We start from the raw sequence: 57,671 nt of genomic DNA, 5'->3' as shown, positions 1-57,671 counted from the left end.
TGCAAATAAGATGGATCTATTATGGGATATGGACAAATATGAGAAATTTAAAGCTCATGTAGAGGCTCAAGGAAATGAAGTTTATCCTATTTCAGTAATCTTAAATGAAGGAATAAGAGAAGTATTATTTAGAAGTTACGATATGTTACAAAAAATTGAAAGAGAGCCATTAGAAGAAGAAGTAAATGTAAATGAAGTATTGAGAGAGATAAAAGGAGAATCAGAAGACTTTGTAATCACTCAAGATGAAGAGGGAACTTATGTAATAGAAGGAAGAATTCTTGATGAAGTTCTTGCTAAATATGTTATTACAATGGATGAAGATTCTATTATTAACTTCTTACATATGATGAGATCTCTTGGATTAGAAGAGGCTATGAGAGATGCAGGTATCCAAGATGGAGACAATGTAAGAATAGCTGATGTAGAGTTTGAATATGTAGAATAAAAATAAAAAGCTGAATTTTTATTCAGCTTTTTTGTGCTAGAAAGGAAGAGTATGATAAAAGGTTTAGTAATTGCAGGACCTACTGGAGTAGGAAAAACAGATCTTTCTATAAAATTAGCAAAGTTATTAGATGCAGATATAATCTCTGCTGATTCTGCTCAAATTTATAATGGAATGGATATAGGAACTGCAAAGATAACAACAGAGGAGATGCAAGGAGTAAAACACTATATGCTTGATGTAGTTGAGCCTATAAAAAAATATAGTGTTGGTGATTACCAAACAGCAGTTGATAATATTTTAAATGAGAAAGAAAAAGAGAATAAAAATATTATTCTTACTGGGGGAACAGGGTTATATATAGGTTCTATAACTGAGGGATTATCTGATCTTCCAGCAGGAAATCCTGTTTTAAGAGAGGAACTTTTAAAATTAGATAGTGAAGAACTATATAAAAAACTTATGGAGTTAGATCCTCAAGCTGCTCAAGATATTCATATTAATAATAGAAGAAGAGTTGAACGTGCAGTGGAAGTTTGTTTATTAACAGGAGATAAATTCTCTGTTTTATCTAAAAAAAATATAAAAAACAATAATTATAATTTTTTAAAAGTGGCTTTAGAAAGAGATAGAGAGTATCTATATGAGAGAATAAATTTAAGAGTAGATATAATGTTACAAAAAGGGCTAGAGCAAGAAGTTAGAGCTCTTTATGAAAAATATGGTGAAAATTTAAGAAAGATAAATATAATTGGATACACAGAGTTAATAGAGTATTTTAATGGAAAAGTTACATATGAAGAGGCAGTTGAAAATATAAAAAGAAACTCTAGAAGATATGCAAAAAGACAATTTACTTGGTTTAAAAATGATCCATCTTACATTTGGTTTGATTTAGATAAATTAAGTGAAGATGAGATTATAAATAGTATTATGAAGGCATTAAACTTGGGATTAACTGACGTAAAGCACAATTAAATTCTTGATAAAAAGATAGTGATATGGTATTATTAATATGATAGGGAATAGGTAAAGATGAATATAAGGAAGATTTTTATTTGGATTGTTTCAATCTTTTTTTTGACAGGTTGTTCAAATATAAGTAATAAAATTTTTAATGATAAGAGAGAAGAAATATACAGAAACTTATATGAAAATTGGCAGATAGAAAAACTAGAAATTGAATTATCAAAAGAGGAAAATCAAGATTTAGTTTCAAAATATAAAAGGCTAATAATAGAGCAACAGAGGGATAAAAAAAGCCTAGAAATATTAATAGATGAGATAAAACAAGAGTTAGCCAATGGAAATACAAATAAGTTAAAGAATACATTGGATCCATCTTTAAAAAATATATTTGTAGGAAATGAAATAGAAAAAGTAGATTTTTCCAAAATAAAAATATTTATTAATAAACCTAAATTCTTCAAAAATACTGCAAATAATATGATTGCTTTTATTGTTGAAGATAGAACTATATATTTTAACGTCTATTTTTCATTAAAGAGTGGAGAATGGAAAATAACAGAATTTAAAGAGAGAAGGTGATAATAGGTGAAAAATATTATAAAAATGACTATTCCTTCTTCTTTAGAGAATTTATCTTTAATTAGAGCCTTAGTAAAAACTTATCTTGAATTACAACATATAAATGAAAAGGATGTGTTTCAACTTTTATCTGTTGTAGATGAATTGTCAACTAATGTAGTTGAACATGGGTATAAATATAAACCAGGAGATATCATTTTAGAAATTCAAAGATCAAATGATGTAATCCAATTAGTAGTAGAAGATAATGGTGTAGGTTTTGATGAAGAAAAATTGAGTAAAGAAGAGGGTGGAATGGGCTTATATATAGCTAGAGCCATTGCAGACAATTTTAAAATAGAAAAGAAATTAAATGGAACATTATTTAAAATAGAAAAGAAAATCAAGGAGGTTATATAAAAATGGTAGTAAATTTTGATATAATTGAGAAAAATGTAGGAGATATAAAGGTTATAAAGGTTATAGGAGAACTAGATGCATTAGTTGCACCTAAATTAAAAGAAAGAATCACTAAACTTGTTGAGATGGATAATACTAAATTTATAATAGATTTTGAAGAATTAGTACATATAAATAGTTTAGCAATGGGAATTCTTAGAGGAAAATTAAAAGTTGTTAAAGATATGGGTGGAGATATTAAACTTATAAAATTAAACGAAAATATTAAAACTATATTTGAAATGATCGGATTAGATGAAATATTTGAAATATATGAAACAGAAGAGGAAGCAGTAGCAAGTTTTAAATAAATTGATGATGGAGAAGGATAAAATATGAATGTAGTTTTAGGAATAGGATTAGTAGTAATCGGACTAAGTATAGTGATATCGTTACTATATAAAAAGTCTGTTATAGATAAAAGAATAAATGAATTAAATGATTTAGAAGATGAGATAACAAAATCAAAAATAAAAGCGAAAGAGATAGTGGAATTAGCTGAAAAAGAAGCTGTTGCTAAGGGTAAAGAGATTGAATTAAAAGCTAAAGAACACGTTTATCAAATAAAAGAGGAAGCAGAAAGAGAGATTAAAAACTCTAAAAATGAACTTCTTCAAAAAGAAGCTAGATTAGCTAAAAAAGAGGAAACTTTAGATAACAAAATAGAAAAACTTGAAGTAAAAAGTCAAGAATTAGAAAAAACAACTGAAGAGTTAGAAGCTAAAAAAGAAGAGATTGAAAATATAAAAGTTGCACAAGAAAATGAATTAGAAAGAATATCTGGACTTTCTAGAAATGAAGCTAGAGATATTTTAATAGCAAAACTAAGAGATGATTTAACTCATGAAACAGCAGTTGCTATTAGAGAGTTTGAAAGCAAATTAGAAGATGAAAAAGATAGAATTTCAAGAAGAATTTTATCAACAGCAATTGGTAAAGCATCATCAGATTATGTTGTAGATGCCACAGTATCAGTTGTAAACCTTCCAAATGATGAGATGAAAGGTAGAATTATAGGAAGAGAAGGAAGAAATATAAGAGCTATTGAAGCTTTAACAGGTGTAGATATAATTATTGATGATACTCCAGAAGCAGTTGTACTTTCAAGTTTTGATGGAGTAAAAAGAGAGATAGCTAGAATCGCTATTGAAAAACTTATCACTGATGGAAGAATTCATCCAGGAAAAATAGAAGAAGTAGTAAATAAAGCTAGAAAAGAGATTGAAAAAGAGATTGTAGATGCAGGAGAAGAAGCATTAATCGAACTTGGAATTCCAGCAATGCATCCAGAAATTATAAGAACATTAGGAAGATTAAAATTCAGAACAAGTTATGGTCAAAATGTATTAACTCACTCTATAGAAGTTGCAAAATTAGCTGCAAACTTAGCAGCAGAAATTGGAGCAGATACAGAGCTTGCTAAGAGAGCAGGACTTTTACATGATGTAGGTAAAGTTCTAGAAAATGATATAGAAGCTTCTCATGCTATTATAGGTGGAGAGTTCTTGAAAAAATTTGGTGAAAAATCAGATGTTATCAATGGAGTTATGGCTCACCATAATGAAGTTGAATTTGAAAGTGTAGAGGCAATTCTTGTGCAAGCAGCAGATGCTATATCAGCATCAAGACCTGGAGCAAGAAGAGAAACTTTAACAGCTTACTTGAAGAGATTAGAAAATCTTGAAGAGATAGCAAACTCATTTAGTGGTGTAGAATCATCTTATGCAATTCAAGCTGGAAGAGAGATAAGAATTATTATCAATCCAGAAGTTGTAAGTGATGATGCAGCTACTAAGATGTCTAGAGATGTGGCTAAGAAGATAGAGGAAACAATGCAATATCCAGGACAAATTAAAGTTACTATAGTAAGAGAGACAAGAGCTGTAGAATATGCAAAATAATATGATTTAAATATCAAAGACTCTGAAAGATAATCAGAGTCTTTTTATATTAAGAGTTTATAAATGAAAAATTGTTAAATAAAAAAAAAAATGATATAATTTAGAGTAAAGAAAAAATAAAATAGAAAGAAGGATTAAAATGAAAGTATTAATAGTAGGAGATATAGTAGGAAGTCCAGGAAGAGAAACTTTAAAAGCTTTTCTTGAGAAAAAAAGAGGAGATTATGATTTTATAATAGTTAATGGAGAAAACTCAGCAGCAGGATTTGGAATTACTGGAAAGATAGCAGACCAACTTTTAGAGTGGGGTTGTGATGTAATAACTGGTGGAAATCATATTTGGGATAAAAAGGATTTCTATGAATATTTAGATAAAACAGATAGAGTGGTAAGACCAGCAAACTATCCAGACGAGGGAACACCAGGAAAAGGATATACAATAGTAAAGGATAAAAATGGAAATAAAGTGGGAGTAATCTCTATTCAAGGAAGAGTATTTATGCCACCAATCGATTGTCCATTTAAAAAGGTAAAAGAGATTTTAGAAGAGGTTAGAAAGGAAACTAGAGTTATTATAGTTGATTTCCATGCAGAAGCAACTTCTGAAAAAATAGCTATGGGATGGCATTTAGATGGATATGTATCTGCAATTTATGGAACACATACTCATATCCAAACAGCAGATGAAAGAATACTACCAGAAGGAACTGGATATATAACTGATGTGGGAATGACAGGTTCTACAAACGGAATTATAGGAATGTCAATAAACTCTGTACTACCTAAGTTTTTAAATGCACTACCTCAAAGATTTGAGATAGCAGAGGGAAATGAGAGAATAAATGCTATTGAAATAGAGATTGATTTAGAAACTGGAGAGTGTAAAAACATAGAGAGAATAAATAAAACTTTAACACAAATAAACTTTATGTAATTGGAGATGGTTATGAAAGTAGTAGAGATAAAAGTAATTTATGAAAGTGATGATATAGATAGAGCAACTAAAGAGATTTCAGATATATTTTATGATTTTGGTGTAACAGGGTTAAAGATAGAAGAGCCAATGAAACATAAGAATCCTCTTGATTTCTATAAAAATGAAAAAGATTTCTTGATGGTAGATCATGCTGTTTCAGCTTATTTTCCTTTAAATATCTATGCTGAAAAGAGGAAAAAAGTTATTTTAGAAAGATTTGAAGAGGTATTTTCAGATAGAGAAGATATAGTTTATACTATTGATTTTTATGAATATGATGAGGAAGATTATCAAAATAGCTGGAAAAAATATCTGTTTACTGAAAAGGTAAGTGAGAGATTTGTTGTAAAACCTACTTGGAGAGAATATGAACCCAAAGATGATGAGCTTATCATTGAACTAGATCCAGGAAGAGCATTTGGAACAGGATCTCACCCTACAACTTCACTATGTTTAAAACTTATGGAAGAAAATATTAAAGAGGGAGACAGTGTAATAGATGTTGGAACAGGATCTGGTATATTAATGATTGCAGCAGATAGACTTGGAGCTTCTGAAGTTTATGGAACTGATATTGATGAGTTAGCAGTGGAATCAGCTAAAGAAAACTTAGAATTAAATGGAATATCTGAAGATAGAGCAAAGGTTTATTTAGGAAACTTAGTAACTGTAGTAAATGGGAAAAAATTTGATGTAGTAGTTGCAAATATATTAGCAGATGTACTTTTAATACTACTTAATGATATTTCAAAAGTAGTTAAAAAAGATGGATTGGTAATATTCTCTGGAATAATAGATGAAAAATGTGAGCTATTAAAAAGAGAGGTTGAAGCTTTAGGAATGGAAATTCTTGAGGTAAAAGCTGACAAAGAATGGAGAGCAATGTTAATCAAAGCCAATTAATTAGGGGGATATAATGGAAGAGTTTGTAGTAACAGTTGATGGACCAGCAGGAAGTGGAAAAAGTACAATAGCTAAGATAGTAGCAAAAAAATATGATCTAACATATTTAGATACAGGGGCAATGTATAGAATGATAGCTCTTTACTCTTTAGAAAACAGAGTTAATTTAGAAGATGAGAGAAGTGTAGTTGAAATGTTAGAGAATACAAAGTTAGATATAATTGGAAATCAATTTTTTCTAAATGGAAAAGATGTTTCAGCAGAGATAAGAACACCAGAAGTGAGTGCTGTTGTTTCTCCAGTAGCTGCAATAAAAGCTGTAAGAGTAAAACTAGTAGAACTTCAAAGAGAGATAAGTAAAGGAAAGAGAATAATTTTAGATGGAAGAGATATTGGAACAGTTGTATTTCCAAAAGCTCAAGTTAAGATATTTTTAGTTGCATCTCCAGAAGAGAGAGCTAGAAGAAGGCTAAATGAATACAAAGAAAAAGGGATAGAGGAAGATTATGAATCTGTTTTAAATTCAATAAAAGAGAGAGATCATATAGATTCAACAAGAAAGGAAAGTCCACTAAAAAAAGCTGAAGATGCTATTGAGATAGATAGTAGCAAAATGAGTATAGATGAGGTAGTAGAAGCTATTTCAAATTGCATAGATAGAAAGGTAGGATAAATATGTATAATTTTATTCGTGCATTGTTAATGCCATTTTTATATATGTATATGCTTATTAATAAAGATAAAAGGGAATTTTTCAATAAAAGATTTAAACAAAATTTTGATTTTTTAAGAAAAGAAGAGTATATCTGGGTTCATTGCTCATCAATGGGAGAGGTAAATCTGTCTGAAGCACTTATAAAAAAACTTTTATCAGAGAGAAAAGAGAGAATTTTATTAAGTATTTTTACAGATACAGGAATGGCTAATGCTAAACAAAAGTACAAGGAAAATGATAGAGTTGATATAATATTTTTCCCATTGGATAAAAAAGATATTATAGAAAATATTATTTCAAAAATAAATCTAAAACTTTTAATATTGATAGAAACAGAGATTTGGCCAAATTTAATTACTCAATGTAGTAAAGTTGGAAAAGTAATCATTGTAAATGGAAGAATCTCTGATAAAAGCTTTGGAAAATACAGAAAGTTTAGTTCATATCTAAAACCTCTTTTTGAAAAAATTTCAGGTTTCTATATGCAATCCCCTCTTGATAGTGAAAGAATTATAGAGATTGGAGCAGATAAAAATAGAGTAGAAACTTTAGGAAATCTAAAATTTGATATAGAGTTAGAAAGATTTTCAGCTGAAGTTATAGAGGACATGAAACAGGAAATTTGTGTTGGTGGAAGAAAGATTTTTACTGCTGGAAGTACAAGAAGTGGTGAAAATGAGATAATATTAGATGTGTTTGAAAAAATGAAAAATACATTGTTAATATTAGTTCCTAGACATTTAGAGAGAATACCTCAAATTGAAGAGCTTATCAAAGAGAGAAATAAAAGTTTTTTAAAATATAGTGAAATAAATAGTGACAATTTTCAAAAAACTGATATAATACTTGTGGACAAAATGGGAGTACTTAGAAAACTCTATGCTATAGCAGATATAACCTTTGTAGGAGGAACCTTAGTAAATATTGGTGGACATAGTTTATTAGAGCCTCTATTCTATGAAAAGACTCCAATTTTTGGAAAATATCTTCAAAATGTAAAGGATATTTCAAAGGAGATATTGAAAAAAGATATCGGTTATAAAGTTGAAAGTGTAGAGGAATTTTTAAAAGCAATAGAGGATATTGAAAAAACAAGAGGTATAAAAAGAGAGAAGATCAGAGAATTTTTTAGTGAAAATAGCAGAGTAGCTGAAAAAGTTTTAGATAAAATTGATAAATTAATATAATTTTAATATAGATGGAGGGCTAATGACGAAAGAAGAGTTAAAAGAGGATTTATGGAGACATTTTTTCAAGAATCCAAGAAAAAATTATAATCCATATATTTATAAACTTCTTGATTTTCCTGAGTATATTATCTATGATAAAGAGATTATGGATTCATATAAGGGAAAATGGAGAGAGTTTTTTAAAAATGATAATCCTATATATTTAGAGATAGGTTCTGGAAGTGGAAACTTTGCTCAAGGAATGGCAATGAGATACCCTGAAAGAAATCATATAGGACTTGAATTAAGATTTAAAAGACTTGTACTTTCAGCAAATAAAGTTAAGAGAGACAACTCTAAAAATGCTTTATTTTTAAGGAGAAGAGGAGAAGAGATTCTTTCCTTTGTAGCTGAAAATGAAGTTGATGGAATCTATGTAAATTTTCCAGATCCTTGGGAAGAGAATGAGAAAAACAGAGTTGTTCAAGAAAGTTTCTTTAAAATATTAGATGTTATCTTGAAAAAAGATGGGAAATTTTTCTTTAAAACAGACCATGACAAATATTATCAAGATGTTTTAGATTTAGTAGCATCACTTGATGGATATGAGGTAGTTTATCACACTTCAGATCTACATAATAGTGAAAAAGCAGAGGATAATATAAAGACAGAGTTTGAGCAACTATTTTTATGTAAACACAATAAAAATATAAATTATATTGAAATTTTAAAAACAAAGTAGGAGGGCCAAATGGCAGGATATGTAGTAGTTGGTACACAATGGGGCGACGAGGGGAAAGGTAAGATTATTGATGTTTTAGCAAATAAAGCAGATTATGTAGTTAGATTCCAAGGTGGAAATAATGCAGGACATACAGTAGTAGTTAATGGTGAAAAATTTATACTTCACCTATTACCATCAGGAATGCTTCATGGAAATGGTAAATGTATAATTGGACCAGGTGTTGTCATAGACCCGAAAGTTTTATTAAAAGAACTTGATACTTTAGAGGCTAAAGGAGCTAAAATAGATCACCTATTTATAAGTGATAGAGCTCATATAATAATGCCTTATCATGTAAAGCTAGATGAATTATCAGAAGCTACAAGTGGAGCACATAAGATAGGAACTACAAAGAGAGGAATAGGACCTTGTTATGCTGATAAGATAAATAGAGTTGGAATTAGAGCAGTAGATCTATTAGATATGGAAATCTTTGGAGAAAAATTAAAAAGATTCCTTGAAGCTAAAAACTTAATATTTACAAAAATTTATGAGGAAGCACCTCTTTCTTATGATGAAATTTTTGAAGAGTATAAAGGTTATGCTGAGAGATTAAAACATAGAATAATAGATTCTATACCTGAAATCAACAGAGCTTTAGATGAAGATAAACTTGTTCTTTTTGAAGGGGCTCAAGCTATGATGCTAGATATCAACTATGGAACATATCCATATGTAACTTCATCTTCACCTACAACAGGAGGAGTTACAACAGGTGCTGGAGTTTCACCTAGAAAGATAACAAAAGGTATAGGAGTTATGAAAGCTTATACAACAAGAGTTGGAGAGGGACCATTTGTAACTGAACTTACTGATGAGTTAGGTGAAAAATTAAGAGAGGTAGGACATGAATATGGTGCTACTACTGGAAGACCTAGAAGATGTGGTTGGCTAGATTTAGTAGTAGGAAAATATGCAGTAGATATTAATGGACTTACAGATATAGTTATTACTAAAATAGACGTTTTAAGTGGGCTAGATACTGTTAAAATTTGTGTTGCTTACGATATAGATGGAAAGAGATACACTTCTGTTCCAGCCTCAACAGAGATACTTGCAAGAGCTATTCCTGTATATGAAGAGCTACCAGGATGGAAAGAAGATATTAGTCAAATGAAAAATTATGATGAACTTCCAGAAAATTGTAAGAAATATATAAAAAGAATGGAAGAGATTTTAAATTGTCCAATAAGTGTAGTTTCAGTTGGACCAGATAGAAGTCAAAATATCCATATAAGAGAGATTTAATAATTTTAAAAAACTTCAGATTTTTTCTGGAGTTTTTTTATTAAATTTTAACTTTTTTATATTATAATTTAGATATAAAAATATTAGGGAAGTGAGTTTATGTGGATTATTTTTGCTGTATTATCAGCAGTATTTGCTGCTTTAACTTCAATTTTTGCTAAAATAGGGATAGAAAATATTAATTCTAATGTTGCAACAGCGATACGTACATTAGTAGTTCTTATTATGGCATGGGCAATGGTATTTTTAACAGGACAACATAGTAATTTAGGAAGTATCAGTCAAAAAAATTGGATATTCTTAACAATTTCAGGTATATGTACAGGGCTTTCATGGTTGTGTTATTACAAAGCTCTTCAAAGTACTGAGGTAATGAAGGTAGTGGCAATAGATAAATTTAGTATAGTATTAACAATGATTTTTTCTTTTATTATTTTAAAAGAGGCAATTACTTTAAAAATGGTTGTAGGAATTATTTGTATTACAGTAGGAACACTTTTATTTGCTTTTTAATAAAATATTATATAAAACAGGAGCTATTTTAAGTTGATAATTTGATTTATTGATTATAATAGCTCTTTTTATATTATTTAATAAATAATTTAGTAGGATAAATATAGTAAATAATTATAAAAAATAATATATTTTATTTATAATATATTATTTTTTTATTTATTTTAAAATATTAATATATAAAATAATGAATAGATATATACAAAATTAATATTTGTTTTTTGATGGAATTTGAATTATATCTATAGTGAGAGATATAATTAGTTAAAGCTTATTGGATAGAATATAGGAGGAGTAAAATGAAGTTTTTTGGAACAATGAAAAATAATAGTGGAATATTAGAAATAGGAGGAATAAAAGTAACAGAGTTAGCAGAAAAATATGGAACACCATTATATATAATGGATCAAGAGTTGATAGAAGAAAATATGATGAAATATAAAGAAAACTTTAAAAGTGAAAAATTTAAAACAACTGTTGTTTATGCTTCAAAAGCTTTTTTATCAAAAGCAATTTGTAAATTAGTAGAAAAACATGATCTACATATTGATGCAGTTTCAGGGGGAGAATTATATACAATAAAAGCAAGTGGAATCTCAATGGAGAGAGTTCATATGCATGGTAATAACAAGACAGATGATGAATTGAGAATGTGCTTAGATTATGGAATTGGAAGTATAATAATTGATAATGAAGAGGAGATAGAAAGAGTTTCTAAAATCTGCTTAGAGAAAGATCAAAAAGTAAAAGTTATGTTGAGAATAAATATTGGAATAGATGCTCATACACATGAATATATTCAAACTTCTAAACACTCTTCAAAATTTGGAGAATCAATATTTGATGAGAGGTTCCCAGAAATTGTTGAAAAGATAACATCTGATAAAAATTTAGAGTTTTTAGGTTTCCATTGCCACATAGGATCACAAATTTTTGATACAAAAGCTTTCCATGAAGGAATAGAAGTTATGATAAAAGAGACTAAAAAGATTTCAGAGAAACTTAATATAGAGATTCCAGAGATAAATCTAGGTGGAGGATTTGGAGTTTACTATACAGAGAAAGATACAGCAATTGATGTAGAGAAGTTTATGAAATCTATGATAGAGCATATAGAGAAAAGTTTAGAAAAAGAAGGTATGAATATTAAGAAAATCTCTATTGAACCTGGAAGAAGTATTATAGGAAATGCAGGAAGTACACTATATAGAGTCGGAGGAAAAAAAGAGACTTTTGGTGGGGTTAAATATGTATTTATAGATGGTGGAATGACAGATAATATAAGACCAGCACTTTATCAAGCAGAATATGAAGCAGTATTAGCTAATAAATTAGATGTAGTTGAAGATGAGATAGTAACAGTAGCTGGAAAATGTTGTGAATCAGGGGATTTGATAATAAAAAATAGAAAACTAGGAAAGGCTGAAGCTGGGGATCTATTGTTAGTAGCAACAACTGGTGCTTATGGTTATTCAATGTCAAGCAACTATAACAAAGCACAAAGACCAGCAGTTGTATTTGTGAAAGATGGAAAGAGTGCTATTTCAATAAAAAGAGAGAGTTTTGAAGATTTAGTAAGAAATGATGTGGATATGGAATTATAATCTTTGTTACTAAATAGTGAACACATAAAAAGTAAAGCAATAGATTTTTCATCCTATTTTTAAAGTATAAGTGAATAAAAAAATAATTATTTTGATTTATGGTAAAAATTAGAGTTTTTATTTACAATAGTTAAAGCGACTAAAATTTGGGGGTAAAAATGAAATTTACAAAGATGCAAGCAGCAGGAAATGATTTTATTTTAGTAAATGGATTGGAAGAACAGAAAGATAATTGGAATGAATTTGCAAAAAAAGTGTGTGATAGACATTTTGGAATAGGTGCAGATGGATTGATGTTTTGCAGTGAAAGTAAAATAGTAGATATAAGAATGCACTATTACAACTCTGATGGCTCAAGAGGAGAGATGTGTGGTAATGGAATTAGATGTTTTTCTAAATTTGTCTATGATAATAAAATAGTAGATAAAAAACATTTCTTAGTTGAGACCGATGCAGGAATAAAAACTATTAATTTAGAAACAGATGAAGATGGCGAAGCAATTTATCTTACTGTGGATATGGAGAAAGTTAATTTTAGAGCTGATTCAATTACAAATATTACAGATAGTGAAATTGTATTAAATAAAAAAGTAGTTATAGATGGAAGAGAGATTATATTATCAAGTGTTTTGATGGGAGTACCACATACAGTAGTATTTGTTGATGACTATTCTAATTATGATGTAAATGATTTAGGAAGAAAGATAGAAATGTTAGATATCTTTAAAAACAAAACAAATGTAAATTTTGTAAAAAAAATAGATGAAAAAACAATGGAGATTAAAACTTGGGAAAGGGGTGCAGGAAGAACTTTAGGTTGTGGAACTGGTTGTTGTGCATCAGCAGCAGTGGCAAAAAAATTAGGAATAGTTGATGAAAGTAAGATTTTAATGAAAGCAGAGGGAGGAGATGTTCAAGTAGAGATAAAAGAGGATTATAGTATCATTATGGCTGGAAAAGCAGAGAGAATATGTATTGGGGAGATATAAAAATATTTAGTGGGCTAGAAAATAACTTGAATTAAAATAAAGGGAGGTAAAAGATGGCAGATTTAAAGAAAAAAAGTATATGGGAAGCTTACAGATTCTCAATAATACTATTAGGAGCAATTTTTTTAGGAAGTTTAATAGGTATCCAATTTGGAGAAAAGGCAAAAGTTTTAAAACCTTTAGGGGATCTGTTTATTAACGGTATGTTTACAATAGTAGTTCCATTGGTGTTGGTAACTATCAGTAGTTCAATATCTAGTATGAGTGATATGAAGAGATTAAAAAGTGTTTTAAAAAATCTATTCTTAGTATTTGTGTCAACAGGATTTGTAGCAGCGATAATAATTTTAGTAATAGTTACAGTTTTTCCACCAGCTCAAGGGGTAAATTTAAGTTTAAAAGCTACTGAAGCATTAAAACCATTCCAAACTGGTGAACAAGTTGTAAAAGCTCTAACTGTAACAGATTTTCCTGAATTGATTTCAAGAAAAAATATGTTACCATTGATTCTATTTTCAATAGTTTTTGGAATGTGTGTCAATATGATTGGAGAAAAGGGAAAACCAGTTGCAAAAGGGTTAGAGGCTCTAGCAGAAGTTTTCTTAAAGATGATTAATCTATTAATGTATTATGCACCTATTGGATTAGGAGCTTATTTTGCAGCATTAGTTGGAGAGTATGGAGGTCAATTAATAGGATCTTATACAAGAGCTATGGTTATCTACTATCCTCTATGTTTTATATATTTTGTGGTTATGTTCCCAATTTATGGATATATTGCAGGGGGAAAAGATGGAGTAAGAGCAATGAAACATCTAATTTCACCAGGGATTACATCTCTTGCAACTCAAAGTAGTATAGCAACTCTTCCAGTAAACTTAGAGGCAGCAGAAAAAATAGGAGTACCAAAGGATATTAGAGAGATTGTTTTACCTATTGGAGCGACTGCTCATATGGATGGAACAGTATTTAGTTCAATATTAAAGATCTCTTTCCTATTCGGAATTTTCCAAGTGCCATTTACAGGAGTTGGAACATATGTTAGTGCTATTTTACTTTCAATAGTAGGTGGAGTAGTAATGTCTGGTGTACCAGGTGGAGGATTAATAGGAGAGATGTTAATAGTAACAATGTATGGATTCCCACCAGAAGCATTTCCTATAATTGCAACTATAGGTTATTTAGTAGATCCACCAGCAACTATGATAAATGCCACAGGAGATACAGTAGCTGCTATGTTAGTAACTAGATTGGTAGAGGGAAAAGATTGGATGAAAAGAAAACTAGGATAAAATAGAAACAAAAAAGCTTATTCGATTTTTGTCGGATAAGCTTTTTTCTATAAAATTATTTATTAAAAAATTCAGCCCATTTATCAGCTTTAAAACCTAGAAGAACACCTTTTTCAGTAACCACAAGAGGTCTTTTTACCAACATACCATTAGAAGCTAGAATTTTAATAAGCTCTTCATCAGATTCAGTTGCTACTTTTTCTTTTAAGTTCATCTCTCTATATAAGATTCCGCTTGTATTAAAGAATTTTTTAACAGGTAGTCCACTTAAGGCTATAAACTCTTTTAACTCTTCAGCAGTAGGATTATTTTCAACAATATGTCTATCTGTAAAAGATAGATTATTTTCTTCTAACCATTTTTTAGCTTTTACACAAGTACTACATTTTGGATAGTTTATAAAAAGTATTGACATAAATTATTCCTCCTTAAAGATAAATTTTAACTATATTATACAATATATTGGAAAAAATAAAATAAAATTTTTATAAAAAATAGTACTAAAAAAATAATACTATAATATTATTATATTGACATAAAATAAAAATCTTGTTATAATTTTAATTAGTATGTTAATTGTATAGTATAAATAAGCATAAAATAAAAAAGAAAAAATATAGGAGGAAAGGGAATAATGTATAAAAAAAGAGAAGTTATACTTACAGGATTTGCATTATTTGCGATGCTTTTTGGAGCAGGAAATCTGATATTTCCCCCTGCTGTAGGATTTGAAACTGGGCAAAATTGGCTGACAGCAGCAACAGGGTTTATTCTTACAGGAGCAGGCTTTCCATTAATGGCAATAATTGCAGCAGCAGTAGCAGGAAAAGATTTGGATAGTTTTGCAGTTAGAGTTTCTGCTAAATTTAGTAAAGTATTTAATATAGCTTTAATTTTAGCAATAGGACCACTTTTAGCACTGCCAAGAACAGGGGCAACAGCCTTTGAAATGATAGTGCCACAAAGTACTGAAAATTATAGTGTATATAAATTTATATTCTTAGGAGTATTCTTTCTTATAACTATTTTATTTTCATTAAAATCAAGTAAGGTAATAGATAGAGTAGGAGCTATTTTAACACCAATATTATTAATAGTATTAGCTATAATAATATTTAAAGGTATTTTTTCACCTATTGGAGTTCCAAGTGATCTACATAAACCAGAAACTTTTAAATATGGTTTTCTTACTGGATATCAAACAATGGATACATTAGCAGCTATTGTTTTCTCAGAGATAATTTTGAAATCTATTAGAAAAGACAAAGCATTAACTAAGAGACAGGAGCTTTCATTCCTTTTACAAACTAGTGTTATTGCAATAGGTGGCTTAGCTATTGTATATGGTGGATTAGTTTATATTGGAGCTACAGCAACAGATGTTGTAACTGGTGGAAAGGGAAATATAGAGCTACTATCTTCAATGGTAATTTTACTATTGGGAAATGCAGGAAAGTTAATACTAGGTATATGTGTAGCTGGAGCTTGTTTAACAACAGCAATAGGGCTTACAGCAACAGTTGGAGATTATTTTAGTAATCTATTGAAAATATCTTATGAGAAGATAGTTTTATTTACTGTGGTAATAAGTTTTATATTTGCAAGTTTTGGAGTGGATATGATAGTAAAATTAGCAGTTCCAGTTTTAGTATTTATCTATCCTATCTCAATAGTATTGATAGCCCTTAACTTTTTTAAAGATTTTATAAAAAATGATAATACATTTACAGGAGCAGTTATAGGAGCAGGAATAGTAAGTGGATATGAAACACTAGCAGGACTAATTTCTCTTCCAGAGAGTGTGAAACTTCTATACAACTCTCTACCTCTTTCAAGTATAGGATTTGCATGGTTAATTCCTAGTATTGTTGTAGGGGTACTGTTTAGTTTTATTAAGAAGAAGTAAAAGATAATTTTAGTAAGTCGTGAAATAGTATGACTCAGTTATTTTTTAGAGTCATACTATTTTTATGTTATAAATATTTTAGATTGGAGTGATTAAAATTTACAGAAAGAAAGATATTATTTTAACAGGATTTGCATTATTTGCAATGTTATTTGGAGCGGGAAATTTGATATTTCCACCTAAAGTAGGATTTGATGTTGGGGAGATGTGGGAAGCAGCTACATTGGGATTTTTTATAACAGGAATAGGGATTCCACTTTTAGCAATTATTTCAGCAGCATATGCAGGTAAAGATTTAGATGATTTTGCTAATAGAGTGTCACCTAAATTTAGTAAGGTATTTAATGTAGTTTTAATATTAGCAATAGGTCCATTTTTAGCATTACCAAGAACAGGGGCAACTGCTTATGAAATGGCAATTTTACCACATACTAATGGAACAGATGTGGATATGTATAAATATATATTCCTTTTTATCTATTTTGCAGTAGTACTTATGTTTTCAATAAGAGCAAATGCTGTAATTGAGAGAGTAGGAAAGGTATTAACTCCTATTTTAATAATAATTCTTGCAATAATAATAGTAAAAGGGGTATTTTTCCCATTAGGAGAACCAGTTGTAGTTGAAACAATGACTAACCCTTTTAAATATGGATTCTATAATGGATATCAAACAATGGACACATTGGGAGCTATTGTATTCTCTAGTATCATAATAAAAGCTATTAGAAATGGAAGAAATTTGACTGTAAAACAAGAAATGAAATTTTTAAGTAGCTCAAGTATAATAGCAGTTTGTGGATTAGCAGTGGTATATGGTGGATTATTATATATTGGTGCTACTTCTAATGGAATATTCCAAGGAGCTAAGACTACACAACTTTTAAATGAGATAGTAGATAGAATGTTAGGAAGATCAGGAAACCTAATTTTAGGAATCTGTGTAACTGGAGCTTGTCTAACAACAGCAATAGGGCTTACAGCAACAGTTGGAGATTATTTTAGTAAATTATTAAATACAACATATGAAAAAGTTGTAATTGTAACTACAATTATTAGCTTTATATTTGCAGGTTTTGGAGTAGATATAATAGTAAAAATTTCAGCACCTATCTTAACTTTAATCTATCCAATAGCAATAGTTTTAATTATTTTAAACTTCTTTAAGGAGCAAATAAAATCAAATTCAATTTATGTAGGGGCAGTAGTAGGAGCAAGTTTAGTTGGGGCTTATGAAATGGCACAAGTTTTATCAATAAATACCAGTGAAATTTTAACTATTATATATAGAAGCCTTCCATTAAATACTTTTGGTTTAGCATGGATTCTTCCAAGTATAATTTGTGCTGTTAGTTTTAAATATATGTTTAAAACTAGATAATTGTTTTATAAATAGGACTCTTTTAAAAGAAAAATATATATGAAATAAAATAAGATTGTATGTTTTATATATATGTTGTAAAATGAGATATATAATATTTTTGAAAGGAGTCAAATATGGATTACAAAATTTTAACATGTGGAATTTTATTATTAATAAGTCTTCTTTCAATTAGAGTAACCAAAAAAGTGCAAGTTCCATTGCTGATACTCTTCCTTTTTATAGGGATTGCAGCAGGTTCTGAGGGAATTGGTGGTATCTATTTTGATGATGCTAAGATTACTCAAGATATAGGAAATGTTGCATTATTGTTTATTCTATTTGCTGGGGCACTTGAAACAAAGAAATCTGATGCAACAATGGCACTCTATCCAAGTGGGATATTGGCAACAGCAGGGGTATTTTTTACAGCTATGTTAGCTGCTTTAATAGCCTATGTTCTAACTAGCTTAAATTTAAAGGAGTCCTTACTGTTTGGGGCAATAGTTTCTTCAACAGATGCAGCAGCAGTTATATCCATGCTTGGTGGATCAAATCTTAAAAAGAAAATACGTACAGTAATAGAGATAGAGTCTGGAAGTAATGACCCTATGGCATATGCTTTGATTCTTTTTATATTATCAATGTTTGGAGCAGGAGAAAAGACAAGTATATTTTGGGGAGTAATATTTTTATTTAGACAAATTATATTTGGTGCTTTAATGGGAATTATATTTGGAAAGATATCATTACCATTGGGGAAAATATTGAAGATAGAGAGAGAAGAGTTTTTGACAATTCATATAATAGCCATGTTATTTATATGTTTTGCAGGAACTAATATTATAGGTGGAAATGGATTTTTAGCTATCTATTTAATGGGAATATTAATAGGAAATGAGCACTTTGATTTTAGAATGAACTGTATAAAAAATATGAGGGTAGCATCTTGGTTGATGCAGATAACAATGTTTATTATTCTAGGATTATTGGTGTTCCCAAGTCAGTTAAAAGCAGTTGTAATAAGGGGAAGTATATTAGCAATTATGATAACAATAGTTGCTCGTATGGCAGTTGTATTTGCTCTAATGTCACCTTTTAAGTATACCAAAAAAGAAAAGTTCTTTATGTCTTGGGCAGGTTTAAAAGGAGCAGTTCCAATTATTTTTTCAACTAATGCAATAACAGCAGGGATAGACAATTCACAGGTAATATTTAATATGGTTTTCTATATGGTAGTTTTCTCTGTAATGATTCAAGGTATGACATTGAAACCATTGGCTAAATATTTGGGGCTTTTAGATCCTGTTAGTGAAGCAGATGCTGATACTATTGATTTAGAGGAATTAGAAGAGCTTTCATTAAAAAAATTGTATTTAGATAGAAAATCTGAGTATATCAATAAAGAGATAAGAGAGTTAAATCTTCCTAAAAGTATGCATATAATCTCTATTCGTAGAGGAGATGAGGATATTACACCTAGAGGAGATGTAATTTTAAAAGCTGGAGATAAGATTCTATTTTCAATGAAATAAAGTTAGAAAAGATTGTTATAAGTTGAGCTAAAATCACTTTTAACAATCTTTTTTATTTTTATAAATTTAAATTACTAAACTATAATATATTTTTTCTTTTCCAAATATCAGCTAAAATGGAATTTGGAGAAGAATATTAGAGAGAGTTACGAAATCTGATGCTAAAAATTCCGACGTGTTTGAGACGAAGTCGAGTTTCGGAATTTTAGTCAGATGAGTATTACTCTCTCTTTATTCTTTGACATGGAATTTAGCTGATATTTAAAATATAAGTTTTGATAACTTAACTTGACTAATAATCGCTAATGCAAAGGTACTTTGCTGTAAAACTAACGATATATTAGAGAACCTAGCTTAGCTAGATAAATTATAGTTTAGAAATAAAAAAATAAGCTAATAAATCAAATTAATGATTTACCAGCTTATTCGCATGCTTATTTATTATATTCTTCAAGCCTTTTATACATCATAGTAGCTGCTCCAGATACAAGTCTTTTTTGAATAAAACTATCTGAAACATCTTTAAAGTAGTTAGTAGCTATTAAAGTTGAGAATCCATGGGCATACATCCAGCAATCAAGGAAAAGCTCAGTTTTAAACTCTTCATCTAGTTTCTCAAATCTGCTATCTTTAGACATCTCTACTTTTATTAAATCTCTAAACTCTCTAACAAGGCTACTATAAGAGCTATCTTTTAGGAATATTGTATGGAAAAGTTGTTTTTCCTCTCTAGCAAATTTACAAATTCCTATTCCTATATTAAGAAATATATACTCTGTACTAGACTCTTTAACATACTCCATAAATATAGATTTAGCTTGATTAATAAGATCTTTTTTCAGTATTTCTAATGAAGTGTAGAAACTATATATTGGAGCTGGAGAACAATTCAGCGATTTAGCTAAATTTCTAGCAGTTATAGCTTCTAATCCATTTTGCTTAAAAACCTCAAAGGCCTTCTTAAAAATCTGTTCTTTAGTAAAAATAGCTTTTTTAGGCAATCTTCTCCTCCTCTATATAGTTAAAATTAGAATTTCTTTGTATAAGCTAAACCAAATGCAGTAATGCTTTTATCATATTCTGGGTTAGCAATTCCATAGTCTGCATATTTTTTATCATAGTGTCCAGTTTCTTGATCATAGAAGAAGTGGCATACTGTAAATACCCATTCATCACAATCAGTAGGTGCGTATTTAAGCCCTGCTCCAACTGTAACTGAGTTTAGTGCAAACTCTATATCATCATATGAACTTACTTTAGCACCAGTATGAGCATAGTTTACACTTCCAAGTAGAGTCCATTTTTCATTAAGTTTATACTCATTTCCAAGAGCTATTTCCCAACCATTATCATATTCAGCTTCTAGCCCTTTTAATATGATATCTTTTCCAGTTTTAGGATTTGGTATAGTTATAGATCCAGCAACTCTATCCATCTTAGCATCTTTATTAAAATAGTAGTTTCCAGAGATAGCAGTTGTCCATCTATCTGTTACCTTATATGAAGCTCCTAGTGCTAATATAGCTGGTAAATCTCTTCTAGTTTTTGTTCCAGGTTTAAATTCAGGATAAAAATGGCTAAATTCAACATTAGCTATATTTATAAATCCAAATTCTGGATGATTTATAATTAGGTTAGCAGGAGTTTCATCGCCACTAGCTTTAAAATTTAATTTAACTCTAGAATCATATCTCATAGCTAAATTTAATCTATCAGTTGCTTTATAGTTAAATCCAATTTGAGCTCCTAATCCCCAAGCTGTTCTATCTGAATCTATATCAGCATGAATATCTTTAGCTTTTGTAGGGTCATTAGATTTAATATCAATATTTCCTTTTAATTTTTTCATTCCTAATACTGCTCTACCAGCAATAGACATAGATAGTTTATCATTAACTTTCCATGCTCTTCCTAAAGTAGTTTGTCCATAAAGACTTTTTCCTTCAGCAGATGAACCATTATCTTGAAATAATTTAGCACCTCCACCTATTAAATTATTTAATAAATCAGGTACCACTGCAGTTCCAGCAACACCATCTTTATATTCAAGGTCTCCACCTCCACCAAGTCCTCCAAATGTCCAGAATATAGTTCTTTCATCTCTTACACTATATAGAGCTAAAGTTGGGATATATTGTAATAAATCTGCTTTATACTCTTTTCCATTGTAATCCATTTTTTCATGTCCAACAGCTAGTTGAGCTCCAATATGGAAGTAAGTTCCGTTATCTAAGTGAACAAGTCCAGCTGGGTTATAGTAAACAGATGATTTATTTATTAAACCATTTTGTGATTGGTTTCCTAAATACTCAGGTGTATATGTTTGAATATGATCTATTGATGTAGCATAAGCACCAGTACTTAAAAGTGCTGCAATTGCTAAAATTCCAAGTTTCTTTTTCATTTTTCCTCCTAAATTTTTATATATAACATATGTAATATAACATTTGTATTTTAATTTAGGATTAAAAAAATATTAATTTTTTTTAATAATTAGTTTTCACTATTCTTTATTAAACCTTTTCTATAAGCATTCAGTAGTTTCTTTAGATCATTAACTTGGTTTTGTAACTCTTTTCCAATATCTGTGTCTTTAACTCTTATTCTATTTTGGCTAACATCAACTATACGACTAGATGAGATAATATCCTTACCCTCTTTTATAGATTTTTCAGCAGACTCAAAAGGAGCATGAGAAACTAATTTCATACCATAAGAGTTAAAAATTAGAGTATATCCAGCTAAACCAGTTTGAGGCTGATAAGCTTTAGAGAAACCACCATCAATAATATAAAGCTTACCATTTGCTTTAATAGGAGATTCTCCCTTTTTCTCTTTAACAGGAACATGTCCATTAATAATATGAGAAATTTTAGGATTTAATTTAAACTCTTTAAGAATCATATCACAAGTTTCCTCTTGATTACAGAATTTATAGTAAGGATTTTTATTTTCCACATGAGTTTCTTTGTTTTCTATAAAATAACGTTCAAAAGTTTTCATATCATCTTTTCCAAATAGAGGAGAGTCTTTACCACACCACATATACCAAACAAAATCAGCTTTAACCTTATCTTCAGGGCTATCAGCACTATTAGCTCTATTAAAGTAAGCTTCTCTGCAAAGTTTTTCAGCTCTATCAAGAGCAGCCTTTCCTTTTAAATACTCTCCTCTTATATAGATATCTTTTAATTGTCCATCAGCAGTAAGAGGAATACAACCATGATATAGAAGATTAGAGTTACATTTTAGATACAAGCTTCCCTTAGCAAATAAAAATCTAATATGTCTTTGTAGCTTTTCACTTCTTAAAAATGAAAGTCTTAGATTTTCCATGATCTCACTCTCTTCACGAGTAAGCTTTAAAGGGTTATTTTTATCAACAGTTGGGAAGTTCTTATCTCTTAACTCATATTCTTTACCATTTAATGTTATAACTCCTCTGTCAAAATCAATTTTTCTAAACATATTTCTATGTTCCATATTAAAATCAGGGTTTCTTTCAATAATATTACCTTCAATTTTCATTTGAATAACAGTGATAGCCTTATGAATTTGTGCTTTTAATGGAGTACTTTTTCCATCTCTACTTTGGAAATATTCACAAGGATCATTACCATAATTTTCCATAGCAAAAGTAGCTAGAGGAAGAAGATTGATTCCATAGGCATCTTCTAAAATATCGTTATTACCATATCTAGCACATATTCTAATAACATTAGCTATACAACCTTTACTTCCAAGTCCTGCTCCCATCCATAGAATATCGTGGTTTCCCCATTGAATGTCAACATCATGATAATTCATAAGAGTATCCATAATGAGGTGGGGACTAGGTCCCCTGTCATAAATATCCCCCACTATATGTAATCTATCAATTATAAGTCTTTGAATTAGATTTGAAATTGCCATAACAAACTCTTTAGCTCTTCCAATAGAGATAATTGTATCAATGATATTAGCTATATACTCTTTTTTATTTAAAAGTTCCTTTCTTTCATATATAATTTCTTGAATAATATATGAGAAATCTTTAGGCATAGCTTTTCTAACTTTTGAACTTGTATATTTAGAAGATACAACACTACAAATTTCAATTAGACGATAGATAATAGTTTTATACCATTTATCCATATTTTTAAGATCTTTAGCTAACCACTCTATCTTTTCTTTTGGATAATATATAACAGTTGCTAACTCTTTTTTCTCAAAAATATTAAGTTCATCACCAAAAACTTCATCTATTTTTTGACGAACAGCACCAGATCCATTTTTTAGAACATGGTTAAAAGCTTCATATTCTCCATGGATATCACTAAGAAAGTGTTCTGTACCCTTTGGTAAATTTAATATGGCTTGTAAGTTGATAATTTCAGTAGCAGTTTCACCAATATTTTTAAATTTTCCAGAAAGTAAAGTAAGATATTTAATTTCTTGTTCTGCAATAACTTTTTCTAATTCGCTCATTTAATTCTCCCCATGATAAATTATTTTTTATTTTATTTGTTTCTTATATGACTTTGTGCAGCTGCTACAATAGCAACAAGTACTCTAAATGGTGAGCAACTTACATAGTCAAGACCAGTTTTTTCAAAGAAATCTATACTCTTCGGATCTCCACCATGTTCTCCACAGATACCTATTTCAAGATTAGGATTAGCTTCTCTTCCTAAAGTAGCACCTAATTTAACAAGTTTTCCAACTCCTCTTACATCAATAGAAGCAAAAGGTTCAAGTTTGAAGATACCATGAGTATGGTAATCATCTATAAATTTAACTGAGTCATCTCTAGAAAGTCCCATAGTAGTTTGAGTTAAGTCATTAGTACCAAATGAGAAGAATTCAGCTTCTTTAGCAATATCATCAGCTAATAGACATGCTCTTGGAGTTTCCATCATAGTACCAATCTTATACTCTATACTCATTCCTTGCTCTTCAAATACCTTGTTAATTTCAGCAGTAATATTTTGTTTTATAAATTTAAGCTCTCCAACACCTATGATAAGAGGTATCATAATTTCAGGTTTAACATTGATTCCCTCTTTTTTACATTGAAGTGCAGCTTCAATAACTCCTCTAGCTTGAGTATTATAAATTTCAGGATAAGTTACAGCAAGTCTACATCCTCTGTGTCCAAGCATAGGGTTTTCATCTTTAAGATTTCTAATTCTTCTTTCTATTTCGATTAATGGAAGATTTAATATACTTGCCATTTTTTCTTTGTCTTTTTCCTCTTTAGGTAAAAATTCATGTAGAGGTGGGTCAAGTAATCTGATAATTACAACTTGTCCATCAACAACTTTAAAGATATTGTAGAAATCTTCTCTTTGAAGATCTAACATCTTTTTAAGAGCTTCTTCTCTTTCAACTGGGTTAGTACTCATAATCATACTTCTAATAGTCCAGATTTTTTCCTTTTGGAAGAACATATGTTCAGTTCTACAAAGTCCTATTCCTTCAGCTCCAAATCCTTTTCCTAAGAAAGCATCAGCAGGAGTATCAGCATTCATTCTAACTCCAAGTCTTTTAATTTCTTTACACCAAGATACAAACTCTTTTAGATTATCATCAAATTTAGGTTCAGTAAGTTTAACTTTACCAAGGAAAATTTCTCCTGTGTATCCACTAATAGAGATAAAATCTCCCTCTTTTATTGTATGTCCATTGATATACATCTCTCTCTTAATATCGTTAATTTGTATCTCTCCACAACCAGTAACACAACATTTACCCATTCCTCTAGCAACAACAGCTCCATGAGATGTAGCTCCACCTTTAACAGTAACAATACCTTGAGCTTGGCTAATTCCTTTGATATCTTCTGGAGAAGTTTCCTCTCTAACTAGAATAGCAAGAGCTCTAGTTTCAACTCTTTCAGATGCAAACATAACTCTACCAATTGCAACTCCTGCTGAACCTGGAAGTCCTTTACCAAGTAAAGTAGCTTTTTTAACAGCTTCAGGGTCAAAGTTTCCATGAAGAAGTTGAGGAAGAACATTAGGATCAACTTTCATAATAGCTTCTTCTTTAGATAAGATTCCTTCATGCACCATATCAACAGCTATTTTTACAGCAGCATATGGACTTCTCTTACCGTTTCTAGTTTGAAGAAGATATAGTTTTCCATCTTCAATTGTAAACTCAATATCTTGCATATCTTTATTGTGATTTTCAAGAACTTTAGCAAGTCTAGCAAATTCATCATAGATTTCAGGAAGTTGTTCGTGAAGTCTAGCTATTGGTTCAGGAGTTCTGATACCAGCAACAATATCTTCACCTTGAGCCTTTAATAGATACTCTCCAAATAGTTCATTTTCTCCATTAGAAGGGTTTCTAGAGAAAGCAACACCAGTACCTGATTTATCATTACGGTTACCAAATACCATCTCTTGAATAACTACTGCAGTTCCCATTGAGTCATCAATTCCATTTATCTTTCTATAAAGAATAGCTCTGTCATTTTCCCAAGAGTTAAAGATAGCATTTACTGCCATAAATAATTGTTCTTTTGCAGATTCTGGGAAATCTAATCCAGTTTTTTCTTTGTAAAGTTCTTTAGATTTTTTTATAACTAATTTGTAAGTCTCAATTTTTGGCTCATCTTTTCTTTCAGCAAATAATTTTTCTTTTAAAGAGAAGAAAAGTTCTTTTTCAATTCCCATAACTATTTCAGAGAACATTTGGATAAATCTAGCATAAAGTTCATGTACAAATATCTCATCATTAAATATTTTTGACATTTTTTCAGCAGTGATATCATTAAGTCCAAGGTTTAATATAGTGTCCATCATTCCAGGCATAGATATAGGAGCTCCTGATCTTACAGATACAAGAAGAGGATTATCTCCTTCAAATTTTTTACCTGTTACCTCTTGTAAATATTCAAGTTTTTCAAGAATTTCTTTTTCAAGTTCTGGAGTTATTTTCTTGCCATCTCTAAAAAACTCTTTACATGCTGTAGTTGAAATAATTATTCCTTCAGGTATAGGTAGTCCTATTCTTTTCATTTCAGCTAAGTTTCCACCTTTTCCACCTAATATGTCTATTAATTCCTTTCCACCTTCATTAAAACCATAAACTCTTTTCATAGTTAGCCTCCTTGGTTTACTTCGATAAAAATTCCATAAATAACTTTGTAATATTTGTCTTTGTTAAACGTCCTACAATTTTTAAAATTTTAGTTCCCTTTTTTTCTTCAACTCTTACAACTGGTAAAGAATCAATTTGGTGAGTGATAAGTTTTTTAACACTATCCAAAACACTGTCATTTTCTTCAACATATATGATATTAGGCATTCTAGTCATAATCACATTAATAGGAATTTTGTCTATATCTGTTTTTCCAATAGCTATTTTTAATAGATCTTTTCTAGAAACAACTCCTACTAATTGATCATTGTCAGTTATAAAAATAGTACCTACATCTTTTGAAAATATATTGATGATAGTTTCATAAACAGAAAGATTAGTGTCTACTGTTATAGGAGGACCCATAATATCTTTTACCTTTTCAGTTTCATTTTTCCCTATATAAGTATATCCAATTTTAGGTTTAGATTCTAATATTTTCATTCCTGTTAAAATTGAAAAATCTGTTCTGAGGGCTGATCTAGTTAAAAATAAACGTTCTCCAATCTCTTTACCTGTGATAGGCTGGTATTTTTTAACAATATCAATAATTTCTTTTTGTCTATCAGTTAGTGTCAATGTAAATCCCCCTTCAAGTATAGTGTGCACTTAAAATATTTGAATTATTCTTTACTTCTTAATATTATATTTACCACAGTTTTTTAAGAAAAGCAACTCTTTTTTAAAGTGTACACTTATAAAAAATATAAGAGTTTAAGTTTTATGAGAGTTTACAAAATAAAATTCCATATAAAGAAATATTAAACAAGATAATAAAAAAACTGGATAAGTCATTTTCAACTTATCCAGTTAACTTTAATCTATTAAATTTTTTTGTAAAATTATATTTCCTTCAATATTTTTAATAATAAAATATCCATCTTCAAAAGAACCATAAGAGTGAGGAGAATTTTCTTTAGGTAGAGTGATTGAACCAGGATTTAAAAATAGCTTTCCATCATTTTCAAATATCATTGGTATATGAAAATGTCCATAAAGTAGAATATCACCATCTTCAAGAGGTAGAGGATTATCTTTATTATAAATATGTCCATGAGTAATAAAAATTTTTTTATTATTCCAAAATAGAAGATGATAGTCACTCATAATAGGAAAGTTAAGCATCATCTGATCAACTTCGCTATCACAATTTCCCCTTACAGCTATAATTTTATTTTTATAATTATTTAATAATTCAATAACCTCTTTAGGATTATAACCCTCAGGAATAGGGTTTCTAGGTCCATGATAAAGCTCATCTCCTAAAAGAATAAGTTTATCGTAATTTTCTCTTTCAAAAATATCTAAAACTTTTTTTAAATATACAGGAGAGCCATGTATATCTGAAATTACTAATAGTTTCATTTTCCCTCCAAAATCACATATAAAGCTTATTTTCTTTGATGAATTCTAAAACCTTTTTAGGAAGAAATTCACTAGTATCTTCTTCATTTTTTAATTTTCCTCTTACTAAAGTGGATGAAACATTAAAAAGAGGACTATTTAAATAGATTAGGTTTTTATCTTGTAGTAAACTTTTATACCCTTTTCTTTTTAATACTACTACCTTACTTTTTTCAAGAATTTTTTTATAATCTTTCCATTGAGAAAAATAATCAGCAGAATCTTCACCTATAATTTCAAAAAATTCGTTTTCTTCTCCATAAAGTTTTTGAATTTTTTTTAAAGTATCTATTGTGTAAGAAATAGAGGTATTTTTAATTTCTATATCAGATATTTCAATATTTTTATACTTTTCAAAAGCAAGCTGACACATTTTAAGCCTATACTCTCCAGACACTAGATTATTTTCTCTATGAGAAGGAGTTCCAACAGGAATAATTAATATTTTATCTAACTTTAAATTTTCTAGTACATAGGTAGCAATTTTAACATGCCCAAAGTGTATAGGATTAAAACTTCCCCCATAAATACCAATTTTCATTTTTTATCTATTCAACTCCGCAATAGCTTCAATTAGCTCTTGTTGATTTGAGGCTTCTAGAAGAGTATTTCTTGATTCTGTATTTCTAAAAGTTCTCATAAGAGTTCCTACAAGAGATAGATACTCTGCTCCTTGACTCTTAGGAGCTCCTAACATCACTAATAATTTTACACTTTCACCATCAAGGGAATTAAAATTGATAGGTTCTTTTAAAAGAGCTACAGCAACTACAATTTTTTTTATATTTTCACATCTAGCATGTGGAAGAGCTATTCCAAGCCCTATACCAGTACTACCTACTTTTTCACGATTAAGTATATTTTCTAAAAAATCCTCTTTATTAGAAAGAGCATCACTATTTTCTCCAATTAAATCAACCATTATCTTTAAAATCTCTTCTTTAGTATGTTTTCCATCAATTACAGTGATAAGTTTATTATTAAAATATTCAAGCATAATTTTTCCCCCTATAGAAAAACAGATAGTAGATATTTTTCTGTACTATTCAAAGATGTCACTTTTTTTAGTGTAGTTAATTCATTTTTTATTTTTTGAATAAATCTGTTTTGAGAATTAAGCTCTAATTCTTCAAGAGCTAGTAATGAAGATAAAGCCCCAAGTCCTTCTTTACTATTTAAGATATTCTCGTTAGCTAATAAAAATTCTTTTAAGTTAAAAGAACTGTTTTCTTCAATTTCTGCAGTTTCATAGAAATAAAAGTTATCTCTATATTTAGTTAAGAAAGATATAACTAAGTAGAATAGATTTTCGTCATACTCTTGATTGTTCATAAGTTTTTTAAACGATAATACAACAAGAGGTTTTAAACTTTTTAAATCTCCCATTAAACTAAATAGTAGAACAGTTTTAAAAAATTCATCTCTATTTCTTAAAAATAGTTCTTTCCCATATTTTAAAGCAAACTCTAATCCGCCATTAGTTAGAGTCTTTAATAGATTTTCTTTCAATTTCTTTTCATCGACATTTGATAATCTATTTATTTTACCTATTTTGCATCTCTCTTTTAAATCTGCTTTTTCAAAAATATTTTCTATTAATAATTCATTGTCATTACAATATGTAAAAAATGGAATAACTAGGTTATTATCTTTTCTTTTTAATTCTCCATTTTCATTGATAGTAAAGTATGCTCTCTTATCCAGTATAGGAGCAAAGGCTGATAAAGTTTTAATTTTTCCATTTTCCTCTAAGAGAGAAAGTAGATAATTTTTATCATTCTCCTTTATTATAGAAATCATTTTATCGTCAGTTATCATTTTTTAATTTCCTCCAAATCTTTTAAACTGTTATCTTCCAATAGAGTAAACTCTATCTTTAATACAAATAGATTATTAATAGATAGATCACTTGGAAGTTTTACCAAATCTTTCTCAGTTGTAATTATATAAGAAGCTTGCATACTTTCAGCACGTTTTTGAATAAGTTCAATATCTTTTTTCTTAAAATTATGGTGGTCCATAAAATCTACTCTTTCAATATAAGATGGCTCTAAAGATATTACTGTTTTTTCAAAGTTAAGAGGATTAGCAAGACCTGAAAAAAGCAGAACTCTCTTGTCTTTTATCCAAAATAGAGGTTTAGCATTTCCTTTTAGATCACAAAGAGATGTAACTCCATGTTTAGCTGTGGAAACCTCTTTATTCAATTTTTTCTTTAAATATTTTTTTATTCTTTCAACTTCTCTTTCACTTACTAAATCTGATTTTGTAATTATAAATTCACTAGCTCTTTTAGCAGCTTTTTTAAAATCTTCTCTCAACATTCCCAAAGGAAGAAGTTGTCCCCAACCAAAAGGATTAGTAGCATCAATAAGAACTATATCTCTATTACGTCCTAATTTTCTATGTTGAAAACCATCATCAAGAATAATAGTGTCTACATTAAAGTGTTTTTTAGCAAAAAGACACCCTTTATATCTATTAGAACTTACAATTATTGGTATCTTATGAAGATTGAGAGCATGTAAAAATGGCTCATCTCCACTCTCTCGAGTAGTGGCAAAAATCTCTCTTCCATCACTTACTAAAAGAGGTTCTCTCTTTCTCTTTCCTCGATATCCTCTAGAAACTACTGCAACCTTTCGCCCCATCTTTTGTAATCTTTTTGAAAAATATTGAACAGCAGGGGTTTTACCAGTACCCCCTACAGTAATATTTCCTATGCATATTACTTCAACTCCTGGAACTCTCTTTACTCTAAAGATTCCCTTATCATAAAGAAAGTTTCGCAAGGAAGTAATTAAATAATATATAAACGATAATATTCTCATCATTACCCCTTAACATCTTTTTTATCCTGTCTTTTTATTTTACCTCTATATTTAAAAAAATCAAAGTTTTTTTTCATAAAAATTTAAAATTTAACAGGAACAATCTTGGAAATACCAATTTCTTTGTTCATAGTTACACCAAAAATAGTTTCAGACTCTCTCATAGTATCTTTGTTATGGGTAATTAATATAAATTGAGATCTGTCTGTAAACTCTTTTAATTTTCCTATTAATTTTCTAGTATTTTTTTCATCTAATGCAGCTTCAATCTCATCAAGGAAAGTGAATGGACTAGGTTTATACATAAAGATAGCCATTATAAAAGCTATTGCAACCATAGATTTTTCTCCACCTGATAGGAGAGAAAGAGTCTGTCTTTTTTTATTACCAAATTTTACAAAGATTTCAACACCACAATTATCAAAATCTTCAGAATTATTGATTAAAAGTTTTCCTTCAGAGTTATTTAATGTTTCTCTACACATTTGATTGAAGTTTCTGTCAATTTCATTATAAGCCTTGAAGAATCTTTTGTGAATAGTATCATCAATTTCAATAATCAAGTTTGAAAGAACATTTTTTCCTTTTATTAAATCCTCTTTTTGTGAAGTTAAAAATACAAATTTTTGATTTAATTCTTTAAATTCTTCAATAGCTAAAAGGTTTACAGCTTGGAAATTTTTTAATCTATTCTCTAGTAATCTTAACTTTTCTTTTAATTCTTTAATCTGAGAAAAATCAATCTCAATAGTAGCAACTTCAGTTAAATTAGATAGAGACTCCTCTAATTTTTCAATCTCTTTTCTATTTCTTTCTAAGCTCTCCTCAACTCTATTAAAACTATCTTTTTTATGAAGAAGATAACTTTCAGTTTCTTTTCTACTTTTATTTAACTCTCTCTCTTCACTGCTAAGAGTTTCAAAGTTAGATTTTCTATTTGAAACCTCACTATTTTCACTTTCATATTTTGCTATTTTTTCATTAACTTCTCTTTGAAGAGCCTCTCCATTTTTAGTTAAATCTTCAATCTCTTTTTCAAGGAATATTATTTTATCTTCCATATGTTTTTTATCTTCTAAGATAGATTCTTTCTCTTTTCTTTCTCTTTCTAATTCCCGATCTACTTGTCCAACTTTATCTTGACTATTCATATAGAGAATTTTAACATCAGAAAATTGATTTTTCTTTTCTTCAATGATAGAGTTTAGATTATTTATCTCTTTTCCCTCTTTTTCTTCATCTAATTTAATTTCAGAGATAACTTGCTCTATTTTTTCTCTCTCATTTTTAGAGTTTGTTATTCTTTTTTCAAATTCATTACTATATTTTTCTTCTTCTTCTAATTCAACTTTAACAATACGTCTATCTTTTTCAATTCTCTCTTTTTTCAAAATATAATCGTTGTATAACTCTTCAGCTAATTTTAGTTGTTTTCTTGTTCCATCTTCTAATGAATCGATTTTATCAATTTCATTTTCAAATTTTTCTAAAGTTTTACTCAGATTATTTTGCTCTGCTACACTATTTTTTATAGTTTCTTGTAATTTAGAAACAGTTTCTTTTAAAGTTCTAATCTCTTTCTTTCTTTCGAAAATTTGATTAGCTGTTGAATTTCCAGAATCTCCCCCAGTAATTCTTCCTCTTGAACTTAAAAGTTCTCCACTTAAAGTTACTATATTTCCCATAAAACTATTGCTTTTTACAATCTTTAAAGCAGTATCAACAGTATCTACAACTAAAAGATTTCCAAGAACAAAGTCTACAACAATTTTATATCTATCTTGAGTTTGTACTAATTCAGAGGCACGTCCAATCACTCCAGGAATATTGATATTTAACTCTTTTTTAGGCGAAACTTTAATTGTATCTAGGGCTAAGAAAGAAGCTTTTCCAGCTTTTCTCTCTTTTAAAAGAGAGATAGCTTTTTTGGCAGTTTCTCCACTATCAACTATAATATCTTGAATATTTCCAGGGACTCCAGCCTCAATAGCTTTTTCAAATTTTTCAGGAACAGATACTAAAGAGATAAATACCCCTTCAACACCAGGTAGTTTACTATTTAAAACTTCTTTAACACCTTTAAAAAATCCTTCATTATTCTCTTCCATTCTTAAAAGAGATTGTAGTTTAGCTGAAAATCTTTTTTCATCATATTCAGAACTTCTTAAAATTTCTGATAATCTATTACTCTGTTGACTAATCTTACTTATTTCCTCTTCTAAGAATTGTCCTCTTTTTTCAATTTCTATTAATTTTTTTTCTTTATTATCTTTATCATTTCCAGCTTTTTCAATATCTTTTAAAATTAAATTTAATTTATTATCATAAGATTCTAACTCTGCTTTTAAATTAGTTACCTTAGAGTTGCTTCCCTTAATTCTTCTACTAGAAGTTTCTATATCATTTAAAAGTTTCATCTTTTCTATTTCAAGTTCCATGACTCTCTTTTTCTTTAGTTCTATTCCAAGTTCTAGTTCTTTTTTTGAGTTAGTTAGATTTTTTACCTCTTCTTCAAATTTGATATTTTCTTTAGCAAGCTCTTCAATTTTTGATTTTAGTTCATCTTTTTCTTTAGTAAGTGAATTTAAAAGAGCCTCTTTTTCATTTAATTTTAAACTACTATTTTTAACCCTTTCATATCTATCTTCAAGTTCTCTTTTATATCCAATAGCTCTTTCACTTATTTTAACTTTTTCTCTCTCTTTAATTTCAATATCATTTTTCAACTCTTGATTTTTGCTACTTATCTCTTCAATCTCTTTTTTTAGTTGTAGTTTTTCTCTATCAATAGTTTCTAATCTTTTTTCAATTTTATTAAATTCATCCTCAAATCTATTAATTTCATGGATTAGATTTTCTTTAAGTTGATTTTCATCCTTTAATATATTCTTTCTATCATTATATTCAGCACTATAAATTCCCTTTGCAAGAGTATCTTTCTCATCTTTTAAGTTAAGATACTCTTGAGCTTTACCAGCTTGTTTTTCAACTCTATCTCTATTTTCTCCAACTTCATTTAAAACTAAATCTATTTTTTCTAATTCCATCTCAACATTGGATAAATTTTTAGATGCTTCATTTTTCTTTTGTTGGAATTTTTTTATTCCAGCAGCCTCTTCAATAATTCCTTTGATCTCCTTAGAAGATGAACCTATAATACGTTCAACCTTTCCTTGACCAATTACAGAGTAAGCACTTTTCCCAACTCCAGTATCTAGAAAAAGATTCCCTATATCTTTTAATCTAGTTTTTACATCGTTTATATAATACTCATTCTCTCCATTTACATAGATTTTTCTAGTTATTTTAATTTCATTATTTTCTATTGGAAGAAAAGAATCACTATTATCAATAAAAAGAGAAACTTCAGCAGAGTTCATAGGTTTTTTATCTTTTCCACCAGAAAAAATAATATCTGCACTCTCCTTAGCTCTTATATTTTTATATGATTGTTCTCCTAATACCCATAATACAGCATCAAGGATATTTGATTTTCCACTTCCATTAGGTCCTACAATAGATGTAATCCCTTTATTAAACTCTATATAAACTTTTTCTCCAAAAGATTTAAATCCAAAAATCTCAACTGCTTTTAAATACATTTTTGTTCTCCTATAAGTAATTTTATATTATTTTACAATTAGATTATAACTTAATTTTGTAAAAATAGAAAATTAAAAATTTTTTTACTTTATAGAAAAGTTTAGAAAAGAATTGTAATATATATATCTATAAGCTATAATTAAAATTAGCAGAACAAAGAATAAAACTATAAGGGGGACAGTTATGGAAAATTTAAAATTAAAAGATTTTTTAGATTACAAATTTATTTCTAATCTTGAAATTTCACCAAATGGAGCAAAAACAGGATTTATAGTACACAAGGCTGATTATGATAATAACAATTATCAATCAAACATTTGGCTTTTAGACAATACTACAAAAGAATACAGTAAATTAACTGGACTTAATGAAGAAAGATCATTTTTATGGTTAAATGATTCAACTATTTTATTCCCAGCTACTAGAGATAAAAAGATAAATGAAAAAGTAAGTCAAGGAGAAACTTGGACTTCATATTATGCTATAAAAATTAATGGTGGAGAAGCTGAAAAATATATGGATATTCCTTTGACAGTTACAGCTATAAAAGCTATAGATGAGGATAATTTCCTATTAACAGCTAAATATGATAATTATAGAACTGATATAAACTCTTTAACTGGAGAAGAGAGAGCAGAAGCAGTTAAAAAATTCCAAGAAAATAAAGATTACGAAGTATTAGATGAAATTCCTTTCTGGAGTAATGGTGGTGGATTTACAAATAAGAAAAGAAATAGAATCTATCTATATAATAGAGCAGAGAAAAAAGCTACACCTGTAACTTCAGAATTAATGGCAGTAACTTATTTCTCATATAAAGATGGAAAAATCCTTTATGTTGGAAATGAATATGAAGGAAAAATGGAACAAAGAGAGGGAATCTATTGTTATAATATAGCAAGTGGAAAAACTGAAACTTTATTACCTAAAAAAGATTTTAGAGTAAGTTTTGCTGAATTTATAGGAGATACAGTAATTTGTTCTTTAAATGATTGTAAAGAGTATGGATTAAACCAAAACCCAAGCTTCTATACTTTAAAAAATGGAGAAGCAGTTTTATTGAAAAAACATGATACTTGGATGTTAAATACAGTTGGAAGCGATTGTAAATATGGTGGTGGAAAAGGTTATAGAGTAGTAGATAATAAACTTTACTTCCCTACAACTGTAAATAAAGATGCTTTCTTAAATAGTATAGATCTTGAAGGAAATGAAGAAGTTCTTACAAAAGCAAATGGTACAGTAGATGTTTATGATGTATATGATGGAAAAATTGTTTTTGCAGGACTTAGAGGACTAAGATTACAAGAGATTTATGATGTAGTAGGAGAAGAGGAAGTTCAACTAACTAAATTTAATGAAAATGTTTACAATGATAAGAAATTAGCATTCCCAGAAAGATGTAACTTTATAAATGATGCTGGAATGGAGATTGAAGGTTGGGTACTAAAACCTACAGATTATGAAGAGGGAAAAACTTATCCAGCTATCTTAGATATTCATGGTGGACCAAAAACAGTTTATGGAGAAGTATTCTATCATGAGATGCAAGTATGGGCAAACATGGGATATTTCGTATTCTTCTGTAATCCAAGAGGTGGAGATGGAAGAGGAAATGCCTTTGCAGATATTAGAGGAAAATATGGAACTGTAGATTATGATGATCTAATGAAATTTACAGATGTAGTATTAGAAAAATATCCAATAAAAGCTGACAGAGTCGGAGTAACTGGTGGATCATATGGTGGATTTATGACAAACTGGATAATTGGACATACTGATAGATTTAGATGTGCAGCTTCTCAAAGAAGTATAGCAAACTGGATATCTAAATTTGGAACAACAGATATAGGATATTACTTTAATGCTGACCAAAATGCTTCAAGCCCTTGGATAGAACATGATAAATTATGGTGGCATTCTCCAATGAAATATGCAGATAAAGTTAAGACACCTACACTATTTATTCATTCAGAAGAGGATTATAGATGTTGGTTAGCAGAGGGAATTCAAATGTTTACTTCATTAAAATATCATGGAGTAGAAGCAAGACTTTGTATGTTTAGAGGAGAAAATCATGAACTTTCAAGAAGTGGAAAACCTAAACATAGAGTTAGAAGACTTGAAGAGATGACTAACTGGTTTGAAAAATATTTAAAAGATTAATAGAAAATATAAAAGCTCCCTAGTTTGGGAGCTTTTGTTTTAGAAATATTTAGTTGAATATTTGTAAGTTTTTCTTCTAAATGGATAGTAGATACCATAAGTTAGTATTAAATAGATTATTTCAACAACAATAATATAGTAAGGCCATTGTCCAAAATAATCTAATGGTGAAGAGAAATTAGGAATTCTATTTACATATAGATAGTTAGTTCCAAGCTTTTTATTGATAAAGAAAATAATAAAAGCAAAGATATTTAAAGTAATAAAAGAATTTATCCAACCTTTAAAAGTTGGTTTAAAGTTAAAAAATAAAATTCCATAGATTGCAGCAAATAAAAGATAAAAATGAGTGATATAAAAACTCAATGTTAAAGGATGAGGAAAAGAGTATTTTATATCAGGGGTAATCACTGCAAAGAGAGCTCCTAAGCACCAGAAATAAGTTAATTGAAATAATTTTTGTGACTTAGTTAGCATTGTTAAAATAGCAATTATTAGTGTTAAATTACACATATGTAGAGGAAGTAAAGAGTAGATAGGTTCTCCTACATATATATGTCTATAAGAAAGTTCTGCTATCTTAATCAATAAGATAACTATGGCACTAAATTGAGCAAATTTATATTTAGGAAGAAATGCTGATACCATTGTAAGTGCAAGTATCCCTAAAAAACCTCCTCCAATAAACCAAAAGTGTTCAGTACTAAAAAGTGTAAAAGTTTCCATAAACTCCTCCTAAATATTATTTGTGAAATCCTAAATCTGCTGGGTTTACATCACCAGAAACATACTCTATCTTTCCACCAATTTTTTCAAATTCTTTTCTCTTTTCTACAACTTTTTCAATTAAAGATATTGTTTTCTCGTTTAAATTTTCTTTACGATAGATTCCCTTAGACCAGAAAAATATAACAAGGTTACTATCTCCAAAAATATGTCTCTCCCCTCTTTGAATAGCTATATCCAAAGCTAAGAATAATCCTACTAACTCACCATAATTATTTGTTCGATCATGTCCTAAATGAAGATTTCCAAATTGATTAATTTTAAATTTTATACTACTTTCATCTAAAAGAGATCTTCCACTTAAATCAGTAACTCTAACTTCAACACCAATTCCTCTTCCTGTTCCAGAATCGAAATATATTCCCTCTGTCAATTGACTCTTTAATTTTTCTTTATCTACCTTTGTTTTAAAAAGTTGGTCAGATAGTTTTTTTTCATATTTAGCACCTTGTTCTAACCAATCTTTTGCTTCTTCTAAAGATGGAAAAGATTTATAACGAGCTTTTTTTCCATGTACTATGGCTTTACACTCATCCCATGTTTCACAAATACCATTTCTACTTTCATTTTCAAGAAAGTAAGCATAAAATTTTTTCTTCACAACTCCTCCAAGTAATAATCATATATCTTATATTAACCTAAATTACAAAATTTTACAATTATATTATTTATTTTTTAGTTAAAGATTATTAAAGATTAAAAATAAGAAAAAAGATGGATTGGGACTAAAAAAAATCTTGCAAAAGTTATATATTTGTGATAGAATCTCTTGAGATATTAAGAAAATTTTTGTTAGGAAGGTGAAAAATCAATGAAAAAAAATATTCATCCTCAATACAATGTTGTTACTGTAGAGTGCACTTGTGGGGAAAAATTCGAAACAAGATCAACTTATGCTAAAGGAACTGAACTTAAAGTAGCAGTATGTTCAAAATGCCACCCATTCTATACTGGAAAAGCTAAATTTATTGATGCTGCAGGAAGAGTTGACAAATTCAACAAAAGATACAACATCAACAAATAGTAGTATTAAACAGGACTTTAGAGTCCTGTTTTTTTATACCTAGATTTATCCATATTTTTATTTGGAAAAATCTAAAATATTTGATATAATATTACGAGGAAAAAAAGGAAAACAGGAGGAAAAAAATGGCAGTAATAGAAATTAATCATCCCTTGATCCAACACAAACTAACAATTTTAAGAAATTGTGGAACAGACACAAAGGCTTTTAGAGAAAATCTAAATGAGATTGCAAAACTTATGACTTATGAAGCAACAAAAGGACTAAAATTAAATGAGGTTGAAGTAACAACTCCATTGATGACAACAACTGGATATGAACTTCAAGAGAGATTAGCAATAGTACCTATTTTAAGAGCAGGACTAGGAATGATGGATGGGATTTTAGATCTAGTACCAACAGCAAAGGTAGGACATGTTGGAGTATATAGAAACGAAGAAACATTAGAGCCAGTTTACTACTATTGTAAATTACCTGTAGATATAACTTCAAGAAAAGTAATTGTAGTTGATCCTATGTTAGCAACTGGAGGATCTGCTGTTTATGCAATAGATTATCTAAAATCACAAGGAGTTAAAGATATAATATTTATGTGTCTTGTATCAGCTCCTGAAGGAATAGCAAAACTTCTTCAAAAACATCCTGATGTAGCTATTTATACAGCTAAGATAGATCAAGGATTAACAAATGAAGGATATATTTATCCAGGTCTTGGAGATTGTGGAGATAGAATATTCGGAACAAAATAGTAAAAAATTTAAGAAGAGATGGGGAAACCTATTTCTTCTTTTTTTATAAAGGAAATTATATAAAGTGTCCTAAAACTAAAGATAATAAAATTAGGTTGCTCTTTTTGTGGAAAATGGTATAATTTTGTTGAGGTGTAATCTAAAAAATGAGGGAAAAGATAACAGAAATTTTAAAAATGGATAGTTTTAGAATCATTGGAAAAAAAAGATATATTAATTCAGCTGTATTAATTGGTATAATTAATTTAGAGGGAAAAGAGTATATAATTTTTGAAAAAAGAGCCTTAAAAATAAGACAGGGAGGAGAGATATCTTTTCCTGGTGGAAAATTTGAGGAAAAAGATGGAAGCGCTAAAGAGACAGCTATTAGAGAAACTGTTGAAGAGTTGGGAATAGAAAGAGAAAAAATAGATATTATAGGTAAATATGGAACTTTAATTAATGCTTCTGGAATGTTATTGGATGTCTATGTTGGATATATTAATATAGAAAAAATAGAGGAGTTTAATTTTAATAAAGAAGAAGTAGAAAAATTAGTGGTTGTTCCTATGGAATTTTTTAAATATAATAAACCTAAGATAGAGAAAATAGGAGTAAAGAATATTCCAGAATTTTCACCTAAAGATTATAATTTGCCAGAAAGATATTATGGATCTTGGAGTGGAAATTCAAGAGAGGTATACTTTTATAATTATCAAGATGAAATTATCTGGGGAATGACAGCAGAAATAATTTTTGATTTTATAGAAGAACTTTATAAAATGGAGGTAGAAAAATGATTTTAAGTAAAGAAACAGCAGCGAAATTAATAGAAGAATTAAAATTACAAGGTAAAAAAGTTGTATTTACAAATGGTTGTTTTGACATTTTACATGTTGGACATTTGAGATATTTAAATGAAGCTAAAAAACAAGGAGATATTCTAATAGTTGGTGTCAATTCAGATAATTCAGTTAGACAGTTAAAAGGTGAAGGTAGACCAATAAATAATGAGATAGATAGAGCAGAGATGCTTTCAGGATTAAAAGCAGTGGATTTTACAGTTATTTTTGAAGAGTTAACTCCAATTGAAACATTGGAAAAATTAAAACCATCAATCCATGTTAAAGGTGGAGATTATGATAAAAATAAACTACCTGAAACAGCAACAGTTGAAAAGAATGGTGGAGAAGTAAGAATACTTTCTTTTGTAGAGGGAAAATCTACAACTAATATAGTGAAAAAAATCCAATTTAAGGATGGAGGAAATGATGAGAAAGATACTAACATTTAGTGAGTTAAATACTCTTGCTGAAAAATTAGCAGATTATTCTCAAGAAAATACAACAATAGCTTTGATAGGTGATTTAGGAACAGGAAAAACAACTTTTACTAAAACTTTTGCTAAAAAGCTAGGTGTGACAGAGAGTATAAAAAGTCCTACATTTAACTATGTTTTAGAATATTTTTCAGGGAGACTTCCATTATATCACTTTGATGTATACCGTTTAGGTGAAGCAGAGGAAATATATGAGGTAGGTTATGAAGATTATCTAAATAATGGTGGAATAGTTTTGATTGAATGGGCTGATATTATAGAAAGTGAACTTCCTAAAGAGTATATTGAGATAAAACTTTATCATCATGGAGAAGAGGATAGAGAAGTGGAGATAAGATATGTAGGAAATTTAGAGAAGGAAGAGGAGATGTTAAAGTATGTTGGTTTTAGCTATTGATACAGCTACTAAAATAGGAAGTGTAGCTCTTTATGATGATAAAACAGGAGTAATAGGAGAGATAAATCTTTATGTTAAAGTAAATCATTCAAATGTGATTATGGATGCTGTGGATTCTCTTTTTAAATTATCAGGATTGACTATAAAAGATGTAGATAGAATAGCTGTTACAATAGGACCAGGTTCATTTACAGGAATTAGAATAGGAACTGCAATAGCTAAAGGTTTAGCTTATTCATTGAAAAAGCCAATAGTAGGAGTAAATGAGTTAGATGTTTTAGCACATATGGGAGAAAATAGAGAAGATATAATTGTTCCTTTAATAGATGCAAGAAAAGAGAGAGTATATTTTTCTAAGTATAGATATATTGATAATATTTTACTTAGAGAGGAAGAGTATAAAGATGGAGAATTAAGAGAGATTTTAGATGATCTTAAAGGTAAAAAAGTTACATTTATAGGTGATGGAGCAACAGTTAATGAAAAGCTTATAAATGAGATTTTAGAAAAGGATTATACTATTTTTTCTAAAGCAAACTCTATTCCTAGAGCTGGGGTAGCTGCTCAAATTTCATTACATCTACCTGAAGATAATTTATATACGTTAGAACCTTTATATGTAAATAAATCTCAAGCTGAAAGAGAAAAAGAAGAGAGAGAAAAAAGGAAATAGTTGACATTTCTAGTATATAATTAGGAATAGTAAGTTTTTAACTAGATAATGGAGGAGAGAAGATGAAAAAGTGGGTATGTAGTATTTGTGGAATAGTATGTGAAGGAGATCATGCACCAGAAGTATGTCCAATTTGTAATGTTGGAAGTGAATATTTTTCTGAAGTAAAGTCTGAAGAGAAAAAAGTGGAAAATGTAGAAAAAGAGAAAAAACTTTCAGGAAAAGTTTGGAGATGTACAGTATGTGATGAAGTATTTCCGTATGATGAGTGTCCAGATACTTGTCCAGTTTGTGGAGTAGGAAAAGATCTATTTGAAGTGACAGAGATTCAAGAGGCTCCAGAAGAGGTAGCTGAAGGAAAAGATGAAAAGATTTTAATAATAGGAAGTGGAGTTGCAGCAGTTTCAGCAGCTGATGGAGCAAGAGGAAAAAATAGTTCAGCTGAAATTGAAATTATAGGAGAAGAACAAGCAGATCCATATTATAGAACAAAATTAACTGAATATCTTTGTGAAGATATGGAAATGGATAGATTAAAAATAAAAAAAGATAGTTGGTATGAAGATAAAAATATAAAATTAACTAAAGGAGTAAGAGTAACTTCAATAGATAATGAAAATAAAAAAGTTGTTCTTTCAAATGGAGAAGAGAGAGAATTTGATAAACTTATCTTAGCAACAGGAGCAAAATGTTTTGTTCCACCAATTAAAAACTCAAATGTATCTGGAGTTTTTGTAATAAGAAATATGGAAGATACTGAAAAAGTAAAAGAGTATGCTAAGAATTGTAAAAGAGCAGTAGTTATAGGTGGAGGAGTACTTGGATTAGAAGCTGCTTGGGGATTAAAATTATTAGGAATAGAAACATCAGTTATAGAGATGATGCAAAGAATATTACCTAAACAATTAGATGAACAAGGATCAGAAATATTAGAAGCTGCTATAGAACAAGCAGGGGTAAAAATATTTAAAGGTGTAGTTGTAAGTGCTATAGAGGGAGAAGAAAAAGTGACTTCTATTGCATTAGAAAATGGACAACATATATTAGCTGATCTAGTTATTATAAGTGCTGGAATAGCTCCAAATAAAGAGTTAGCTCAAAACTTAGGTTTAAATATAGGTAGAGGTATAGTTGTAAATGAAAAAATGGAAACTTCTATGAAGGATATTTATGCTTGTGGAGATGTGGCAGAATACAATGGAAAAATAATTGGATTGTGGCAAGTAGCTATGGAGCAAGGAAAGACTGCTGGAATAAATGCTTGTGGAGGAGAAGCTCAATATAAAGAGCAAATTCAACCATTAAATTTTGATGGAATGAATATAAAATTAATCTCTATAGGAACAATTGGAAATAGTGATAATAGTGAAGAATTTGTACAAGAGATAGATACTACAAAGAAATTGTATAAAAAACTTTATTTTGAAAATAATAAGTTAAAAGGTGCAATATTAATAGGAGATGTATCAAAAGGAATCACACTTATTAAAGGTGTAAGAGAAAATGATGATAAAAACACTATTATGAGAAAATTATATATATAAAAAGCTTGATTTTTTTTGAATAACTTTGTACAATACAAGAGATTGTATAAATTAAAAAAGGTAATATTCCATAAAAGGAGGAACATTAGTGAGTGGTTTAATAAACTTGAATGAGATTACTTTTCAAGAAAAAGTAATAGAAGGCAAGGGAAAAGTAATTGTAGACTTTTGGGCTGAATGGTGTGGTCCTTGCAAATTGTTATCTCCAATTCTAGAAGAGGTGTCAAATATACTAGATATGAAAATATATAAAGTGAATGTTGATGAAAATCCTAGTCTTGCAGGACAATTTGGAATAAAGAGCATCCCCACTATAGTTATCTTTGATGATGGAGTAAGAGTTAAAGAAGTGGTAGGACTTAGACCTAAAGAAGAGATAATTGAAAAATTAACTGTTTATTAGGAAAAAATAGAGCTGTTGCTTTTAAAGCAACAGCTTTTTTGTCTATTTTTTAGATAAAATTTATACAATTATTTTATTTTATTCTCAATTGTGATATAATTATTTAACATAACAGGCAAGAAGTCGCCCACCTCTGTAGGTGGTGTGATGAATTGCTCTATTGTTTTTAGAAAAATATGCTATAATATAGTTACAAAAAATTTTGAGGGAGGTGGACTGATGAAACAGCTAAAAGCATATAAATTTAGAATTTATCCAAGCGATGAACAAAAGATATTTTTTAGTAAAACTTTTGGTTGTGTTCGCCTTGTTTATAATCTTATGCTAAATGATAGAATTAAAGCATATGAAGAAAGTAAGGGTAACTCTGATAAAAAATTAAAATATCCTACTCCTGCAAAATATAAAAAAGAGTATGAATTTCTAAAAGAAGTTGATAGTCTTGCTCTTGCTAATGCTCAAATGAATTTAGATAAAGCATACAAAAATTTTTTTAGAGATAAATCTATTGGTTTTCCTAAGTTCAAATCTAAAAAAAATCCTGTACAAAGTTATACAACTAATAATCAAAATGGAACTGTAAACATTTTTGAAAATTGGTTAAAAATTCCTAAGTTAAAAGAATTAGTAAAAATAAAAGTGCATAGAAAAATAGAGGGTATAATAAAATCTGCTACTATTTCTTGTAATGGAAGTGGTAAGTATTTTATCTCTTTGTTATGTGAAAGTGATATTCAAGAATTACCAAAAACTAATTCAGCTATAGGAATTGATTTAGGTATAAAAGATATAGCTATTTTATCTACTGGAGAAAAAATAGAAAATCTTAAATTCAGAAAACAATTAGAAAATAAATTAAAAAGAGAACAAAGAAAATTATCAAAAAGATTTTTAATTGCTAAAAAAGAAAATAGAAAATTAAGCGAAAGTAAAAATTATCAAAAACAAAGAATTAAAGTAGCTAAAATACATGAAAAAATTATGAATATGAGGATAGATTTCTTAAATAAGTTGAGTACATATATTATTAAAAACCACGATATTATTTGTATTGAAGACTTAAATACAAAAGGATTACTTCATAATCATAAATTAGCTAAATCTATCGCTGATGTATCTTGGACTAGTTTTGTAAATAAATTGGAGTATAAAGCAAAATGGTATGGTAAAGAGATAATAAAAATTGATAGACTATATCCGTCAAGTCAAATATGCTCTGTATGTGGGCATCATGATGGCAAGAAAACTCTTGATATAAGAGAGTGGACTTGTCCAATTTGTCATGCTCATCATGATAGAGATATAAATGCAAGTAAAAATATATTGGCTGAAGGTCTAAGAATAAGACAAGCAGTCTAAAAGAAAGTATAAAGAACCGTAGGAACTACGGGGATAGCTTGGTAAATATAGTTGGCTAACAAAAGCAACTACTTCCCAAGAAGAAGTTCACACTGAGTATTTAAGGAGAAGGATTGTAGATGAGGAGAAAATTATTATTAGTAGCATCTTTTATTATAGTTTCTTTAGTTACATTTGGAATAACCACGGTTCCTATGAATGAAATAGGACAAAAAAAAGATGATAGAATAATAGGAGGAGCTGACGAAGTTGAGTTAGATCTTCTTACTGATACTATTACTTCTCAAAATGGTGTCAATTTAAAGTATGGAAACTTAAAATTAAAAGTATTTAATTTAAGAAGAGATAAAGAAGAAAATAGAGTTTATTTAAAAGATAATTTAATAGCTCAAGTAGAGCAACCTACTGGAGTTTTAAAGATAGAATCAAAAGAGGGAGATGTTTCTCTTGATGGAAATCAAGGAGTTTTTTATGATAACTTTGGATATCTAGAGATTGGAAAAGTTACAGGTGGAGAAGCTCCAAATGATAAGATCTATTTTGGAGGAAAAGTTTTTGATTACAACAATGGAAAACTTTTTATAAATAATGGTTGGATAACAACTGATTATAATGTAGCAGAAACTGGAGATCCTGATAAGGCTGGGTATCATTTCCTATCTAAAGAGATAATTGTTGAACCTGATAAGCAATTAACTTTAAAAGGAAGTGACTTCTATATGGGAAGTAGTGATATTTTTCCATTCTCACTTCCGTGGTATAGATTAAATATAAGAGAAGGATCTAAAGTTCCACTATTCCCAGAATGGGGGACAAAAGACTACTATGGTTGGCAAACTTCATGGGGATTTTTGTATGGAGATAAGGACAGTAAATTCAGAGGTGGATTTGCTCCAAAATTTGCTGATCAAATGGGACTTTTAATAGGTAGATGGGAAAACTGGTATACTACTGATAAATTTGGAACTGCTAAACTTGATATTGATGATGCTTTAGTATGGTCAAAGGCAGATAAACCAGAAGATAAAAAATCAGATGTAGAGTATGAGGAAAAACATAAAAGGTATAGAGTAAATTATACTCACGAATATAATGGAGAAAAGGGAAAATTATACTTTAATACTATAAATGCAACATATAATATGATACCTAAGTTAGATGATATCATTACTGATTATGAGGGAAATAGTTTTTTCCATAATAATAAAGTAAAAAGACCTAAATTAGATTCTAATATGACATTCTTCTCAATGAACTCTAATTTAAAAGAGCTTGGAGAAAATAAAGATATCACTTTAAAGACTAGATTAAAATTAACTGATGACAAGGAAGCTTATGCTTGGATGGTATATGATGATATAGATGATATTGATTATGGAAGCAATATAGATAATGATCTATTTTCTCAAGTATCATTATATAAGGATAATGCAAAATATAAAATTGGTGGATACTATAACTACTTATATGATATGGATCCAGGATCTACTTTAAATGATACTCAATCAAGAGCTGAAGATTTTGGGTTTGAGTTCTTTGAAAAAGAGAATAATATTGGATTTAGCTATGATGAGAAAAATGGAGATAAATTTAGAAAATTAGGACTTTGGGAACGAGATCCTAAGTTAGATTCTCTGTTGAAATTTAACACTCTTTTAGGTGGAAAGCTGTACTATAACTATAATCCAAGTATGATAAGAGAGTATAGTCAATATGATAGCAAAGACTTGAGAATCTCTTTTGGAGATTATGATCTTTATGGAGATTATAGAGTAAAAGCTGGTTTAAATGTAAATGAGTATACTAGAAAGCTTGATTTGACTAAAGATCCATTAAGAGAAAATGTTATTAATAAAGATGGCATTGCAGGAACTGGACATCTACCTAATGAAAGAAGCAAAGAATATAATAGATTTGAAAATATTATTTACCACGATTTTAGAGAAGTTAGAGGATATATAGATTTCTATGATGATACTACTAAATTCACTTTTGCATCTGGAGAGACAAAAGAGGAGTTTTGGGATAGAGATGGTATATATTACTATACACATGATTTTGAAGAGGGTTCATATAGAAAATATGTAAATGAATCAAAGTTCTATGAAGTAAGTGCAGAGCAAAATGAGATATCTTTAGGAAATTATGGAGAGTTAGCTCTATTTGGTGGAATTAGATATGATAAATATGATAAGGGATATAATCCTTATGGTAAAAATTATGCTACTGGAGAGGATTCAACTTTAAGAACTCAATTGAAATTAAACCATGTAGTAGATCTTTTTGATAATAGAGAAGATAAGGATAGAAAAATTGATTTTGCTATGAATAATGATCTGAAACTTTTCTATCAAAGATATGATTATGACTCTGGAGATATAAACTTTGGAGATACAGTTGATAAAGATAGAAAGAAAAAAGTAAGTTCAAAAGAGATTAGATTAAAAAATAAAGATAATATCTATGAAGTTAAGGACACAGTAACTACAACAGTTGGAAATACAGAAACTGTATATAATGTAGAGTATAAGAGAGCTGAAAATCCAGCTAGTACAGATAATCTAAATGGACAACTATTTAAAAATGATTTAACATTTAAAATTGATGATAAACAATCTTTAACATTAAACTATGGACAAGATAGAAGATATACAAATGAAAATATGAGAGATCATAACTACAACGATTTAACATTTATCAATTATGGAGGATCATATACATATGATAATCATAAGTTTTCATATGAAACTCAAGGTATAGATTCTAAGATTTGGGATATGAAATATGTGGATAATGCTAAGGAAAAAATTAGAGCTAATACTTATGGATATAATTATAGTTTTGACGATAATCAATTAGGAATTAGCTTTAGCCAAGGTACAGATGTTAGAGATAACTATGAAATTAATAAGAGAGAATTAGATGTAGATAATAAAATTTATAAGGTATCTTTCTTAGATGGTGGAGATGTAGAAAACTACTATGCTGTAACTTATGAAGACTATAAACATAAGGAAGATGGAGCTAAACGTAATATTGATGGAGAGATGAGAAATACAGGAAACTCTGATGTACTATCATTAACTTATGAATATAGAGATAAGAGATTTACAGATGAAGAGTTAAAAAATTATGCAGAACTTGAGTTTGATAAAGATTCAAATACACTTTCTCAAGCTGAACTTTATAGAGTAAGAGATATTTTAAGAGATAGAGAAAGAAATAGTGTAAACTTCAACTTAAATAGTATAATGTATGATAGATTTAATTCTTTAGGAGATTATAAACGTAATTTTAAAGTTTATCTAATGGCTCAAAGAAATGAAGCAAGATATGATAAAACTGGAGATTTATGGGATTCATTAGAAGAGGTAAATGCAAAGATATTCTATTCACAAAATAGATATGGTATTGGTTATGAGATAGATGATAATGCTGGATGGAATAAAGATAATAAATGGAATAAAGTTGATAGAGAGCATAAAGTAAGTCTGATGGCTAAAATAGGAAAACCAAGCCAAGGATGGAATATTAGAACATATGCTAAGTTCTATGAAAACTACAATGATAAATCTGCAGAAAATAGAAATAAAAAATCTTTAGATGGATTAGGAATTGAAATAGGAAGAGAGTTTGGATATTATCAATGGGCATTAGCTTATGAACAAGAGTATGATCTAGGAACAAGAGATTATGAATGGAGAGCAGCTCTACAATTTACATTACTTGCTTTCCCAGACAAACCAATATTTGGTCTTGGAGCTACTACTGGAGCAGATAAGAGAACAACTCCAGATACTTACCTATTTGATGGATTAAAACCAGAAGACGTAATAGATTAATTTATATAAATTAGAGGAGGAAAATATGAAAATAGAATTACCTAGTGGAGAGATAAAAGAGTTTGAAAGTGCAGTAAATATGTTTGAAATTGCTAAAAGTATTAGTAACTCTTTAGCAAAAAAATCAGTAGCTGCTAAAGTTGATGGAATAGAGATGGATATGTCAACTGTTCTTGATAGAGATGCAAAGGTAGAGTTTGTAACTGCTGATTCTGAAGAGGGAGAAGAAGTTATAAGACACTCAGCTGCTCACCTTATGGCACAAGCAGTAATTAGATTATTCCCAGGAACAAAAGTTGCAATAGGACCAGCTATAGAAAATGGATTCTACTATGACTTTGATCCAGAAGTACAATTTACTGAAGAAGATTTAGCTAAAATTGAAGCTGAAATGAAAAAAATAGTAAAAGAAAATGAAAAAATTGAAAGAATAATGATGAGCAGAGAGGAAGCTATTGAGCATTTTGAAAAACTTGGAGAAGTTTACAAAGTTGAAATAATAAAAGAGATTGCTCAAGGAGAGATGCTTTCTTTCTATAAACAAGGTGAATTTATGGATCTTTGTAGAGGACCTCATGTACCTTCTACATCTTACATAAAAGCATTTAAATTAAAATCAGTAGCTGGAGCATACTGGAGAGGAGACTCTAAAAATAAAATGCTTCAAAGAATTTATGGATTTGCATTCTCTGATGATAAGAGATTAAAAGATTATCTACACCTATTAGAAGAAGCTGAAAGAAGAGACCACAGAAAACTTGGAAGAGAACTTGATCTATTCTTTGTAAGTGAATATGGACCTGGATTCCCTATATTCCTTCCAAAAGGAATGGCAATAAGAAATACTCTTATTGATCTATGGAGAAGAGAACATACACTTGCTGGATATCAAGAAATAATGACTCCTATTATGCTAAATAAAGAGCTTTGGGAAACTTCAGGACACTGGTTTAACTACAGAGAAAATATGTATACTTCAACAATAGATGAAACTGAATTTGCTATTAAACCTATGAACTGCCCAGGAGGAATAATTACTTATAAATCTCAACTACACTCATATAAAGATTTCCCAATTAGATGTGGAGAATTAGGAACTGTTCATAGACATGAGTTTTCAGGAGCACTTCATGGACTTATGAGAGTAAGATCATTTACTCAAGACGATGCTCATATCTTTATGACTCCAGATCAAATTGAATCTGAAATTATAGGAGTAGTACAATTAATAGATAAATTCTATAGCAAACTATTTGGATTTGAATATCATATTGAGCTTTCAACAAAACCAGAAAAGGCTATTGGATCAGACGAAATTTGGGAAAAAGCAGAAGCTGCACTAGCTGGAGCTCTTGAAAAAATTGGTAAACCATATAAATTAAACCCTGGAGATGGGGCATTCTATGGACCTAAATTAGACTTCAAAATTAAAGATGCTATTGGAAGAACTTGGCAATGTGGAACTATTCAACTAGACTTCAACTTACCAGAAAGATTTGATATTACTTACATAGGTGAAGATGGAGAAAAACATAGACCAGTAATGCTACATAGAGTTGTTTATGGATCAATTGAAAGATTTATAGGTATCCTTATTGAACACTATGCAGGAGCATTCCCTCTATGGTTAGCACCTACTCAAGTAAAACTTTTAACTATCAATGATGAAGTTGTTCCTTATGCTCAAGATATCTTCAATGCTCTACAACAAAGAGGAATAAGAGTAGAATTAGATGATAGAGCAGAATCTATTGGATATAAAATAAGAGAAGCTAATGGAAAATATAAAGTTCCAGTACAAATTATCATTGGTAAAAATGAAGTTGAAAATAGAGAAGTTAATATAAGAAGATTTGGATCTCAACAACAAGAATCTATGAAATTAGATGAGTTCTTAGATAAAATTGTAGAAGATGCAAAAATAAAATTTGATAAATAATAAAAATTAATTAGAAAAAGCTATGAGCAAGATTTGTTCATAGCTTTTTTTGAATTTCTTCTAAACTTATATTAAATTATGGTATAATGTGTTAAATATAAGCTAAAAAGGAGGAAAAATTTATGATTAAAAATTTTGTTCATCTTCATCTACATACAGAATATAGCCTCCTTGATGGAGTTGGAAAAATAGACGATTATTTGGATAGAGCTATTGCTTTAAAGATGCAAGCTATAGCTATAACAGATCATGGAAATCTTTTTGGAGTACTTGAATTTTATAAAAAAGCTATGAAAAAGGGAATAAAGCCTATAATTGGTTTAGAAGCATATGTAGCAGAAAATTCAATGGAATCAAAAGAGGGAAGAAACTTTCACTTGATTTTATTAGCTGAGAATAACATAGGATATAAAAATCTTTTAAAAATAAGTTCAGAAAGCTATTTAAGAGGATTTTATTATAAACCAAGAATAGATAAAGAGTTTTTAAAAGATCACAGTGATGGGATAATTGCCCTTTCAGCATGTATGCAAGGTGAGATCTCAAGAAGAATTTTAGATAATGAACCAAAGGAAAATATAGATTTAGCAGTTAATCAGTATATAGATATTTTTGGAAAGAATAATTTCTATATTGAAGTTCAATCTAATGGTGTTAAGGGACAAAAGGAACTTAATGATAGATTATATGATGTAGCAGAAGAACACAATTTAAAAATGGTAGCTACAAATGATACACACTATGTCAATGAAGGGGAGCATACTCTACAAGATATTTTGATTTGTGTACAAACTGGAGCAAAAGTTTCAGATGAAAAGAGAATGAGAATTGAAACTGATGAACTTTTCTTGAAAAGCAGAGAGCAGATAATAGATGGTTTAGGAACAAAGTTTTTAGAAGCAGTAAATAATACAGTTGAGATAGCTGAAAGATGTAATATCAGTATAGAATTTGGAAAGTTTAAGTTTCCAGAGTATAAAATTCCTACTTGTGTTAAGAGTATAGAGGGATTTTTAAGAAAATTAGTATATATGGGATTAGATAGAAGATATCCTCACGGACTTACTAAAAATATAATAGAGAGAGCAGAATATGAACTTTCTATTATTGAGAAAATGGGGTATGCAGGATACTTTGTAGTAGTATGGGATTTTATTGACTATGCTAAGAAAAATAGGATACCAATAGGACCAGGAAGAGGATCAGCAGCAGGAAGTTTAATTGCCTATGCATTGGGAATAACTGAATTAGATCCATTAGAGTACAATCTGATTTTTGAAAGATTTTTGAATCCTGAAAGAATATCAATGCCTGATATAGATATAGATATTTGTCAAGAAAGAAGACAGGAAGTTATTGAGTATGTAATAGAAAAGTATGGAGCTGATAAAGTAGCACAGATTATTACATTTGGAACAATGAAAGCAAGGGCAGCTATAAGAGATGTTGGAAGGGTGATGGATACACCTCTTAGTAAGATAGATAATGCAGCTAAATTAGTTCCTTTTAATGCTACAATAAGCCAAACTTTAAACAGTGTAGAGGAGTTTAGAAATATTTATCTAAATGATAGTGAGATGCAAAAGGTAATAGATATCTCTGCTAAGATAGAAAATAAAGTTAGACATGCCTCTGTCCATGCAGCAGGGATAGTTATAACAAAAGATCCTCTTACAGAGCTAGTTCCTCTGTATAGTGATAATAAAAATAAGGTTGTATCAACTCAATATCAGATGAAGGAATTAGAAGATTTAGGACTTCTAAAAATGGACTTTTTAGGATTACGTAATCTTACAATTCTTCAAAGAACAATAGATTATATAAAAGATGGAACAGGAGAAGAGATTGTTTTGTCTGATATTCCTTTAAACTCTAAAAAAGTTTATGATATGTTATCAAGAGGGGATACTTCAGGGGTATTCCAAATGGAATCTCAAGGATTGAGAAAAATACTGTTGAAGTTGAAACCTGATAGATTTGAAGATATTATCGCCTTGTTGGCATTGTATAGACCAGGACCATTGGGATCTGGAATGGTAGATGATTTTATAAATGGGAAAAATGGTGTTACAGAGATAAAATACCCTCATCCATCTCTAGAAACAGTTTTAAAAGAAACTTATGGGGTTATTCTATATCAAGAGCAGGTTATGAAGATAGCCAATGTAATGGCTAATTACTCCCTTGGAGAGGCAGATCTTTTAAGAAGAGCTATGGGGAAAAAGAATGTTCAGATAATGGAAGAGAACAGGGATAAATTTGTAGAGAGATCTATAAAAAATGGATACAGTAAAGAAAAAGCTGTGGAGATGTTTGAGCTTATTGATAAATTTGCTGGGTATGGATTTAATAAGTCTCACTCAGCAGCTTATGCAATGATAGCTTACTGGACAGCATATTTTAAAGCTCACTATATGAAATACTATTATGCAGCTCTTATGACTTCTGATATGAGTCACATAGAGGATGTAGCTTATTATGTAGAAGATGCAAAGATACACAATGTAAAATTATATCTACCAAATGTAAATAAAGCTAGTTCAAAGTTTATCGTTGATAATGATGGGGTAGTATTCTCATTGGCAGCAATAAAAAATGTTGGAGAGGGAGTAGCAGATAGAATTTTACAAGAGTACAATGAAAATGGAGAGTATAAAAACTACGAAGATTTTGTAGTGAGAACTCGTAAAGATGGATTAAATAAAAAAGCTTTAGAATCTCTTATTCTAGCAGGAGCTTTAGATAGTTTGCCAGGAAATAGAAAACAGAAGTTTGAATCAGTGGATAAAGTTTTAGATTATGCTAATAGAAAATTGAAAGAGGATGATATTCAGCAGATGAACCTTTTTGGAGAGGCTAAATCTATTTTAGGAGCATTTATGCTGCCACAAATGGCTGAATATACAATAGAGGAGCTATTAACTAAAGAGAAAGAGTATTTAGGTTTCTATTTTAGTGCTCACCCTTTAGATAATTATAGAAATATAATAGATGTGTATAGATTAAATAAAATAGCAGATATTAAAGAGGAGAAAAGTCCTCGTATTTTTAAAACATATGGAATAATTAGGGATATAAAGAAGGTTGTGACTAAAAAAACAGGACAGGTAATGTGCTTATTTGAGCTAGAGGATTATTATGATAAGATTAGTTGTGTAGTATTTCCAAGGGATTATGCAGAAAATGCTCATATTTTTGTTGAAGGAAAAGCTGTATATATTGAGGGAAGTATACAGACAGATTATTTCAAAGGTAGTGAAACAAAAAAAGTTATTGTAAAAAATATAAGATTCTTAAATGAACTATGCTATGACAAAAGATTTACTGTATATATTTTAATTACTGAGGAGGATAAAGAAAAATTTAGTAGATTAAAACAGATAATTTTATCCTATCTAGGTGATACAAAATTGAGCTTTGCTATCAAGACAAAAACTACTAAAGAGGTAAAATCTACTAAATACAAGGTGTTACCTTCGAAATTATTTATAGATGAGATAATAGAATTGATAGGGGTAGACAAGATCACTATAAAGTAGTAGAATGTAATTTTGTTGAAATAAAGTAATTGTAGTGGTAAAATATATAAAAATGAGGAGGGATTATGAAGGCTGATATAAAAACTATAGAAGAGTTAATGAAAGTTTTACATGAACAAAAATTAACTGAAGTTTCATATGAAGACACAAATTTTAAAGTGACAATAAAAGGAACAGCAACTACTGAAGTAAAAAAAGAGATAAAAAGAGATCAAAAACCTGTAGAAACTAAGGAAACTATAAAGTATAAAGAAGTATTATCTGACCATATTGGAAGATATTTCTATATGAAAAAAGATGGAACTCCAATAATAGAAGTTGGACAAAAGATAAAATCAGGACAAGAGATAGGATATATTACTACAATAGGAGTAAATACAACTATCTGTTCTAATTTTTCAGGAGTAATAGAAGAAATATATATTGAAAATGGCAATCCAGTAGACTATGGAAGACCATTATTAAAAATCAGAATATAATGATCTAAACTATTTGGATTACCAGGAGGAAAAGTTATGTTTAAAAAGATACTTATAGCCAATAGAGGGGAGATAGCTGTTAGAATAATTAGAGCAGCTAAAGAATTAGGAATAAAAACAGTTGCTGTATATTCTGAGGCAGATAAAGAGAGTTTACATGTAATGTTAGCTGATGAAGCAGTTTGTATAGGAGGAATTTCAAGTACAGAATCATATTTAAAAATTCCTAATATCATAGCAGCAGCAGAAATTACAGGAGCAGATGCAATTCACCCAGGATATGGATTTTTATCTGAAAATGCTAGATTTGGAAAGATCTGTGAAATGCACAATATAGCATTTATTGGACCTAGACCAGAGTGTATTATAAAAATGGGAGATAAGGCAACAGCTAGAGCAACAGCAATAGCTAATAATGTTCCAGTAACAAATGGAACTGGAATAATCAAAAGTGTAGAAGAAGCTAAAAAAGAGGTAAATGAAAGAATAAAATACCCAGTAATGATTAAAGCCACTGCTGGTGGTGGAGGAAAGGGTATGAGAATTGCTAGAAATGATGAGGAACTTGCTGCTAATATAGTAGCTGCTCAAAATGAGGCAGAATCAGCTTTTGGAAACCCAGATGTATATATAGAAAAATTTGTTGAAGATCCAAGACATATAGAGATACAAATTATGGGAGATAAACATGGAAATGTAATCTATCTTGGAGAGAGAGATTGTTCTATTCAAAGAAGACATCAAAAACTTATTGAAGAAGCTCCATCATTCTCACTACCATACAATATTAGAAAGGCAATGGGAGAGGCAGCTGTAACATTGGCTAAAGCTATAAACTATGACTCAGCAGGAACATTAGAGTTTTTAGTTGATAAAAATAATGACTTCTTCTTTATGGAAATGAATACAAGAGTTCAAGTTGAACATACTGTAACAGAGATGGTAACAGGGCTTGATATTATAAAACTTCAAATAAAAGTTGCAGCAGGAGACAAACTAAATATAACTCAAGATGATGTTGTTTTATTTGGACATGCTATTGAGTGTAGAATAAATGCTGAAGATCCAGAAAATGATTTTTTACCATCTCCAGGAGTATTACAAAAATATATAGTTCCTGGTGGAAATGGTATAAGAGTAGATTCACACTCATATCAAGGATATGAGATAAGTCCTTACTATGATTCTATGATAGGAAAATTAATTGCCTTTGGAATTAATAGAGAGGAAGCAATAGCTAAGATGAAAAGAGCTCTTGATGAATATATAATTGAGGGAATAGAAACAACAATTCCATTCCACAAAGAAGTATTTGAAAATGAGCTATACTTAGCAGGAAAAACTTCAACAAACTTCATAGAAGAAAATTTTTCTAAAAAAAATAATTAAAAATCAATTAAATAGTAGTTTTTTTTAAGAAAATTAGATATAATAGTGTTACATAAAACTTGGAGGTGTTTTCAATGAACGAATTAGGAAATATAAGAATTTCAGATGACGTAGTAAAAACAATAGCTGCTAAAGCTGCAAGTGATGTAGAAGGTGTATATAAACTTGCTGGTGGAATGGTAGATGAAGTAAGTAAAATCCTAGGAAAGAAAAGACCAACTAATGGGGTAAAAGTAGAAGTAGGAGAAAAAGAGTGTAGCATCGAAATATTTATAATCGTAGAATATGGATATCCAATCTCTGAAGTAGCTCATGAAGTTCAAAAAGCTGTTTTAAAAGCAGTTTCTGAATTAAGTGGATTAAAAGTTGTAGAAGTAAATGTATATGTTCAAGATGTTAAAATAATATCTGAAGAAACTACTGAAGAAGTTGAAGACATACAAGAAGGATTATAATATTAAAGAGGCGTCTGAACAACGCCTCTAAATTTTATTAAAGGTGGGATTATTATGATAAATAAATTCCTTTTTTTTCTAGGTTGGGTAGGAATCTTCATCTTATCAATAACTGGTATTGTATGTACTGTGATGCCTAGTGTGATAGTGAAATTTAATCCGCTTGATTCTATTAAAACAAATGTTGTAATAGTAATAGTTTGTGTAGCTTATTTCCTATTATCAATTTTAAAATTATGTTCACTGTTTGAAAAAACAGGAGATTATGAGATAAAAACTGAAAATGGTAAGGTAACTATATCAGCTAATTCAGTAATTAGTTTTATTAAAGAGTTATTATCTAAAGATAGAGAGATAAATAATATAAAAGTTATCACTGGAAAAAAAGGTAGAAAATTTAGTATAAAAATAAAACTTGATATGTTAACTGATGGAAATGTAGCTGACAAAACTAATTCTATACAAGAATTGATAAAACAAAGATTATCTGAAAAAATGGGATTAGAAGTTGAAAAAATAGAAGTGCAAATTTCTAAAATTTCATTAAAGTCAGATAATATCAGTGAATCAACTGCTGAAGAGTAGAGGTGATACAGTGCTAGGAGAATTATTAGAAAAATTATTAGTAGCTCTTATAAATAATTGGAAAAAATATCTAGGATGTTTTTTAGGATTTGTTATAGGAGTATTGCTAGTTGAATATGGAATGTTAAAAACACTGTTTATTATCGTATTAAGTATTATAGGATATAAATTAGGGGATATTACAATTACAAAAAAAATTAAAAAATTTATATTGGAAAAGATGAAAGAAGATTAAAAATTAAAAAAGAATAGAAAGGAAAAATATGAGTAGAAGAGTAGCTAGAGAAGAATTGTTTAAATTAGTATTTGAAGGAGAAATAAAAGAAGAAAGTACTAAAGAGATATTTGACAGTTATCTAACTAGAGATGAAGCACTAAAAAATGAAAATGAAATTGCTTTCATAAAGAAATATATGGAGGGAATTACTGAAAATAACAGTGAAATTTTAGAAACTATTTCAGATAATATCACAGGTTGGAGTTTTGAAAGAATTGGAAATGTAGAGAAAGCACTTTTAAAATGTTCTGTATATGAGATTTTATTTGAAGATACTCCACGTGAAATAGTTATCAATGAGGTAGTAGAACTTGCAAAAGTTTATGGAGATGAAAAAACATCTGAATTTATAAATGGAGTTCTAGCTAAAATAGTAAACAGATAATAAAATATAAAAGTATTAAAAATATACTACATCTTAATTTTTAGTTATAAAAACTAGGGTGTAGTAT

The 57,671-nt window shown here is 29.2% G+C and carries 52 protein-coding genes (1 of these 52 running past the window's edge); 38 read left to right on the top strand and 14 right to left on the bottom strand.

Features of this window, described 5'->3' with window-relative positions; all coding sequences use genetic code 11:
- From obgE to I6E31_03615, 16 genes are all read left to right on the top strand, one after another.
- Positions 1 to 448, top strand: the end of a protein-coding gene (gene obgE / locus I6E31_03690; GenBank protein MCF2639075.1) for a GTPase ObgE. The gene continues 839 nt to the left of window position 1, outside the view; the window shows 448 of its 1,287 coding nt (coding positions 840–1,287); its start codon lies off the left edge, out of view; the stop codon is at positions 446 to 448.
- Positions 449 to 499: 51 nt separating this feature from the next.
- Positions 500 to 1,426, top strand: a complete 927-nt coding sequence (gene miaA / locus I6E31_03685) for a tRNA (adenosine(37)-N6)-dimethylallyltransferase MiaA (protein MCF2639074.1) — start codon at positions 500 to 502, stop codon at positions 1,424 to 1,426.
- Positions 1,427 to 1,489: 63 nt separating this feature from the next.
- A complete protein-coding gene (locus tag I6E31_03680) occupies positions 1,490 to 1,996 on the top strand; it encodes a hypothetical protein (GenBank protein ID MCF2639073.1) in 507 nt (168 codons plus the stop codon).
- Between the two features lie 6 nt (positions 1,997 to 2,002).
- Positions 2,003 to 2,395 (top strand): ATP-binding protein, encoded by a 393-nt coding sequence (locus I6E31_03675; GenBank protein MCF2639072.1) that lies wholly within the window; start codon positions 2,003 to 2,005, stop codon positions 2,393 to 2,395.
- Positions 2,396 to 2,397: 2 nt separating this feature from the next.
- The gene (locus I6E31_03670; GenBank protein MCF2639071.1) at positions 2,398 to 2,745 is read left to right on the top strand and encodes an STAS domain-containing protein; all 348 of its coding nucleotides are present in this window, start codon (positions 2,398 to 2,400) and stop codon (positions 2,743 to 2,745) included.
- A gap of 24 nt (positions 2,746 to 2,769) precedes the next feature.
- The gene (gene rny, locus I6E31_03665) at positions 2,770 to 4,335 is read left to right on the top strand and encodes a ribonuclease Y (GenBank protein ID MCF2639070.1); all 1,566 of its coding nucleotides are present in this window, start codon (positions 2,770 to 2,772) and stop codon (positions 4,333 to 4,335) included.
- A 139-nt stretch (positions 4,336 to 4,474) separates the two neighbouring features.
- Positions 4,475 to 5,269, top strand: a complete 795-nt coding sequence (locus I6E31_03660; GenBank protein MCF2639069.1) for a TIGR00282 family metallophosphoesterase — start codon at positions 4,475 to 4,477, stop codon at positions 5,267 to 5,269.
- Between the two features lie 12 nt (positions 5,270 to 5,281).
- Positions 5,282 to 6,214 carry a 50S ribosomal protein L11 methyltransferase gene (prmA, locus tag I6E31_03655; protein MCF2639068.1) on the top strand — a complete coding sequence of 311 codons (933 nt, stop codon included), beginning with the start codon at positions 5,282 to 5,284 and terminating at the stop codon, positions 6,212 to 6,214.
- A gap of 13 nt (positions 6,215 to 6,227) precedes the next feature.
- Positions 6,228 to 6,887 carry a (d)CMP kinase gene (locus I6E31_03650; protein ID MCF2639067.1) on the top strand — a complete coding sequence of 220 codons (660 nt, stop codon included), beginning with the start codon at positions 6,228 to 6,230 and terminating at the stop codon, positions 6,885 to 6,887.
- A gap of 2 nt (positions 6,888 to 6,889) precedes the next feature.
- The gene (locus I6E31_03645; GenBank protein ID MCF2639066.1) at positions 6,890 to 8,116 is read left to right on the top strand and encodes a 3-deoxy-D-manno-octulosonic acid transferase; all 1,227 of its coding nucleotides are present in this window, start codon (positions 6,890 to 6,892) and stop codon (positions 8,114 to 8,116) included.
- A gap of 22 nt (positions 8,117 to 8,138) precedes the next feature.
- Positions 8,139 to 8,840, top strand: coding sequence for a tRNA (guanosine(46)-N7)-methyltransferase TrmB (gene trmB / locus I6E31_03640; GenBank protein ID MCF2639065.1), 702 nt, complete (start codon positions 8,139 to 8,141; stop codon positions 8,838 to 8,840).
- 9 nt (positions 8,841 to 8,849) lie between these two features.
- The gene (locus I6E31_03635; GenBank protein MCF2639064.1) at positions 8,850 to 10,130 is read left to right on the top strand and encodes an adenylosuccinate synthase; all 1,281 of its coding nucleotides are present in this window, start codon (positions 8,850 to 8,852) and stop codon (positions 10,128 to 10,130) included.
- A gap of 99 nt (positions 10,131 to 10,229) precedes the next feature.
- On the top strand, positions 10,230 to 10,643 hold the full coding sequence (locus I6E31_03630) for an EamA family transporter (protein MCF2639063.1): 414 nt from the start codon (positions 10,230 to 10,232) through the stop codon (positions 10,641 to 10,643).
- Positions 10,644 to 10,942: 299 nt separating this feature from the next.
- On the top strand, positions 10,943 to 12,247 hold the full coding sequence (gene lysA / locus I6E31_03625) for a diaminopimelate decarboxylase (protein MCF2639062.1): 1,305 nt from the start codon (positions 10,943 to 10,945) through the stop codon (positions 12,245 to 12,247).
- Positions 12,248 to 12,405: 158 nt separating this feature from the next.
- Positions 12,406 to 13,236, top strand: a complete 831-nt coding sequence (locus I6E31_03620) for a diaminopimelate epimerase (protein ID MCF2639061.1) — start codon at positions 12,406 to 12,408, stop codon at positions 13,234 to 13,236.
- 53 nt (positions 13,237 to 13,289) lie between these two features.
- On the top strand, positions 13,290 to 14,528 hold the full coding sequence (locus tag I6E31_03615) for a dicarboxylate/amino acid:cation symporter (GenBank protein MCF2639060.1): 1,239 nt from the start codon (positions 13,290 to 13,292) through the stop codon (positions 14,526 to 14,528).
- 55 nt (positions 14,529 to 14,583) lie between these two features.
- Here the strand turns inward: I6E31_03615 and I6E31_03610 are convergent, their stop codons facing one another.
- Positions 14,584 to 14,943 carry an arsenate reductase family protein gene (locus I6E31_03610; GenBank protein MCF2639059.1) on the bottom strand — a complete coding sequence of 120 codons (360 nt, stop codon included), beginning with the start codon at positions 14,941 to 14,943 and terminating at the stop codon, positions 14,584 to 14,586.
- Between the two features lie 219 nt (positions 14,944 to 15,162).
- Between I6E31_03610 and brnQ (I6E31_03605) the strand changes: the two genes are divergently transcribed.
- From brnQ (I6E31_03605) to I6E31_03595, 3 genes are all read left to right on the top strand, one after another.
- Positions 15,163 to 16,434, top strand: coding sequence for a branched-chain amino acid transport system II carrier protein (gene brnQ, locus I6E31_03605; protein MCF2639058.1), 1,272 nt, complete (start codon positions 15,163 to 15,165; stop codon positions 16,432 to 16,434).
- 97 nt (positions 16,435 to 16,531) lie between these two features.
- A complete protein-coding gene (brnQ, locus tag I6E31_03600; protein ID MCF2639057.1) occupies positions 16,532 to 17,815 on the top strand; it encodes a branched-chain amino acid transport system II carrier protein in 1,284 nt (427 codons plus the stop codon).
- 116 nt (positions 17,816 to 17,931) lie between these two features.
- Positions 17,932 to 19,329, top strand: coding sequence for a potassium/proton antiporter (locus I6E31_03595; GenBank protein ID MCF2639056.1), 1,398 nt, complete (start codon positions 17,932 to 17,934; stop codon positions 19,327 to 19,329).
- Between the two features lie 434 nt (positions 19,330 to 19,763).
- Here the strand turns inward: I6E31_03595 and I6E31_03590 are convergent, their stop codons facing one another.
- The 11 genes from I6E31_03590 to smc form a co-directional block, all read right to left on the bottom strand.
- Entirely contained in the window at positions 19,764 to 20,330 is a 567-nt protein-coding gene (locus I6E31_03590) for a TetR/AcrR family transcriptional regulator (protein MCF2639055.1), read from the bottom strand.
- A 26-nt stretch (positions 20,331 to 20,356) separates the two neighbouring features.
- Positions 20,357 to 21,733, bottom strand: coding sequence for an outer membrane protein transport protein (locus I6E31_03585; protein MCF2639054.1), 1,377 nt, complete (start codon positions 21,731 to 21,733; stop codon positions 20,357 to 20,359).
- 89 nt (positions 21,734 to 21,822) lie between these two features.
- Positions 21,823 to 23,796 (bottom strand): fructose-1,6-bisphosphatase, encoded by a 1,974-nt coding sequence (locus I6E31_03580; GenBank protein ID MCF2639053.1) that lies wholly within the window; start codon positions 23,794 to 23,796, stop codon positions 21,823 to 21,825.
- Between the two features lie 32 nt (positions 23,797 to 23,828).
- On the bottom strand, positions 23,829 to 26,417 hold the full coding sequence (locus tag I6E31_03575) for a pyruvate, phosphate dikinase (protein ID MCF2639052.1): 2,589 nt from the start codon (positions 26,415 to 26,417) through the stop codon (positions 23,829 to 23,831).
- Between the two features lie 16 nt (positions 26,418 to 26,433).
- Positions 26,434 to 27,036 carry a CBS domain-containing protein gene (locus I6E31_03570; protein MCF2639051.1) on the bottom strand — a complete coding sequence of 201 codons (603 nt, stop codon included), beginning with the start codon at positions 27,034 to 27,036 and terminating at the stop codon, positions 26,434 to 26,436.
- 237 nt (positions 27,037 to 27,273) lie between these two features.
- The gene (gene yfcE / locus I6E31_03565; GenBank protein ID MCF2639050.1) at positions 27,274 to 27,822 is read right to left on the bottom strand and encodes a phosphodiesterase; all 549 of its coding nucleotides are present in this window, start codon (positions 27,820 to 27,822) and stop codon (positions 27,274 to 27,276) included.
- 13 nt (positions 27,823 to 27,835) lie between these two features.
- Positions 27,836 to 28,402 (bottom strand): nicotinate (nicotinamide) nucleotide adenylyltransferase, encoded by a 567-nt coding sequence (gene nadD, locus I6E31_03560; protein ID MCF2639049.1) that lies wholly within the window; start codon positions 28,400 to 28,402, stop codon positions 27,836 to 27,838.
- A 3-nt stretch (positions 28,403 to 28,405) separates the two neighbouring features.
- Positions 28,406 to 28,858 carry a PTS sugar transporter subunit IIA gene (locus I6E31_03555; GenBank protein MCF2639048.1) on the bottom strand — a complete coding sequence of 151 codons (453 nt, stop codon included), beginning with the start codon at positions 28,856 to 28,858 and terminating at the stop codon, positions 28,406 to 28,408.
- 11 nt (positions 28,859 to 28,869) lie between these two features.
- On the bottom strand, positions 28,870 to 29,676 hold the full coding sequence (locus I6E31_03550; GenBank protein ID MCF2639047.1) for a hypothetical protein: 807 nt from the start codon (positions 29,674 to 29,676) through the stop codon (positions 28,870 to 28,872).
- Positions 29,676 to 30,692, bottom strand: coding sequence for a tetraacyldisaccharide 4'-kinase (gene lpxK, locus I6E31_03545; GenBank protein ID MCF2639046.1), 1,017 nt, complete (start codon positions 30,690 to 30,692; stop codon positions 29,676 to 29,678). Before lpxK ends, I6E31_03550 begins: the two co-directional genes overlap by 1 nt.
- Before the next feature lie 83 nt (positions 30,693 to 30,775).
- Positions 30,776 to 34,294, bottom strand: coding sequence for a chromosome segregation protein SMC (gene smc / locus I6E31_03540; GenBank protein MCF2639045.1), 3,519 nt, complete (start codon positions 34,292 to 34,294; stop codon positions 30,776 to 30,778).
- Between the two features lie 184 nt (positions 34,295 to 34,478).
- On the opposite strand from smc, the gene I6E31_03535 reads away from it, so the two are divergent.
- Positions 34,479 to 36,461: a S9 family peptidase gene (locus I6E31_03535; GenBank protein MCF2639044.1), complete on the top strand. Its 1,983-nt coding sequence runs from the start codon at positions 34,479 to 34,481 to the stop codon at positions 36,459 to 36,461.
- 39 nt (positions 36,462 to 36,500) lie between these two features.
- Here the strand turns inward: I6E31_03535 and I6E31_03530 are convergent, their stop codons facing one another.
- On the bottom strand, positions 36,501 to 37,187 hold the full coding sequence (locus I6E31_03530) for a TIGR02206 family membrane protein (protein ID MCF2639043.1): 687 nt from the start codon (positions 37,185 to 37,187) through the stop codon (positions 36,501 to 36,503).
- Between the two features lie 16 nt (positions 37,188 to 37,203).
- Positions 37,204 to 37,848, bottom strand: a complete 645-nt coding sequence (locus I6E31_03525) for a ribonuclease H family protein (protein MCF2639042.1) — start codon at positions 37,846 to 37,848, stop codon at positions 37,204 to 37,206.
- A 210-nt stretch (positions 37,849 to 38,058) separates the two neighbouring features.
- Between I6E31_03525 and rpmE the strand changes: the two genes are divergently transcribed.
- From rpmE to nusB, 18 genes are all read left to right on the top strand, one after another.
- Positions 38,059 to 38,271 (top strand): 50S ribosomal protein L31, encoded by a 213-nt coding sequence (gene rpmE, locus I6E31_03520; GenBank protein MCF2639041.1) that lies wholly within the window; start codon positions 38,059 to 38,061, stop codon positions 38,269 to 38,271.
- A gap of 125 nt (positions 38,272 to 38,396) precedes the next feature.
- Complete coding sequence (gene upp, locus I6E31_03515) at positions 38,397 to 39,020, top strand: uracil phosphoribosyltransferase (GenBank protein ID MCF2639040.1); 624 nt, start codon at positions 38,397 to 38,399, stop codon at positions 39,018 to 39,020.
- A gap of 176 nt (positions 39,021 to 39,196) precedes the next feature.
- Positions 39,197 to 39,799 (top strand): CoA pyrophosphatase, encoded by a 603-nt coding sequence (locus I6E31_03510; protein MCF2639039.1) that lies wholly within the window; start codon positions 39,197 to 39,199, stop codon positions 39,797 to 39,799.
- Positions 39,796 to 40,293, top strand: coding sequence for a D-glycero-beta-D-manno-heptose 1-phosphate adenylyltransferase (rfaE2, locus tag I6E31_03505; GenBank protein MCF2639038.1), 498 nt, complete (start codon positions 39,796 to 39,798; stop codon positions 40,291 to 40,293). The genes I6E31_03510 and rfaE2 overlap by 4 nt, the downstream gene beginning before the upstream one ends.
- Positions 40,271 to 40,735, top strand: a complete 465-nt coding sequence (tsaE, locus tag I6E31_03500; protein MCF2639037.1) for a tRNA (adenosine(37)-N6)-threonylcarbamoyltransferase complex ATPase subunit type 1 TsaE — start codon at positions 40,271 to 40,273, stop codon at positions 40,733 to 40,735. Before rfaE2 ends, tsaE begins: the two co-directional genes overlap by 23 nt.
- On the top strand, positions 40,716 to 41,408 hold the full coding sequence (gene tsaB, locus I6E31_03495; GenBank protein MCF2639036.1) for a tRNA (adenosine(37)-N6)-threonylcarbamoyltransferase complex dimerization subunit type 1 TsaB: 693 nt from the start codon (positions 40,716 to 40,718) through the stop codon (positions 41,406 to 41,408). The genes tsaE and tsaB overlap by 20 nt, the downstream gene beginning before the upstream one ends.
- A gap of 62 nt (positions 41,409 to 41,470) precedes the next feature.
- Complete coding sequence (locus I6E31_03490; GenBank protein MCF2639035.1) at positions 41,471 to 42,952, top strand: FAD-dependent oxidoreductase; 1,482 nt, start codon at positions 41,471 to 41,473, stop codon at positions 42,950 to 42,952.
- 88 nt (positions 42,953 to 43,040) lie between these two features.
- The gene (gene trxA, locus I6E31_03485; protein MCF2639034.1) at positions 43,041 to 43,355 is read left to right on the top strand and encodes a thioredoxin; all 315 of its coding nucleotides are present in this window, start codon (positions 43,041 to 43,043) and stop codon (positions 43,353 to 43,355) included.
- A gap of 219 nt (positions 43,356 to 43,574) precedes the next feature.
- Complete coding sequence (locus I6E31_03480) at positions 43,575 to 44,714, top strand: transposase (protein ID MCF2639033.1); 1,140 nt, start codon at positions 43,575 to 43,577, stop codon at positions 44,712 to 44,714.
- A gap of 119 nt (positions 44,715 to 44,833) precedes the next feature.
- Positions 44,834 to 48,556 (top strand): hypothetical protein, encoded by a 3,723-nt coding sequence (locus I6E31_03475; protein ID MCF2639032.1) that lies wholly within the window; start codon positions 44,834 to 44,836, stop codon positions 48,554 to 48,556.
- 25 nt (positions 48,557 to 48,581) lie between these two features.
- Entirely contained in the window at positions 48,582 to 50,495 is a 1,914-nt protein-coding gene (gene thrS / locus I6E31_03470) for a threonine--tRNA ligase (GenBank protein MCF2639031.1), read from the top strand.
- A gap of 122 nt (positions 50,496 to 50,617) precedes the next feature.
- A complete protein-coding gene (locus I6E31_03465; protein MCF2639030.1) occupies positions 50,618 to 54,034 on the top strand; it encodes a DNA polymerase III subunit alpha in 3,417 nt (1,138 codons plus the stop codon).
- A gap of 65 nt (positions 54,035 to 54,099) precedes the next feature.
- Positions 54,100 to 54,513, top strand: coding sequence for a hypothetical protein (locus tag I6E31_03460; GenBank protein ID MCF2639029.1), 414 nt, complete (start codon positions 54,100 to 54,102; stop codon positions 54,511 to 54,513).
- A gap of 36 nt (positions 54,514 to 54,549) precedes the next feature.
- Entirely contained in the window at positions 54,550 to 55,902 is a 1,353-nt protein-coding gene (accC, locus tag I6E31_03455; GenBank protein ID MCF2639028.1) for an acetyl-CoA carboxylase biotin carboxylase subunit, read from the top strand.
- Between the two features lie 74 nt (positions 55,903 to 55,976).
- Positions 55,977 to 56,357 (top strand): Asp23/Gls24 family envelope stress response protein, encoded by a 381-nt coding sequence (locus I6E31_03450; GenBank protein ID MCF2639027.1) that lies wholly within the window; start codon positions 55,977 to 55,979, stop codon positions 56,355 to 56,357.
- A 54-nt stretch (positions 56,358 to 56,411) separates the two neighbouring features.
- A complete protein-coding gene (amaP, locus tag I6E31_03445; protein ID MCF2639026.1) occupies positions 56,412 to 56,942 on the top strand; it encodes an alkaline shock response membrane anchor protein AmaP in 531 nt (176 codons plus the stop codon).
- 10 nt (positions 56,943 to 56,952) lie between these two features.
- Entirely contained in the window at positions 56,953 to 57,177 is a 225-nt protein-coding gene (locus I6E31_03440; protein ID MCF2639025.1) for a DUF2273 domain-containing protein, read from the top strand.
- Positions 57,178 to 57,205: 28 nt separating this feature from the next.
- The gene (nusB, locus tag I6E31_03435) at positions 57,206 to 57,604 is read left to right on the top strand and encodes a transcription antitermination factor NusB (GenBank protein ID MCF2639024.1); all 399 of its coding nucleotides are present in this window, start codon (positions 57,206 to 57,208) and stop codon (positions 57,602 to 57,604) included.
- Positions 57,605 to 57,671 lie beyond the last annotated feature (67 nt).

The sequence above is a fragment of the Fusobacterium varium genome (assembly GCA_021531615.1).
Lineage (GTDB): Bacteria > Fusobacteriota > Fusobacteriia > Fusobacteriales > Fusobacteriaceae > Fusobacterium_A > Fusobacterium_A varium_C.
This window is presented reverse-complemented; position numbering and strand designations above follow the sequence as displayed.

What these genes read in the sequence shown, in the direction of transcription:
- miaA (MCF2639074.1), top strand. Translation starts at nt 500, where the DNA reads ATGATAAAAGGTTTAGTAATTGCAGGACCTACTGGAGTAGGAAAAACA.
- I6E31_03670 (MCF2639071.1), top strand. Translation starts at nt 2,398, where the DNA reads ATGGTAGTAAATTTTGATATAATTGAGAAAAATGTAGGAGATATAAAG.
- rny (MCF2639070.1), top strand. Translation starts at nt 2,770, where the DNA reads ATGAATGTAGTTTTAGGAATAGGATTAGTAGTAATCGGACTAAGTATA.
- I6E31_03660 (MCF2639069.1), top strand. Translation starts at nt 4,475, where the DNA reads ATGAAAGTATTAATAGTAGGAGATATAGTAGGAAGTCCAGGAAGAGAA.
- prmA (MCF2639068.1), top strand. Translation starts at nt 5,282, where the DNA reads ATGAAAGTAGTAGAGATAAAAGTAATTTATGAAAGTGATGATATAGAT.
- I6E31_03650 (MCF2639067.1), top strand. Translation starts at nt 6,228, where the DNA reads ATGGAAGAGTTTGTAGTAACAGTTGATGGACCAGCAGGAAGTGGAAAA.
- I6E31_03645 (MCF2639066.1), top strand. Translation starts at nt 6,890, where the DNA reads ATGTATAATTTTATTCGTGCATTGTTAATGCCATTTTTATATATGTAT.
- trmB (MCF2639065.1), top strand. Translation starts at nt 8,139, where the DNA reads ATGACGAAAGAAGAGTTAAAAGAGGATTTATGGAGACATTTTTTCAAG.
- I6E31_03635 (MCF2639064.1), top strand. Translation starts at nt 8,850, where the DNA reads ATGGCAGGATATGTAGTAGTTGGTACACAATGGGGCGACGAGGGGAAA.
- I6E31_03630 (MCF2639063.1), top strand. Translation starts at nt 10,230, where the DNA reads ATGTGGATTATTTTTGCTGTATTATCAGCAGTATTTGCTGCTTTAACT.
- lysA (MCF2639062.1), top strand. Translation starts at nt 10,943, where the DNA reads ATGAAGTTTTTTGGAACAATGAAAAATAATAGTGGAATATTAGAAATA.
- I6E31_03620 (MCF2639061.1), top strand. Translation starts at nt 12,406, where the DNA reads ATGAAATTTACAAAGATGCAAGCAGCAGGAAATGATTTTATTTTAGTA.
- I6E31_03615 (MCF2639060.1), top strand. Translation starts at nt 13,290, where the DNA reads ATGGCAGATTTAAAGAAAAAAAGTATATGGGAAGCTTACAGATTCTCA.
- I6E31_03610 (MCF2639059.1), bottom strand. Translation starts at nt 14,943, where the DNA reads ATGTCAATACTTTTTATAAACTATCCAAAATGTAGTACTTGTGTAAAA.
- brnQ (MCF2639058.1), top strand. Translation starts at nt 15,163, where the DNA reads ATGTATAAAAAAAGAGAAGTTATACTTACAGGATTTGCATTATTTGCG.
- I6E31_03595 (MCF2639056.1), top strand. Translation starts at nt 17,932, where the DNA reads ATGGATTACAAAATTTTAACATGTGGAATTTTATTATTAATAAGTCTT.
- I6E31_03585 (MCF2639054.1), bottom strand. Translation starts at nt 21,733, where the DNA reads ATGAAAAAGAAACTTGGAATTTTAGCAATTGCAGCACTTTTAAGTACT.
- I6E31_03580 (MCF2639053.1), bottom strand. Translation starts at nt 23,796, where the DNA reads ATGAGCGAATTAGAAAAAGTTATTGCAGAACAAGAAATTAAATATCTT.
- I6E31_03575 (MCF2639052.1), bottom strand. Translation starts at nt 26,417, where the DNA reads ATGAAAAGAGTTTATGGTTTTAATGAAGGTGGAAAGGAATTAATAGAC.
- yfcE (MCF2639050.1), bottom strand. Translation starts at nt 27,822, where the DNA reads ATGAAACTATTAGTAATTTCAGATATACATGGCTCTCCTGTATATTTA.
- nadD (MCF2639049.1), bottom strand. Translation starts at nt 28,402, where the DNA reads ATGAAAATTGGTATTTATGGGGGAAGTTTTAATCCTATACACTTTGGG.
- I6E31_03555 (MCF2639048.1), bottom strand. Translation starts at nt 28,858, where the DNA reads ATGCTTGAATATTTTAATAATAAACTTATCACTGTAATTGATGGAAAA.
- lpxK (MCF2639046.1), bottom strand. Translation starts at nt 30,692, where the DNA reads ATGAGAATATTATCGTTTATATATTATTTAATTACTTCCTTGCGAAAC.
- smc (MCF2639045.1), bottom strand. Translation starts at nt 34,294, where the DNA reads ATGTATTTAAAAGCAGTTGAGATTTTTGGATTTAAATCTTTTGGAGAA.
- I6E31_03535 (MCF2639044.1), top strand. Translation starts at nt 34,479, where the DNA reads ATGGAAAATTTAAAATTAAAAGATTTTTTAGATTACAAATTTATTTCT.
- I6E31_03530 (MCF2639043.1), bottom strand. Translation starts at nt 37,187, where the DNA reads ATGGAAACTTTTACACTTTTTAGTACTGAACACTTTTGGTTTATTGGA.
- rpmE (MCF2639041.1), top strand. Translation starts at nt 38,059, where the DNA reads ATGAAAAAAAATATTCATCCTCAATACAATGTTGTTACTGTAGAGTGC.
- upp (MCF2639040.1), top strand. Translation starts at nt 38,397, where the DNA reads ATGGCAGTAATAGAAATTAATCATCCCTTGATCCAACACAAACTAACA.
- I6E31_03510 (MCF2639039.1), top strand. Translation starts at nt 39,197, where the DNA reads ATGGATAGTTTTAGAATCATTGGAAAAAAAAGATATATTAATTCAGCT.
- rfaE2 (MCF2639038.1), top strand. Translation starts at nt 39,796, where the DNA reads ATGATTTTAAGTAAAGAAACAGCAGCGAAATTAATAGAAGAATTAAAA.
- tsaE (MCF2639037.1), top strand. Translation starts at nt 40,271, where the DNA reads ATGAGAAAGATACTAACATTTAGTGAGTTAAATACTCTTGCTGAAAAA.
- tsaB (MCF2639036.1), top strand. Translation starts at nt 40,716, where the DNA reads ATGTTGGTTTTAGCTATTGATACAGCTACTAAAATAGGAAGTGTAGCT.
- I6E31_03490 (MCF2639035.1), top strand. Translation starts at nt 41,471, where the DNA reads ATGAAAAAGTGGGTATGTAGTATTTGTGGAATAGTATGTGAAGGAGAT.
- I6E31_03480 (MCF2639033.1), top strand. Translation starts at nt 43,575, where the DNA reads ATGAAACAGCTAAAAGCATATAAATTTAGAATTTATCCAAGCGATGAA.
- I6E31_03475 (MCF2639032.1), top strand. Translation starts at nt 44,834, where the DNA reads ATGAGGAGAAAATTATTATTAGTAGCATCTTTTATTATAGTTTCTTTA.
- thrS (MCF2639031.1), top strand. Translation starts at nt 48,582, where the DNA reads ATGAAAATAGAATTACCTAGTGGAGAGATAAAAGAGTTTGAAAGTGCA.
- I6E31_03465 (MCF2639030.1), top strand. Translation starts at nt 50,618, where the DNA reads ATGATTAAAAATTTTGTTCATCTTCATCTACATACAGAATATAGCCTC.
- I6E31_03460 (MCF2639029.1), top strand. Translation starts at nt 54,100, where the DNA reads ATGAAGGCTGATATAAAAACTATAGAAGAGTTAATGAAAGTTTTACAT.
- accC (MCF2639028.1), top strand. Translation starts at nt 54,550, where the DNA reads ATGTTTAAAAAGATACTTATAGCCAATAGAGGGGAGATAGCTGTTAGA.
- I6E31_03450 (MCF2639027.1), top strand. Translation starts at nt 55,977, where the DNA reads ATGAACGAATTAGGAAATATAAGAATTTCAGATGACGTAGTAAAAACA.
- amaP (MCF2639026.1), top strand. Translation starts at nt 56,412, where the DNA reads ATGATAAATAAATTCCTTTTTTTTCTAGGTTGGGTAGGAATCTTCATC.
- nusB (MCF2639024.1), top strand. Translation starts at nt 57,206, where the DNA reads ATGAGTAGAAGAGTAGCTAGAGAAGAATTGTTTAAATTAGTATTTGAA.